Origin of the sequence: Pantoea allii (assembly GCF_046529425.1) — a bacterium.
Classification (GTDB): domain Bacteria; phylum Pseudomonadota; class Gammaproteobacteria; order Enterobacterales; family Enterobacteriaceae; genus Pantoea; species Pantoea allii.
This window is the reverse complement of the sequence record NZ_CP125958.1, coordinates 2816062-2872947: the sequence shown is the minus strand read 5'-3', so window position 1 is coordinate 2872947 and position 56886 is coordinate 2816062. Positions and strand designations below refer to the sequence as shown.

57 protein-coding genes and 2 pseudogenes are annotated in these 56886 nt (G+C 48.2%); 36 read left to right on the top strand and 23 right to left on the bottom strand.

The window, feature by feature from the left end; translation table 11 throughout:
* The first annotated feature begins 188 nt into the window (after positions 1-188).
* From QNH99_RS13550 to QNH99_RS13540, 3 genes are all read left to right on the top strand, one after another.
* A complete protein-coding gene (locus tag QNH99_RS13550; RefSeq protein WP_145394811.1) occupies positions 189-1097 on the top strand; it encodes a LysR family transcriptional regulator in 909 nt (302 codons plus the stop codon).
* A 1239-nt stretch (positions 1098-2336) separates the two neighbouring features.
* Entirely contained in the window at positions 2337-3080 is a 744-nt protein-coding gene (gene excA / locus QNH99_RS13545) for a plasmid IncI1-type surface exclusion protein ExcA (protein WP_346742381.1), read from the top strand.
* A gap of 32 nt (positions 3081-3112) precedes the next feature.
* The gene (locus QNH99_RS13540) at positions 3113-3298 is read left to right on the top strand and encodes a hypothetical protein (protein ID WP_410515474.1); all 186 of its coding nucleotides are present in this window, start codon (positions 3113-3115) and stop codon (positions 3296-3298) included.
* A 179-nt stretch (positions 3299-3477) separates the two neighbouring features.
* Here QNH99_RS13540 and cspA read toward each other — a convergent pair whose 3' ends face one another.
* Positions 3478-3690 carry a transcription antiterminator/RNA stability regulator CspE gene (cspA, locus tag QNH99_RS13535; protein WP_063879191.1) on the bottom strand — a complete coding sequence of 71 codons (213 nt, stop codon included), beginning with the start codon at positions 3688-3690 and terminating at the stop codon, positions 3478-3480.
* Positions 3691-4130: 440 nt separating this feature from the next.
* Between cspA and QNH99_RS13530 the strand changes: the two genes are divergently transcribed.
* Positions 4131-4589 (top strand): putative T6SS immunity periplasmic lipoprotein, encoded by a 459-nt coding sequence (locus QNH99_RS13530; RefSeq protein WP_283355468.1) that lies wholly within the window; start codon positions 4131-4133, stop codon positions 4587-4589.
* Positions 4590-4697: 108 nt separating this feature from the next.
* Here the strand turns inward: QNH99_RS13530 and QNH99_RS13525 are convergent, their stop codons facing one another.
* Together QNH99_RS13525 and QNH99_RS13520 are read right to left on the bottom strand one after the other, a co-directional pair.
* Positions 4698-5255 carry a GNAT family N-acetyltransferase gene (locus QNH99_RS13525; protein ID WP_410516808.1) on the bottom strand — a complete coding sequence of 186 codons (558 nt, stop codon included), beginning with the start codon at positions 5253-5255 and terminating at the stop codon, positions 4698-4700.
* A gap of 27 nt (positions 5256-5282) precedes the next feature.
* Positions 5283-5447 carry a hypothetical protein gene (locus QNH99_RS13520; protein WP_410516807.1) on the bottom strand — a complete coding sequence of 55 codons (165 nt, stop codon included), beginning with the start codon at positions 5445-5447 and terminating at the stop codon, positions 5283-5285.
* A 121-nt stretch (positions 5448-5568) separates the two neighbouring features.
* Here QNH99_RS13520 and QNH99_RS13515 point away from each other — a divergent pair, with 121 nt between their 5' ends.
* A complete protein-coding gene (locus QNH99_RS13515; protein WP_096012410.1) occupies positions 5569-6144 on the top strand; it encodes a YceI family protein in 576 nt (191 codons plus the stop codon).
* A 32-nt stretch (positions 6145-6176) separates the two neighbouring features.
* Here the strand turns inward: QNH99_RS13515 and QNH99_RS13510 are convergent, their stop codons facing one another.
* From QNH99_RS13510 to QNH99_RS13495, 4 genes are read right to left on the bottom strand one after another with little or no spacing between them, the layout of a single operon-like run.
* Entirely contained in the window at positions 6177-6992 is an 816-nt protein-coding gene (locus tag QNH99_RS13510) for an anti-sigma factor family protein (RefSeq protein WP_109716138.1), read from the bottom strand.
* Positions 6989-7546, bottom strand: coding sequence for a sigma-70 family RNA polymerase sigma factor (locus QNH99_RS13505; RefSeq protein ID WP_109716139.1), 558 nt, complete (start codon positions 7544-7546; stop codon positions 6989-6991). The genes QNH99_RS13510 and QNH99_RS13505 overlap by 4 nt, the downstream gene beginning before the upstream one ends.
* Positions 7527-8078 (bottom strand): tetratricopeptide repeat protein, encoded by a 552-nt coding sequence (locus QNH99_RS13500; protein ID WP_096012413.1) that lies wholly within the window; start codon positions 8076-8078, stop codon positions 7527-7529. The genes QNH99_RS13505 and QNH99_RS13500 overlap by 20 nt, the downstream gene beginning before the upstream one ends.
* Positions 8079-8091: 13 nt before the next feature.
* A complete protein-coding gene (locus QNH99_RS13495; protein ID WP_410516806.1) occupies positions 8092-8670 on the bottom strand; it encodes a cytochrome b in 579 nt (192 codons plus the stop codon).
* Between the two features lie 310 nt (positions 8671-8980).
* Here QNH99_RS13495 and QNH99_RS13490 point away from each other — a divergent pair, with 310 nt between their 5' ends.
* Positions 8981-9949, top strand: coding sequence for a D-2-hydroxyacid dehydrogenase family protein (locus QNH99_RS13490; RefSeq protein WP_410516805.1), 969 nt, complete (start codon positions 8981-8983; stop codon positions 9947-9949).
* Positions 9950-10157: 208 nt separating this feature from the next.
* Positions 10158-10487, top strand: a complete 330-nt coding sequence (locus tag QNH99_RS13485; protein ID WP_410516804.1) for a DHCW motif cupin fold protein — start codon at positions 10158-10160, stop codon at positions 10485-10487.
* Between the two features lie 240 nt (positions 10488-10727).
* Here QNH99_RS13485 and QNH99_RS13480 read toward each other — a convergent pair whose 3' ends face one another.
* Positions 10728-11351 carry a pyridoxamine 5'-phosphate oxidase family protein gene (locus QNH99_RS13480; protein ID WP_063879205.1) on the bottom strand — a complete coding sequence of 208 codons (624 nt, stop codon included), beginning with the start codon at positions 11349-11351 and terminating at the stop codon, positions 10728-10730.
* Between the two features lie 434 nt (positions 11352-11785).
* On the opposite strand from QNH99_RS13480, the gene QNH99_RS13475 reads away from it, so the two are divergent.
* Both QNH99_RS13475 and QNH99_RS13470 read left to right on the top strand, forming a co-directional pair.
* Entirely contained in the window at positions 11786-12049 is a 264-nt protein-coding gene (locus QNH99_RS13475; RefSeq protein ID WP_158086992.1) for a hypothetical protein, read from the top strand.
* 884 nt (positions 12050-12933) lie between these two features.
* A complete protein-coding gene (locus QNH99_RS13470; RefSeq protein WP_172897656.1) occupies positions 12934-14991 on the top strand; it encodes an EAL domain-containing protein in 2058 nt (685 codons plus the stop codon).
* Between the two features lie 379 nt (positions 14992-15370).
* On the opposite strand, the gene QNH99_RS13465 is transcribed toward QNH99_RS13470, so the two are convergent.
* The 3 genes from QNH99_RS13465 to QNH99_RS13455 are packed head-to-tail and all read right to left on the bottom strand — an operon-like array spanning position 15371 to position 18552.
* Positions 15371-16639, bottom strand: coding sequence for a cation:dicarboxylate symporter family transporter (locus QNH99_RS13465; protein ID WP_109716144.1), 1269 nt, complete (start codon positions 16637-16639; stop codon positions 15371-15373).
* A 39-nt stretch (positions 16640-16678) separates the two neighbouring features.
* On the bottom strand, positions 16679-17890 hold the full coding sequence (locus QNH99_RS13460) for an aminotransferase class I/II-fold pyridoxal phosphate-dependent enzyme (protein WP_283355458.1): 1212 nt from the start codon (positions 17888-17890) through the stop codon (positions 16679-16681).
* Positions 17890-18552, bottom strand: a complete 663-nt coding sequence (locus tag QNH99_RS13455) for an RraA family protein (RefSeq protein WP_410516803.1) — start codon at positions 18550-18552, stop codon at positions 17890-17892. Before QNH99_RS13455 ends, QNH99_RS13460 begins: the two co-directional genes overlap by 1 nt.
* Before the next feature lie 395 nt (positions 18553-18947).
* On the opposite strand from QNH99_RS13455, the gene QNH99_RS13450 reads away from it, so the two are divergent.
* From QNH99_RS13450 to QNH99_RS13420, 7 genes are all read left to right on the top strand, one after another.
* Positions 18948-19850, top strand: a complete 903-nt coding sequence (locus QNH99_RS13450) for a LysR family transcriptional regulator (RefSeq protein ID WP_145395246.1) — start codon at positions 18948-18950, stop codon at positions 19848-19850.
* Positions 19851-20209: 359 nt separating this feature from the next.
* Positions 20210-20632 (top strand): GNAT family N-acetyltransferase, encoded by a 423-nt coding sequence (locus QNH99_RS13445; protein ID WP_410516802.1) that lies wholly within the window; start codon positions 20210-20212, stop codon positions 20630-20632.
* 210 nt (positions 20633-20842) lie between these two features.
* Complete coding sequence (locus QNH99_RS13440; RefSeq protein ID WP_283355456.1) at positions 20843-21463, top strand: histidine phosphatase family protein; 621 nt, start codon at positions 20843-20845, stop codon at positions 21461-21463.
* Between the two features lie 675 nt (positions 21464-22138).
* The gene (locus tag QNH99_RS13435) at positions 22139-22321 is read left to right on the top strand and encodes a hypothetical protein (RefSeq protein WP_063879215.1); all 183 of its coding nucleotides are present in this window, start codon (positions 22139-22141) and stop codon (positions 22319-22321) included.
* 56 nt (positions 22322-22377) lie between these two features.
* Complete coding sequence (locus tag QNH99_RS13430; protein WP_283355455.1) at positions 22378-23658, top strand: hypothetical protein; 1281 nt, start codon at positions 22378-22380, stop codon at positions 23656-23658.
* A 15-nt stretch (positions 23659-23673) separates the two neighbouring features.
* Positions 23674-24885 carry an MFS transporter gene (locus QNH99_RS13425; protein WP_283355454.1) on the top strand — a complete coding sequence of 404 codons (1212 nt, stop codon included), beginning with the start codon at positions 23674-23676 and terminating at the stop codon, positions 24883-24885.
* Between the two features lie 100 nt (positions 24886-24985).
* Entirely contained in the window at positions 24986-25444 is a 459-nt protein-coding gene (locus tag QNH99_RS13420) for a GNAT family N-acetyltransferase (RefSeq protein ID WP_283355453.1), read from the top strand.
* A gap of 372 nt (positions 25445-25816) precedes the next feature.
* Here the strand turns inward: QNH99_RS13420 and QNH99_RS13415 are convergent, their stop codons facing one another.
* On the bottom strand, positions 25817-26713 hold the full coding sequence (locus QNH99_RS13415; protein ID WP_410516801.1) for a LysR substrate-binding domain-containing protein: 897 nt from the start codon (positions 26711-26713) through the stop codon (positions 25817-25819).
* A gap of 375 nt (positions 26714-27088) precedes the next feature.
* Here QNH99_RS13415 and QNH99_RS13410 point away from each other — a divergent pair, with 375 nt between their 5' ends.
* From QNH99_RS13410 to QNH99_RS13400, 3 genes are read left to right on the top strand one after another with little or no spacing between them, the layout of a single operon-like run.
* The gene (locus QNH99_RS13410) at positions 27089-27772 is read left to right on the top strand and encodes a nucleoside recognition domain-containing protein (RefSeq protein WP_063879221.1); all 684 of its coding nucleotides are present in this window, start codon (positions 27089-27091) and stop codon (positions 27770-27772) included.
* Positions 27765-28232 (top strand): YjiG family protein, encoded by a 468-nt coding sequence (locus QNH99_RS13405; RefSeq protein WP_063879222.1) that lies wholly within the window; start codon positions 27765-27767, stop codon positions 28230-28232. Before QNH99_RS13410 ends, QNH99_RS13405 begins: the two co-directional genes overlap by 8 nt.
* A gap of 17 nt (positions 28233-28249) precedes the next feature.
* Positions 28250-29353, top strand: coding sequence for a M20 peptidase aminoacylase family protein (locus tag QNH99_RS13400; RefSeq protein WP_063879223.1), 1104 nt, complete (start codon positions 28250-28252; stop codon positions 29351-29353).
* A 304-nt stretch (positions 29354-29657) separates the two neighbouring features.
* Here QNH99_RS13400 and QNH99_RS13395 read toward each other — a convergent pair whose 3' ends face one another.
* Positions 29658-29840, bottom strand: coding sequence for a hypothetical protein (locus tag QNH99_RS13395; protein WP_256853513.1), 183 nt, complete (start codon positions 29838-29840; stop codon positions 29658-29660).
* Positions 29812-30258, bottom strand: a complete 447-nt coding sequence (locus tag QNH99_RS13390; protein WP_283355452.1) for a carcinine hydrolase/isopenicillin-N N-acyltransferase family protein — start codon at positions 30256-30258, stop codon at positions 29812-29814. The genes QNH99_RS13395 and QNH99_RS13390 overlap by 29 nt, the downstream gene beginning before the upstream one ends.
* Positions 30259-30650: 392 nt before the next feature.
* Here QNH99_RS13390 and QNH99_RS13385 point away from each other — a divergent pair, with 392 nt between their 5' ends.
* Positions 30651-32231: an APC family permease gene (locus QNH99_RS13385; protein ID WP_283355451.1), complete on the top strand. Its 1581-nt coding sequence runs from the start codon at positions 30651-30653 to the stop codon at positions 32229-32231.
* Between the two features lie 331 nt (positions 32232-32562).
* Here the strand turns inward: QNH99_RS13385 and QNH99_RS13380 are convergent, their stop codons facing one another.
* The 4 genes from QNH99_RS13380 to QNH99_RS13365 form a co-directional block, all read right to left on the bottom strand.
* The gene (locus tag QNH99_RS13380) at positions 32563-32811 is read right to left on the bottom strand and encodes a DUF2543 family protein (protein ID WP_063879232.1); all 249 of its coding nucleotides are present in this window, start codon (positions 32809-32811) and stop codon (positions 32563-32565) included.
* Between the two features lie 278 nt (positions 32812-33089).
* Complete coding sequence (locus QNH99_RS13375) at positions 33090-33524, bottom strand: bifunctional diaminohydroxyphosphoribosylaminopyrimidine deaminase/5-amino-6-(5-phosphoribosylamino)uracil reductase RibD (protein ID WP_283355450.1); 435 nt, start codon at positions 33522-33524, stop codon at positions 33090-33092.
* Between the two features lie 172 nt (positions 33525-33696).
* Positions 33697-34092 (bottom strand): VOC family protein, encoded by a 396-nt coding sequence (locus QNH99_RS13370; RefSeq protein WP_063879234.1) that lies wholly within the window; start codon positions 34090-34092, stop codon positions 33697-33699.
* A 208-nt stretch (positions 34093-34300) separates the two neighbouring features.
* Entirely contained in the window at positions 34301-34696 is a 396-nt protein-coding gene (locus QNH99_RS13365) for a hypothetical protein (protein ID WP_410516800.1), read from the bottom strand.
* 39 nt (positions 34697-34735) lie between these two features.
* Between QNH99_RS13365 and QNH99_RS13360 the strand changes: the two genes are divergently transcribed.
* The 4 genes from QNH99_RS13360 to QNH99_RS13345 all read left to right on the top strand — a co-directional run bounded on the left by QNH99_RS13360 (position 34736) and on the right by QNH99_RS13345 (position 38019).
* Positions 34736-35026 carry a helix-turn-helix domain-containing protein gene (locus QNH99_RS13360; RefSeq protein ID WP_256853507.1) on the top strand — a complete coding sequence of 97 codons (291 nt, stop codon included), beginning with the start codon at positions 34736-34738 and terminating at the stop codon, positions 35024-35026.
* A 203-nt stretch (positions 35027-35229) separates the two neighbouring features.
* Positions 35230-35577, top strand: coding sequence for an HNH nuclease YajD (gene yajD, locus QNH99_RS13355; RefSeq protein WP_063879236.1), 348 nt, complete (start codon positions 35230-35232; stop codon positions 35575-35577).
* 401 nt (positions 35578-35978) lie between these two features.
* The gene (locus QNH99_RS13350) at positions 35979-36962 is read left to right on the top strand and encodes a DUF1852 domain-containing protein (protein WP_063879237.1); all 984 of its coding nucleotides are present in this window, start codon (positions 35979-35981) and stop codon (positions 36960-36962) included.
* Between the two features lie 25 nt (positions 36963-36987).
* Positions 36988-38019, top strand: coding sequence for a methionine synthase (locus tag QNH99_RS13345; protein WP_096012433.1), 1032 nt, complete (start codon positions 36988-36990; stop codon positions 38017-38019).
* A gap of 129 nt (positions 38020-38148) precedes the next feature.
* Here QNH99_RS13345 and QNH99_RS13340 read toward each other — a convergent pair whose 3' ends face one another.
* Positions 38149-38358, bottom strand: a complete 210-nt coding sequence (locus tag QNH99_RS13340) for a DUF6434 domain-containing protein (protein WP_241536681.1) — start codon at positions 38356-38358, stop codon at positions 38149-38151.
* Positions 38359-38397: 39 nt separating this feature from the next.
* Complete coding sequence (locus QNH99_RS13335; RefSeq protein ID WP_410516799.1) at positions 38398-39291, bottom strand: LysR substrate-binding domain-containing protein; 894 nt, start codon at positions 39289-39291, stop codon at positions 38398-38400.
* 99 nt (positions 39292-39390) lie between these two features.
* Here QNH99_RS13335 and QNH99_RS13330 point away from each other — a divergent pair, with 99 nt between their 5' ends.
* On the top strand, positions 39391-40122 hold the full coding sequence (locus QNH99_RS13330; protein WP_256853506.1) for a sulfite exporter TauE/SafE family protein: 732 nt from the start codon (positions 39391-39393) through the stop codon (positions 40120-40122).
* Between the two features lie 226 nt (positions 40123-40348).
* On the opposite strand, the gene QNH99_RS13325 is transcribed toward QNH99_RS13330, so the two are convergent.
* Positions 40349-41071, bottom strand: coding sequence for an SDR family oxidoreductase (locus QNH99_RS13325; RefSeq protein WP_241536668.1), 723 nt, complete (start codon positions 41069-41071; stop codon positions 40349-40351).
* Positions 41072-41169: 98 nt separating this feature from the next.
* On the opposite strand from QNH99_RS13325, the gene QNH99_RS13320 reads away from it, so the two are divergent.
* From QNH99_RS13320 to QNH99_RS13275, 10 genes and pseudogenes are all read left to right on the top strand, one after another.
* Complete coding sequence (locus QNH99_RS13320; protein WP_410516798.1) at positions 41170-42078, top strand: LysR family transcriptional regulator; 909 nt, start codon at positions 41170-41172, stop codon at positions 42076-42078.
* An 817-nt stretch (positions 42079-42895) separates the two neighbouring features.
* A pseudogene (locus tag QNH99_RS13315) lies at positions 42896-43942 on the top strand (PTS sugar transporter subunit IIC); the annotation flags it as partial.
* Positions 43943-44017: 75 nt separating this feature from the next.
* Positions 44018-45138, top strand: a protein-coding gene (locus tag QNH99_RS13310; protein ID WP_109718365.1) for an IS3 family transposase whose coding sequence is annotated in 2 segments (ribosomal slippage) — positions 44018-44276 and positions 44276-45138 — 1122 coding nt in all. Because the reading frame shifts where the segments join, the coding sequence is not laid out codon by codon here.
* Positions 45139-45158: 20 nt separating this feature from the next.
* Positions 45159-45359 (top strand): annotated as a pseudogene (locus tag QNH99_RS13305) (PTS sugar transporter subunit IIC); the annotation flags it as partial.
* Positions 45360-45414: 55 nt separating this feature from the next.
* Positions 45415-48030: a family 78 glycoside hydrolase catalytic domain gene (locus QNH99_RS13300; RefSeq protein WP_410516797.1), complete on the top strand. Its 2616-nt coding sequence runs from the start codon at positions 45415-45417 to the stop codon at positions 48028-48030.
* Between the two features lie 36 nt (positions 48031-48066).
* Positions 48067-49011, top strand: coding sequence for an AraC family transcriptional regulator (locus QNH99_RS13295; protein ID WP_063879246.1), 945 nt, complete (start codon positions 48067-48069; stop codon positions 49009-49011).
* A 187-nt stretch (positions 49012-49198) separates the two neighbouring features.
* The gene (locus QNH99_RS13290; RefSeq protein ID WP_063879247.1) at positions 49199-50482 is read left to right on the top strand and encodes a carbohydrate porin; all 1284 of its coding nucleotides are present in this window, start codon (positions 49199-49201) and stop codon (positions 50480-50482) included.
* A 35-nt stretch (positions 50483-50517) separates the two neighbouring features.
* On the top strand, positions 50518-51480 hold the full coding sequence (locus QNH99_RS13285; protein WP_082875184.1) for an alpha/beta hydrolase fold domain-containing protein: 963 nt from the start codon (positions 50518-50520) through the stop codon (positions 51478-51480).
* 132 nt (positions 51481-51612) lie between these two features.
* Positions 51613-51918, top strand: coding sequence for a PTS sugar transporter subunit IIB (locus tag QNH99_RS13280; RefSeq protein WP_063879248.1), 306 nt, complete (start codon positions 51613-51615; stop codon positions 51916-51918).
* A gap of 40 nt (positions 51919-51958) precedes the next feature.
* Positions 51959-52276 carry a PTS lactose/cellobiose transporter subunit IIA gene (locus QNH99_RS13275; protein WP_063879249.1) on the top strand — a complete coding sequence of 106 codons (318 nt, stop codon included), beginning with the start codon at positions 51959-51961 and terminating at the stop codon, positions 52274-52276.
* Between the two features lie 176 nt (positions 52277-52452).
* On the opposite strand, the gene fhuA is transcribed toward QNH99_RS13275, so the two are convergent.
* The gene (gene fhuA / locus QNH99_RS13270; RefSeq protein WP_256853762.1) at positions 52453-54627 is read right to left on the bottom strand and encodes a ferrichrome porin FhuA; all 2175 of its coding nucleotides are present in this window, start codon (positions 54625-54627) and stop codon (positions 52453-52455) included.
* 634 nt (positions 54628-55261) lie between these two features.
* On the bottom strand, positions 55262-56101 hold the full coding sequence (locus QNH99_RS13265) for an AraC family transcriptional regulator (protein WP_063879250.1): 840 nt from the start codon (positions 56099-56101) through the stop codon (positions 55262-55264).
* A gap of 214 nt (positions 56102-56315) precedes the next feature.
* Here QNH99_RS13265 and QNH99_RS13260 point away from each other — a divergent pair, with 214 nt between their 5' ends.
* Positions 56316-56696: a hypothetical protein gene (locus tag QNH99_RS13260; protein ID WP_096012442.1), complete on the top strand. Its 381-nt coding sequence runs from the start codon at positions 56316-56318 to the stop codon at positions 56694-56696.
* Positions 56697-56886 lie beyond the last annotated feature (190 nt).

Below are 56886 nucleotides of genomic sequence, written 5' to 3'. Positions count from 1 at the left end.
ATCCAGGGCAGGGAACGGAGAACCGCGTAACAGAGCGCGCCGGTCCGGTTTACCGGTAGGCCTGACGAGATTAACGATGTTACAGGCGTACACTGTGATTCAGACATTGGCGGTTCTGCGCGCGAACAGCTAATAAAGGCTTCTGACAACGGCCTGCGGGCAGATGAATCCACTTAGGGTAAATAATGATGCGGCTCCGCCATATAGAAGTCTTTCAGGCCATCGTTCAGACCGGCAGCATTAGCGCAGCCGCGCGCTTGCTTAACGTGTCGCAACCGAATGTCAGCCGGGTGCTGAATCACGCGGAACAGCAACTGGGATTTGCGCTGTTCGAACGGCGTATACAGGGCATGAGCGTCACGGCAGAAGGGCGACGGCTGCTGCCGGAGGTGGAAGATCTCTACCAACGCTTACAATCCATCACTCAACTCACTGAACAACTGCGACGCGGCGAAGGACAGACAGTCCGCGTCGGTGCGGCTCACGCTTTTGGTCAAATGGTGCTGGCTCCCGCCCTGGTCACCTGGCGGCAACAGGTGGCCTCGGTCAGTGTCGAACTGGTCACGGAGCACTTTAATACCCTGTGCCAGATGATTCTGGATAATCAGCTGGACTTCGCGCTGGTCTTTGGTCAGCAGGTGGACGCCGATCTGCTGGCTGAACCGCTGTTTCAGTCTTCGATGGTGGCGCTGCTGCCACTTAATCATCCCCAGCACGAGCCCGTTACGCTGGAATGGTTATGCAGTAATAACCTGCTGATGATGCAGACACAGGACCCGCTTGGGCGCGTCCTGCACCGTGCGCTGCGCGATAAAAAACTGAATCCGGCCGTGTCGCTGTCGATTAAAACCTACTCCGTCATTGCGGATATGGTACTGGCGGGCGGCGGCGTGGGAGTCGTGGATCTGTTCACGGCTTGCCGTTATGCCGACCAGTTAAAATTGCTCCCTGTCGCACAACCGTTGCCGTTTGAAGTCATGCTGATCAGCCGTCGTGATTGCCCCCAATCGCAGTCCACGCTGCAACTTAAGCAGGTCATTCGTAACAGACTGTGGGAGATTGCCCGCCAGTGCGAAGCGCAGTTTATCCGTGAGTGAGCAAGCTATGCGCTCACTTACAGCCATGCAGCTTATTGAAAATACTCTTGTAGAGCTTTTTAAAAAGGTCAGGAGGAAGGTCGGCATCCTGAGATTTATTCTGTCTGGGGATCACGCTGTTCGCGCTATGAGCATATTCAAGGCGAGCAACCGGGCGTTTTTTACGAGGGTGCTGATGTAAACCTGCGCCGGGTTGTAAATGGATGAGGTTAATATCCTGAGAAATGTTAAAAGCCCTGACCATTGCAGTCAGGGCTTTTAAGGTACTTCAGACTTCAGATTTGACATTAATGAACTTACTAAATGACTACTGCAATCTATACTGCGTATAAATGCACCCGTTTGCTACAGATAATATTGGGCATTAAAACGTGAAGACCTCCCATTAGTTATCCTGGTATATCACTTGCCATCTTTATTTATGACTAAAGCATGGCGTCTTAAACAAGTACATTCCCCATCGCGACATATACTCTTTGATGCGTTGCCTGACTACCGTTGCCTTCACCTGAACCCAGGGAAGCAACGAGATGGGTAAATCAAGGCCTTACATCGTCGCGCTTTTACTACCATTTTGCTGCACAGCACTGTCACTACATGGCCTTAAAGCGAACTGCATCCCAAACTACAGACTTCATGGCCTTTAATGCAAAATGGCTTACCCCAATTAGTACAACAATGATGCTCGTTTTTCTGTGCTGTTAGGAACCTAATCTACGGGTTTTATTCTCCGAGTCAATACTGTTTTTAAAAACATGTTTAAATTATCAGTGACATAGAAAACCTCCCTTTAAGAATGCTCCCAATATTTTATTTCTGTGGGTCAGGGCGAACGTCAGTGAAAAATGGCCGATGCTTTTTTGACATCAATCAAACTCTTTCAGAAGCCGGCATTCCAGTGCGTCGCTCATTATTTTCTTCAGCCCGGGACTTATCGCCTTTCATTGACATCGGTTAAGGACGAAATAAGAAAGTTATATTGCGTATCTGGAAAAATATATGGAAAAATCATCACCATGAAAACGCTACTGGTCGTAGCCTGGAAACAGGAGCAGGGCAGAATGACCCGATTCGGGGGCCGGTGGTTTTTCGCCCGTGGAAAGCGCCAGCGAGCTGAATGCTCAGCTATCAAAGGGTGACAGCAGTACAGCGTTTTGTTAACACGGAGACTGTTGTTGGCAGTGAGCGACTCAGTCAGGCTTCATTCAGCGCCCCGGCGTGTGATGAACCGGCCAGACGATGTGGTTTCTGGCTCACAGTATCCCGAACTCTCTCTGCCGGGCGTTAGGTAACCCGGCGAACAATTTGACAGGTGTAGAAGAGGTCATAATGAGTCAGGTTGAAAGGGTAAATCCTGTTAAAGAGCCCCTGTGGCGAAAGGTATTCAGGATCTACATGATGACGTGTTTTCCCTGCGCGTTGTTAATCACTTTACCTTCAGTATTCATTATCCCGTCACTGCTCAGGAAAGGTGATTATCTGACGCTGTCGCTTTTCGTTGCCATCTGGGTTGCCTTTGCCGTGCCGCTGATTTCAGCCGGATTAAGCAAATTACGTCACCGTAAGGTGCTCGGCCACATGGTTGCGCTTCTGAGTTGTCCCCATCGTTTCAGCCCACGTGCGCATCAGGTGGTAGATACAAAACGAGGTCAGTATTTTGGCGTGGACACCGATCGCGGCACCCTGCTTTACATACGAAGGGTGAACAGGGACACCACTGATGTGGTGGCGCTTACCATGGATGACTGGGTGAAATGTGAACAGGACGGGGCATGTTTACGTATCCACACCTGCCGGACGGATGTATCACCACTGTGCGTATACGATCATCCTGCATCAGTGGGATTGATAGCCGAAACGCTCAGGGCAATGAGACACAGACGTTATCCCGAGCCTGCCGGAGAATCCTGGTCTCACTATGTCAGGCGGCAGAGTCGCCTGATTCCTTATGCGCACAATGTTATCGCACCTCAGGACATCTGATTCGTCCGGCTGACAGCTCCTCTGGTCAGGTCATGAAAATTGGTTACTGTTCTGGACACCTTCGTGCCGCTTACGGGTTGATGGCGCATGCCCGAGAGATACCGCTTTATAAAGCGATCTCTGTTAATCCTGCCTGGACCGGTAAGGGCGATGGTGAGAAAAACAAGGACAAGAGTAGGGCAGGACATTACCAGATGACGGGATGGGGAATGGCGTGAGTGTTACCTACAGGATTGCCTGCTAAATGATGACCGCGGGGACAGGCAGAACAGAGGGCGGACGACATCAAGGCAATAAAAAACCCGCACAAGGCGGGTTTTTTTGTTATCGGCAGAGCTGGTCTGAGCAGACCAATGTCTTTCTCGCGGTTGTCAGCGCCGCTGATAACGAAGGCAGGTTAGAGCGGCGTAACGTTGCCAGCTGCAGGACCTTTAGCGCCATTTTCAATGGTGAAGGAAACTTTCTGTCCTTCATCAAGTGTTTTGTAGTTATCACTCTGGATAGCAGAAAAGTGTACGAATACATCTTTGCTACCGTCGTCTGGAGTAATGAAGCCAAAACCTTTATCTGAGTTGAACCATTTTACTAAACCAGTCATTTTGTTAGACATAGATATTTCCTTAATTGATGAGCCACTAGGTGCGGCGGTTATGGCCTGTCATTGAGATTTACTTATTGGGCACTTAGGAGGAGGCTCTCGAAGAAAGGTATCTTTGGATAACGCTTTAACTGAGGACTGCTTTACTAAAACTGCTTCATAAGGTCTGTGTTCCAAACCGATGCGCTATTAAGACACAGCGAAATTGATTTTGCAAACCCTTTATTTTTCTGTCTATTTGAACGTTCAGAAGGCTGAACGGCTATTCGAAACGTGCTGCTGGAAGAGAGTGATGAATCTCAGAGACGCTGGCTGCTTTTGCTAAAGTCCACGAAAGGTTAGGAATCGGGGACGTTCTCTTAAGACGCTGCCAGTCGGAAACTCTCATTAAGCGTGTGAAACGAAAAATTATGGTGAATTGCAGGAGTGATAATGAAGGGCGTCAGAGGCTTATGACACTGGGTGAGATAGCGTTGGCAAGATCGGTTTTTAGTCCTTCCATCGTTTATCCTCGCGTCTGGATTCATCATGCCAGTGACTTTCCCTTCAAACTTCAGGGAAGAAATACCACAATGAGTCCTGACGGCGAGCTTTATTTCCGGGACTGGTATTGCGAAGACGTTGTATCAGCACTGACGTATAATAAACAGGTCATTTTCCCGGCTGAAAAACAACCAAAAGCAGGTCTTTTTTGTATTCAGCCAGCAAAATTTAGATTTGAAAACGGGCAAGAATATTTCACTTATATTGAAGTAAATAAAAAAGCAGAGGATGAGAATAAAAAGGCTACAAGAAAAGCCTGTGTCTCGACCTTCCGGGTGGTAGAGCAAGATAACAATCTCAAGATTGTCCCAACCGCGCATAAATCAAAGCCAAACCCGCATCCCTGTATTCGGGGTAATTTACAGTGAAACTGTACATGACAGAGACAAGATCAAACGCAATTCCGGCAACAAAAAGTCGCCGTCCTGAAAGGTGATAAGGCGCAAGAGCCCGACCTGAAAGCGTTGCGGTTTGAGTCAACAGTCATATCTGTAGATAAAGGTATCGTCAATCCTCCCCAGGCCATCGAGGCGCTCGTTCACGAGAGTGGCTTCACGTTTGAAACCACATTTCAACGCAACCGACTGACTGCGCAGGTTACGTCCTGCCGTACGAATTTCGATTCTCTTTGCCTGCAAAAATGCTGAGGCTATGTTTGTGACCTGTTTGCATGTTTCAGACATTATGCCTTTCCCCAACACATCGGTAGCGAGCCAGTAGCCGATTTCATAGTAAGGAATCGCGCGATTTCTGATGAATAAGCTAATACAGCCCACGAGTTCATCTGACTGACGATCAATAATTAAAAATTTATATTCTTCTCTGTCATTCAGAAAATTATCAGCCGCCTCCGCCATGTTTTTCTTAACAGAATCAAGAGAATGAAATCCCGGAGACCAGAGCAAGAATTCATGATGAAGAGAACTGAACGCATTCAGTTTTTGCTGCATTTCTTCTGTACGGCTCATGTCAGGGGCAATCAGATAAAAATTTTTATGCTGCCGAAAATGTAAAGGAATATCATCCAGATACATATTAAATCTCCCGTGCACAGGTTATTTTTATTTCTTATCACAAGCGAGGAACAGCGGCATCCACTTTTCATGATGTGGGGAGCAGCAAACTTCCCCCTCCAGCCCGCGATAAGCCGAACGGCGCTCGCGCGCCAGCATCAGCAAAAGCCGCTCATCTCCCCAGCATGCTGAGTCCACCTCGTACACCATCATGCCGTTTCCACATCCGGGCGAGATCCACATCCCCATGAATGTTATATAACTGTAAGTATTAATCGAATAAAGTTGCTACCTAGCGCGTTTATGCGTTGTCTGTTCACTGGAGAATCCCGTTATGACGCGCGCTGTTACTTTTCTGGTTGCTGGGTTGCTGCTGAGTCCGTTATCCCACGCCGCCTCACTTTATTACACGATTTCCACCCCTGACACCGCGATAGGGCTGTCATGGCGCGCCTTTGGCGGTATTTCACATGCGAAATTAACGGGCGTGACCGGCGAGGTCGCGCTGAATCCGACGAATGAAATGGATAATCATGTGAAGGTCAGTATTCCGGTCTCCACGCTGATTGCCTCAAACAATCTGCTGACCTACCAACTGAAAAGCAGCATGTTTTTTGATGCGCCGCGCTATCCCAATATCGTTTTTACCAGCAGCCGGATCGTGGCGCAGGGCAACGGCCATTTCAGAATTTTTGGTTCGTTATCGGTCAAGGACGTGCAGCGGCCGGTGATTCTGGAGGCCACGATGGAAGAGCACGATCGCACTGCGCAGAGCGAGGACAGGATATCGCTACATGCGATGACCACGATTTCCCGTTCGGCCTACCATATGGATCGTTTTACCGCGCTGGTGGATGATACGGTGACCATCAATATTGATATCCAGGCAGAGGCCAGCCACGTGCCGTGAAACGGCGTTACCGCCAGCAAGGCCGCTGGCCGTTAAGCGTTGAGGGATTTTTTCAGGGCGTCAGCACTGGCGGCCAGTTCCCCGTCCGGGTTGCGGCCTATCAGAACAAACTGGTAGCCGCCATGATGCCACCAGACCAGGCGCATATCATGGCGTTGCTCACGCTGCAGGCCGCTCGTGGCAGGCTGCTCGTCCGGGGAAATGCACAGCGCCATCGGGCCGTATTCCGCATGAATCCACGCAATCTGTGCAATGGACGTGCTGTCATAGCGCAGCATGCGCACCATCTTTAATTCCGCATCCGGCAAGGCAAGCTGCCGGGCATGAAGACGCAGGCCAATGTCCTGCGCCGTTCGCGCCAGTCCATGCTGCAGCGCGGCAGGGGAGTTATCCGCATCCAGCAGGGTTTCTGCGCTGTACAGTGACATGTACTGCGCTTCGAGATCGCGAATTTTCTCGCTCTCGCTCAGCCTGGTTTTAGCCGGGCGAGCAAGGTAGCCCAGGCCCGATCCGATCACCAGAAAACTCAGCGAGGCCGCAATCAGCGAACGACGGCTGACGCCCGATGTGGCGGCAACGGCAGCAGCAGCGGGTTCCTGCCCTGGCGCGGCTAATAGCGTGTCGAGCTGGCGCTGCAGTTTGGCTTCCGGTGCCTTATCCAGTAAGGGCGCAAAGGCCGCGTCAAAGTCGAGCTGGCTTTTCATCAGTTCATCAACGCGTTCAGCCAGCTCCGCATCGTTTTCCAGCAGCGACGCAAACTGGCGTGCATCCTCGGGGTCCATCTCGCCATCCAGCCAGGCGACTAAGGCTTCGTCACTGTAAGGGGGCGAAAAATGCAGCCTGTTCATGAGCGTTTCTCCTTCGCAGCGGCCTGAGCATCAAATGATTTTGCCAGCGCCGAACGCGCGGTTGCCAGCCTGCTCATAATGGTGCCGATGGGCACGGCCAGCGTCTCTGCGGCTTCCTGATAGGTAAATCCTTCGACATACACTAAAAATACGGTATTGCGCTGGGCTTCTGGCAATGCGCTGACGCGCTGCATGATTTTCTGAAAATGCAGGCGTTCATCGTCACGTTCCCGCGTATCAGGGGCCAGCAGGTCATCGCTTTCCACAAAACCCTGTCCTAACCGCACGCGGCGGGCGCGTAGATCGGAAATCCAGATGGAGTGAAGAATCGAGAACAGCCAGCGATCTATCCGGGTACCTGGCGTAAACTGCGCGCTCTTTTCGAGCGCGCGAACACAGGTAGACTGCACGAGTTCTTCGGCAACGTCGTGGTTTCGGGACAGCACCAGCCCGTAGCGCCACAGGCGCGTCAGATGGGCAGCAAGCTGCTGACGAACTTCGCTGGTAGTGATGTGACTGTCCTCATGGTACGTATCAGGATTCCGGATGGCCATCAATGGCGGCCTGCAAATCACGATACTCTTCGCATCCTGTACCGCACAGGCTGGCGATGGTTTTCAACTGCGCTTTTGCCAGATCGGGACGGCCTTTAATCAGCCACGCCTCGCCCAGGTATTCGCGCACTTTCGCATAGCGCGGGTTAAGCGCCAGCGAGCGTTGATAATACCCGATACCTTCGTCGGTACGCCCGAGTTTTCGGGTGGCATAACCCCGGTAATTCCAGGCTTCTGCGGTATTGGGCTGTTTCAGGCTATCCAGCAGCGTCAGCGCGGCCTGATATTCGCCTTTTTTTGCCAGATGATAGGCATAGTTGGTCTTGTCTTCGTCACTCAGGCGTGCCGTCTTGTCGGGAACGCACTGTTTACTCTTGCTGTCGTAAACCTGCCCACGCGGACAGTCGGGAATGTTACTGTTGGTGCTGTCATCGCCTGCGGCCAGGGCCGGGTTGGCGTGGATAACAAACAGCAGGGCCGGAATCAGCAGCTTACGGCCTGTGGCACGCAGCAGTGAAGAGGTGTTTTTCATGGTAGTGCTCCAGTTAACGGTAGGTTCGAACGGGCAGCATGCGGCGCAGCACGTTATCGCGTAAAACGTAGTGGTGGATAAGGGCGGCCAGCGCATGGAACGAGGCCAGAATAATCAGCGCCCAGGCGACATTGTTGTGTAATTCCCCCAGGGCATGTTTGAGCAGGGGATCGACATGCACCAGCCCGGTCAGATCGAACAGGCCAAAAAAACCAAAGGGTTCCTGCTGTGCCCAGCGAAACATAAAGCCCAATACAATTTGTGTGAACAGCAGCAGATAGAGCGCACCGTGCACGCAGTGTGAAAGGAATTTTGCCGGACGAGAAATGGCCGCGGCAGGCATCGCGTAACGCGGTGAGCGTTGGCTCATCAGCCGCCAGATCGGCCGGACCACCATCACCAGTGCCAGGATGATCCCGCAGGAAATATGCACCGACTGTAATCCCTTGCGGAGCGGTGTCCCGCGCTCCAGCCATTCCCAGATGTGCGCACTGGCAAATAAAAAGATGGCGCTGGCAGCGGTAATCCAGTGCAGCGCCAGGGTCATGCTGTCGTAGCGCTGTCGGGGTTTTTTGGGTTGTGCTTGAATCATGGCTTGCGATCTCTCAGTCAGGTTTATGATGAGTGAACGTATCTGTGCGGATTTTTATTCGATATTTTTTTAACGCACTGCGTTTGGGTGAGGTCACTCACCACAGGAAGGGCAAGAAAACGGCTGAGTTGCCCATTTCTGTACACGCAGTGCCATCTGCCGTCACAGGTATGTTCTGGTTGCCGGTGAGCCATTCGGATGATGCGCATCCTGCGAAAGGACATTGACGTCATCGGGAGGGTGTTTTAATGATGTAGGGCAGTTATCACCCGGTTGTTAAAAGCCAAATCCACTCTTAAGGCGCGTTCTCATGACGATACAGGTTTGCATTCCCGATGATTATCAGCTGGTCACGGCGGGCCTCGACTGCCTGCAAAACCTTCCCCAATTTCACTGCACTGCCATTGGGGATATCAGCCGGGATTCTGGCGCGGATGACGCGCTGGCAAGTGCCCAGGCCTTGATCCTGATCCGTGAGCGCACCACCGTCGACGACGCCTTTTTACAGCGCACGCCAAATCTGAAGCTCATCAGCCAGACCGGCAAAATCGCCCGCAATATCGATCTCGCGGCCTGTTCACGGGCTGGCGTTGCCGTGGTAGAAGGCGTGGGTTCGCCCGTTGCCCCGGCGGAGCTGACATGGCTGTTGATCATGGCGGCCCGCAGAAAGTTCGTGCAGGCCGTTAACGCCATGCGCGCCGGACACTGGCAGGCGGAACTGGGGCAGGGCGTGCACAATCAGAGGTTAGGGATTTTGGGCTACGGAAAAATCGGCAAGCGGATTGCGGCTTACGCTAACGCCTTTGGTATGCAGGTGCAGGTCTGGGGCAGCGATCGCGCCAGGCAGGAAGCGCAGCAGGAGGGATTGATCGTGCCTGCCAGCCGTGAGGCGTTTTTTGCGACCAGCGATGTGATAACCGTTCATCAGCGCTTAGTGGCAGAAACTCAGGGCAACGTTACGCTCGACGATCTGCTACATATGAAGCCCGATGCGCTGTTTGTGAACACCAGCCGGGCAGAGCTGGTGGCCGCCGATGCGTTGCTGAGTGCGCTCCAGCAGGGCCATCCGGGCTTTGCGGCGCTTGATGTCTTTGAGGCAGAGCCGATTTACGATCCGGCGCATCCGTTATTATCGATGCCCAACGTGCTCTGCACGCCGCATATCGGCTATGTCGAGAAGGACAGTTACAGGCTGTATTTCAAAACCGCGTTCGACAACGTGGTGCGCTTTTTTGAGGGTGATACAAGCCACGTGATCAACCCGGATGTGCGGGGATAATTGGAAGGGCTGCGCCAGATCGTTACGTTAGCGCAGCGCAATTCCGTGCGGTTGTTAAGGTAAATAATAAATCTCTTAAGAAATATTAAGAGAAGGCAAAAAAATGAGTATTAATGAGGGTTTTTATTAAGTGAAAAGATAAGAAAGGTTTTTAATTTTTAAGGTTTAAGTTTGTTAAGCCACTCAACCTCGATAATAAGGCATAAAAATGAAGATGAAAAACATCCCCTTTGGGATAACCGACTGGTCACAGATCGAGGAAGAACGGCATCCGGGGGAAAGCGGATTCGCGCTCTGGCGCGTGGCAACGTTTGGCGATATCCGGGTCAGAATGGTCGAGTATTCCCCCGGCTACGTCGCCGATCACTGGTGTATCAAAGGACATATTCTTCTGTGTCTGAAAGGGGAGCTGGTGACAGAGCTGGATGACGGACGGACATTTGTATTAACGCCCGGCGTGAGTTATCAGGTTGCCGACGATGCTGAAGCACATCGTTCAACGACCACGGCGGGAGCAACCCTGTTTATCGTTGACTGATGGGATTGGTAGCCTTATTGCGGGTGGGATGGATTTTTCATGCGATGGGGAAATTGAAGTGCTGTTTCGTAGATTACCTTGTTGGGGAAGGGTGCTTTCTGATGAGAAAGGCACCAGGGCGGCCTGATAAGCGTAAGTTTAGTGTGGTGGGGCTTATTGTCGTCGCTTACCGTTCAGAACGTAAATATGCGGACCTGCCGTGAAATCAGTGAATCCACCAGTGGTAATTTTAGTCAATGTTCAATAAAGCGTGTTTTTCAGCCTGTCCGGCAAGGCCTTATCGTATGCATCTCCATCGATTTCTGATTGTGAAATCATCTTCAGAATAGTGCCAGTGCTGGGTAGGGTTTTCCTGTCAATCTGAATGGCAGGATCCCATAATTTCGAGCGGATGATAGCCCTACTGCATTGAAACATTACACTCTGTACTGAAATACGTAACACTGTTTTAGGCAACTGGCCTTTCATTTCAAATTTTTCCAGTAGGGTTGGGTCTATAGAGATCTCAGCAGTGCCGTTTAAACGTATCGTTTCTCCAATTCCCGGCACCAGAAAGAGAAGCGCTACCCTGTTGTCTGTTAAAATATTACGCAGACTGTCAAGACGATTATTACCCCGGCGGTCAGGCAGAAAAACGGTTTTCGCATCATGAATATGCATAAAGCCGGCCGGATCGCCTCTTGGGGATATATCCAGCCCATGAGGCCCTGAAGTTGCAAGGACGACAAAAGATGATGCCTCTATAAAAGGGCGGTATGCCTGATGAATATGATCAGTAACTTTCATTAAGGAAGGTTTGGCTACAGCGTCGTAAAGCTTGTCCAACTCAAAAGTATCTCTTACTACCATGTCTTTATAAATCATCCTAAAGCTCCTTTCATTCAAAATGACAAATTTGCACGAGTTCTATGAATAAAACATGACGGATGAGCCAGAAATACGATCTGCCTGGTTTGAATCAGCCAAAACCTCTCTGATGTAATGTATATGCCTACAGCACGCTGGCGTTGCATAGTCATATTACTTAGGTGATGCTCGCTTCTGGCACTCAGCGGACATCAGATAGCTCCAGGTTGCCCTCCGCTGTGAGCGGAAAGCGGGCAATCAGCGTCAAAAGCTACTTTTTTTACTGCACCTTCTCTATGGTATGAAACGATGACTAGCCAGGTCCTGAGTCCGGACCTGACGGCAATAAGTTTGATCATTTACACGAGGTTCGATACTTGCTATATCTTATCTCACATCGGCGTGCACTCTGGCCTCTCTAGTCATTTCAAGCACTTATAGAGGGTATTTTAATGAATCAGACCCACTCTGTTCCGGAAATTTATAATCCTGAAGTGCCCTATGCAGTAAAATGCGAGATAGTGACACAACTGTGCCGGGCACTGGCTTCCCATAAAAATATCTCTCCAGAGGATTTGAGAAAGTATCTTCTGGAGAAAACGCATGTTGATTTCGAAAATCTCGAAGGTAATCCGGTAGGCATGCTGCTGCTGTATGAGTACCTTTACTCTCAGCGCCCCACAGCTTGCGCCAGCGCTAAAGAAAACCTCCATTAAGAGCAGCCTCCAGCAGGGGGCTAATCGGTCCTGTCACCCCGCGCGCGAACGCCAGTCGTAGCGTTATCAAAATTCACAACTACCTTGTGCACTCCTGGCACGAAGCAGACGAGCGGACTAAGCAGAAAGTCCGCTATGAGCAAGAAGCGCATATTGCTCAAATCGGGATGTGCTCATCGGCGGGGGCTGGTCAGCCCTGTTAGATATCTAACCTGTGCCGGAACAAATTCGTCTGAGTCTGGTGACGTTATTTATGCTCATTGTCTTCTGCATCATGGGTCCGGCAGGCGCCGGGCTGCCTCTGAAAGGTGAAGTGAGTATTTAAGCCGGATAGCCTTTAAGGCAGAAAAATCTCAAAATGGCAGCGGTCTGGCGGAACTCAGCGGGCCGTCCTGCCATAACCTGTGGCCAGGGCATCAGCTCAGCGCATAAGCCATTTGCAGAGCGTAAAAATCCTGAATAATCAATATGGTTTTGTCATACAGCTGTGTACCAGGCGCGGATGTGCCTGACGTCAGTCCGTGTTAATTAACGGGGCAGGGTTCCTGACAGTGGGTTATTTACTCAAAATGACGGGCATGCATAACAGTTGCCTTAAAAAGCGTAATTCGATTATTTACATACTCAGAGATAAAAAGCGCTTAAACCGAAAATTTGAAGGTATGTTTGTAGCACTCGCGCAGGTGCCGACAGGTAGAGCCATAGGTGGTGTCATGAAGCCTGGTACCGGCTAAGGCTAAACAGAAGTGAATTAACGGTAGTCTTTAAGCTTCAGGCTAAAATTTTACAAAATTGTTTCTCGATATCAGGTGAGCGAGGCCGATACTCATTTTACAGGCAGGATCATCTCCGAGCAGGTCGATGAACTCATCAAGGACAGCCGCATGAAATCCGTAACCAATGACCAACTGGGGGCCGCCGTGGCCAGAACGTCGCTTTGCGCAATATACCTTCTTTCTTCAACCGGAGAGGTGATGAGCTGGAACCTTGGATGCCGTGAGATTAAGGGTTGGGAAAGCCGTGATATCAGAGGGCAACATATTTCGGTTTTTTACGATGAAGATGAACAGGCCAGGAACATACCTGAGGCCGATCTGGGGTATGCACGTGAGCATGGCAAGTTTACAGGCGAGGGCTGGCGTCTCCGGAAAAACGGCAGCACATTTCGTGCATCAGTTGAAATAGAATTTCTCAACCCATCTGAGAAAGAACACGCTGCTTTTATTAAAATCGTGCGGGACGTTTCGCATGATTATCAGGAAAGGGCTGCCCTACGCATCGCTCAACAGGTCATCCAGAAAAGGGAAACAGAGTTATCAGACACCAATAAGGTGCTCGACGCTGTGTTCTGCCACACGCCCTGCGCCCTCATTCTGTGTGACGTAAAATCGGGTGGCATAATACGCGCGAACCCGACAGCCATGAATTCGCCCCATCTGCAGGCGCTGGTATTGAGCGGTAATACCCTGACAGGTATCCCTGAGGCGTTGCCAGCCGATCTGAGTGCTGTGTTCAGGCAAGCCTATGATCTCCTTCCCGATGAAGGGTTCAGTGAAACTGTCTCTTCAGACGATACCGCACCGGAATTTTCACTGCGGATTTCTGCAGAAAGGCTGAATTCGGGCGGCGGAGAGGACTATCTTCTCTATACCATACTGGATGTCACGGCAGAGTATCAGGCAGCGGCAAGGGCTAATCACCTGGCACTGCATGATCCACTGACAGGGCTGCTTAACCGCCGTGGCCTGATGCCCAGGCTGGAGACGCTTCTGAGTGGCGACAGCCCCTTTGCCGTCATGGTCTCTGACATTGACCGCTTTAAAAGCATCAATGACGTTCTGGGCCATCCCACAGGGGATGCACTGCTCATTGATGTTTCTGCGCGGCTACAGTCCGTCCTGCGCCCTGAAGATATCCTGGCCCGCACAGGCGGCGACGAGTTCGTTGCCGTCTTACCGGGTATAAGCTCAGCAGCAGAAGCAAGCGAAACGGTATCACGCCTCACCGCAGTGCTGAAGGAACCCTTCATGCTGAAAGGCCGCAAGGTCACGTCGGGTTGCAGCTTCGGAGTATGCCTTTTTCCGGGCTACGCGCGGGATGCTGAAAGCATGTTATCGGCAGCAGATATCGCCCTGTATGCGGCCAAGTCAGCCGGACGTAATGGCTGGGTCATCTTTACAGATGAGCTTGCCAGTTCAGCGAAAGAGCGCTTCAGTCTGGAAAACGACCTGCGTGGTGCGCTGGAGAACGGTGAGCTTCAGCTTTTTTACCAGCCCGTTGTGTGCAGCGTAAGTGAAGAAGTCGTGTCATATGAAGCCCTGCTGCGCTGGCATCATCCTGTAAGGGGAAGCGTTCCGCCTGACGTTTTCATACCGCTTGCTGAAAAAACCGGGCTTATCCATGATATCGGCGCATTTGCGCTTACGCGTGCCTGTACTGACATGGCAGGCTGGTCGGGACAGGCGCGGGTGGCAGTAAACATTTCGCCCCGACAGTTCAGAGACCCGCAACTGGCGAACAGAGTGAAAAACGTCCTGATTCATAGTGGGCTGCATCCAAACAGGCTGGAACTCGAAATTACCGAGTCCGCGCTGTTCGACAACCCCGAGTTCAGTTATGAAGTGATACGGAAATTCAGGGAGACGGGCATTGATATGGTGCTGGATGATTTTGGCACCGGTTTTTCTTCCCTGAGCCACCTCAGCTCCGGACTTTTCAGCAGGATAAAAATTGATAAGTCATTTATCAGCGACCTGCACCGGGATGCCGGAGCGGCAGCTATCGTCAGTTCCGTTCTTTCACTTTGCCGTCAACTAAAGGTTGAAGTTACCGCAGAGGGCGTGGAGACACCTGCACAGGCTGAGTGGCTCAGAAAATATGAATGTCCTCTGCTACAGGGATATCTCTTTGGCAGGCCAGGGCCTTACTGGATTCAGAAGTGAAGTCTTTGCCCTTATCAGGACCTGCCGGCGGCGCTTACATTTTGCGCCGCGGGTCAGGTTTTAACTGGAAAGAAAGTGCATGCCTGAGGGATCGATAACAAAAAACGCATGCCTTCTTTTCAGGGATGCCATTAGGGCACAGCTTCCGTCAATTACTGTCCTGATAACTGACGGCCATACTGACAGGCGTGCCGGGCAGTGCGTTACACAACCTTTATAGATAATGTTCTGCATCCGCATCGCCCGGCCATTCGGTAAATGCCGACGGCGTAGTTTGAGCTAATTTAAGGTCTGTGCTGTACGCCGTTCCCTCTTTATCGTCGATGTATGAAAGTTTACTTAGCAAAATACGCCGTAAACCTGTCTGAAAGACTGAAATCTAAAGTTGTTTCACAGTTTCAGCGTAGCGTTTATCGCTGAACTTGTTTTCCCATTTGGCTATGACAATAGGGGCCAGCGTATTTCCCAGAACGTTAAGCGCCGTATTAGGCATATCCATTAAGCGGTAAACGCCGGCAATGAAAGCAATACCTTCTAACGGGATACCAGCACTAGAGAGCGTGGCGGAAAGAATGACGAACATAAAACCAGGAACACCGGCTGCGCCCTTAGAGGTGATGACCATCGTCACAACAAGCATCATCTGATCGGCAAGGGTCAGGTGAATGCCATAGATTTGCGCGATAAACAGCGTTCCGATGCCAAGGAAAAGAGAGGCACCGTCAAGGTTAAATGAATACCCCGTAGGAATAACAAACCCTGAAACCGTTTTATCGACGCCGAACTTTTGTGTTTTCTGAATCAGCTGTGGCAGAACAGATGTTGAGCTGGCGCTTGAAAAAGCAAGTATCAATTCATCTTTGATAATGCGGATAATGGTAAAAATATTAATGCCGACGGATCGGGCGATGAGTCCAAAAACAATAATAACAAACAGAATGGCGGTAATATAAGTTGTGGCAATCAGTTTCACCAGCGGCAGAAGAGACGCGACGCCGAAATCGGTCACCGTTACCGCTATCATGCCAAATATCCCGATAGGGGAATAGGCCATGATCATGCCTGTAACTTTGAACATCCCATCAGCAATGGCAGAAAAGAAATTGACCACGTTCGCCTTTTTTTCATTTTCAAGCGAAGCAATACCAATGCCAAACATGACGGCAAAGAAGATCACGGGCAACAGATTGCCTTTTGCCATAGCATCAACAATATTCTCAGGGATAATGCTCAGGATCACCTGACCAAGCCCATGATTCGCTGACGCGGGCGTAGCGACACTGACCTGATGCTGCACCATCGAAGACAGGTCCGCCCCTGCGCCGGGCTTCACCACGTTTCCTACAATCAAGCCAACGATAATGGCGGTGGTTGTCACGCACAGGAAATAAAAAATGGTCTTCAGGCCCATTCTTCCCACCGCTTTACTGTCAGAATGACCTGCGATACCCACCACCAGGCACGAAAAAACAACCGGAATAACGATCATTTTCATTAATTTAATGAAAATATCGCCGGCAGGCTTAAATATCTGTTCTATAAGCCACGCACTGTGCGCGGGATATAGATTAAGTAGGTAACCTATTACAATGCCTGCCACAAGGCCGACAACAATTTGCCATACAAGGGGGATTCCTGGCTTTTTCATTTAGTTCGTACCTGGTGTTGGTTAATAATTAAGAATCTGCTAGCGAAGCAATGCAATGGCCGTTTTGAGTCGCCGGCATCCTTCTTCAATGACATCAACTGAACTTGCGAAAGAAATGCGTAAGTAAGGAGAAAGCCCGTATGCTTTGCCTGTAACGGTCGCGACGCCTGCGTCACGTAGAAAATACTCCACGACGTCATCGTCAGAGGTTATACGGCTTCCATTGGGTTTTATTTTACCGATCAGCCCGGACACATTAATGAAAAGGTAAAATGCACCTGCTGGTGGGTTAAAACTAAGGCCTGGCAGATTGCTGAGCAGTTCGACAATGCGCTTTCTGCGCGCGGTATAGATGGCGAGCATCTCCTTTACGGGCTGCTGATCACCTGCGAACGCTGCTACTGCAGCCGCCTGGCTTACCGAACTCGGGCAGGTGGTTGTCTGGGAAATCAGTTTGGTGATAGCGCTGGTCAGCCACTGTGGACCCGCGCCAAATCCAAGACGCCATCCGGTCATTGCGTATCCCTTTGAGGCGCCGTTAATAATAAGTATCCGCTCTTTCAGATCCGGCGCGACAGCGGCCAGTGAAAGGTGTGTAGCGTCTTCGTATACAAAGTGCTCATATATCTCATCAAGCATAATGAGCACGTCAGGATATTTTCGCAGCACGTCGGCCAGCGCTATGAGTTCTTCAGCACGGTATACCGCACCGGTGGGATTGTTCGGATAATTAAGCACCACCCAGCGGGTGTTTGCCGTTATGCTCTCTTCCAGTTGCTCAGCCGTGAGCTTAAAGTCATTGGATTCATCACCCTCTACGATAACCGGTGTGCCTTCATTCAGAATGGCAAGGTCCGGATAAGATACCCAGTAAGGAGCATGAATAATGACTTCGTCATTTTTATCCAGCGTGGAAGCGAAAGCGTGAAAAATGATGTGCTTTCCGCCGCTACCACAGACAATTTCGTTTAACTCATAGCGAAGCCCGTTATCACGCTCAAGTTTTTCACAGATTGCCTTACGCAGAACCACCGTTCCTGCTGCGGGAGTGTAATGCGTTTCCGAGTTTTTAAGGGCGTCAACGGTCGCTTTGATAATATGTTCGGGCGTATCAAAATCAGGCTCTCCGATGGTGAAATTGATAATATTAAAACCTTCGGATCGCAACTGAGTAACAAGCTCGTTCGCGGCAATGCTGGGTGATGGCTTGATGCTTTTTAATCGTTGAGACACACGCTGATTCAGTTTCATCACAGGTATCCTTTTTCACGAAGCAGGTCTGTGTACCAGGTTTGATCTTCCTGGCCTGAAGCAATCATTTCCTTTACAGCCTCTTCCTTCTGCGCATGTTTTGCCGCCAGCCTAAGAAGTTCATCCTTAAATTCGTATGCAAAATTCACGATGCCATCTTCGTCTCCGATGATGATGTCCCCGGGGCAGATAACCTGACCGCCGATGCTCACAGGCACGTTTATTTCACCGGGACCGGTTTTGAAAGGTCCTTTGTGAATGATGCTTTTTGCATAGAGAGGGGTATGTTCAAAAGAGGCAACATCACGGATGGCGCCATTGACAACAAATCCTGCGCATCCCTTGCGAAGACACTCAAGTTTAATCAGCTCGCCGATGATGGCGTTATTCGTATCGCCATGTGCGTCAATGACCAGCACATGGCCTTCTTCAATCATGGTCATCGCCCTGTAAACCATGAGGTTGTCTCCGCCGCGCACCTTTACGGTCAATGCGGTACCGATAAGTTTTCCGGTTTTATTGAAGCGTTGCAGACCGCTAATACCGATATTTCGCGACATGTTGTCGCTGAGATGTGGGGTCACAACGTCTCTGAAAGATTCACGTTCAGCGCGTGTCAGTGGTCTGGCGGGCGGATTGATATGGCTTCCTGGGATGGACATAAATGGCCTCAGTGATTTTTAACATTAAATTAACAAACTGGTTGTGTTTGATACTATCGGCCATGAAAGATTGTTTTTAGCGATATTTTGATATAGTTAATCAGTCCTTTTTTTCATGAAAGAAAGATACTTCGGCCATAAAGTTGATAAATATCAAAAACATATGGCGTTAGGCTGTGAATGTAAAAGCAATAAGCTCGCCTCTTTTATGGGAATAAAGGCGCTTTTCGGCGAAGGCATATGAATTTCCTATGTCAGTTCTGTGATCTGAGCAGGAATTTTTCGCCCCTGCTATTAAACGTCTCTTTTCACCCATAGCGAGGCCCCACCAGAGACGGGGTGCGGCTTTCGCAACATTCTGGACTTTTTGTCGGCCGTTTTAAGAGGTAACCCAGGTGATAACATTCAAACAAATGGATGCGCTGATATGGATAGTTAATCTCGGCAGTTTTGAAGCGGCCGCGGAGAAGCTCAATATGACGCAGTCTGCTATATCAAAGCGCATACACGAACTTGAAGTCTCTTTTGATATTGAGGTATTTGACCGGTCGAGCAGAAATGCGCGGCTGACTGAGAAGGGAAGAGAGCTTCTTTTTTACAGTCAGGAGCTGGTAGAGAAAAGAAACCACCTGCTTGAGAGGATCAGCGACAGGAAGGTTCTGATTTCACAACTCCGGCTGGGCGTAACTGAGCTGACATCCCTTACCTGGCTACCCGAGCTGATTCAGCAAATCCGGGAAGTCTATCCCAAGGTACAGATAGTGCCTACCGTGGATGCTTCTCCCGTTCTGTATGATTCCGTCCAGAATGACAAGCTCGATCTGATTATTGCACCTGACATGTACGACGACGTTCGCCTCAACGCGTGCCTTCTGAGCAGTGTCGAAAATTCCTGGATGTCGTCGACAGCACTTATACCCGCTGAAGAGAAAATTGATATTGACGAAGCAGCAAAATATTCCTTTTTTGTGCAGGGTCCCACATCCGGCACAGGTCTGATATATGAACGCTATTTTTCAATGCGCGGCATTAAATTTGACCGCAATATTGTCTGTAATAATCTCTTTGCCCAGATTGGGCTGACGGTTGCCGGCATGGGGATTACCTATCTCCCCCGAAAACCTTTAATGCCTTTGCTGGAAAAAGGGATACTCAGGGAGCTCGATTTCAAACCCAGACTGCCTCTTGTCAGATACAGCGCAATTTATCGGGCCGATCGTGAACAAGGCATCATTCCTCATATTGCCGATATTGCCAGGAATTGCTGCAGCTTCGATAAGTTCCTTTTCGGTTTCTGAGTAACGTGCTGAAATCAGGTAACGCGTTAAGCGATAAAAACAGTTTATCGCCCGCAGAAACCTGCACTTTCCGACGTCCAGAACGGCATAACACTATTGCACTGTGCACAGCCATGCAGCGACGCAGAAACCATAAGGTGTAGTGTTGGGTATACGGACCGTAAGCGTGCCGGAAAAAGACGACTCGCGTCAGGAGCACACTGAGCGCGCATGCGGGGAGACGGCAGGGATGTGATGTTTACCAGAATGAACGTATTCAGTCGCCATGAGTAAATGTGTGCTGTTCACTCATAGTGGACCTTGTGCCCAAACCAGTCGATTTTGTGCTCAAAATGGACTATTAACCAGAGGATAACCTTTTGTCTGCTTGCTATCAGGTTGTTGAAACAGTTCCGTCAGTAGAGGATTTTTGCCGGTTACGCATCATCGCAGGGCTGACGCCACGTCCCGCAGAGGGCGTGCGCCGGGCGCTTCCCTACAGTTGTTATGCAGTCCATATCTGCTTGCAGAATACTGTCGTCGGCATGGGACGTATAGTGGGTGACGGCGCCCTCAATATGGAAATTGTTGATGTAGCTGTAGATCCACAGCATCAGGGCAGGGGGCTGGGCCGCCAAATAATGGAAAGTTTGGCAAACTGGCTCGATAACAATGCCTGTGATGGTGCTTATGTTACGTTAATGGCTGATGTGCCAGAGTTGTATGAAAAATTTGGTTTCATACGAGTCAGCCCTGCAAGTGAAGGTATGGCAAGGATCTGGAAACGAAATAAAGCTACATAAAACAATGCCTGCTTCTCGCTCATGGTGGAATTTGTCCGGTTTGTGCCAGGAGTGGACGTTAACGTCGTTCAATGCATCACTTCTGAGACTGAACATAACAATATTCAGCTACACTTGTTGGTGTTTTGGCCCAGAGCAGGAAAACCCCATCATATCAGAGATATATTTTTGATTAGTAGCATTTAAATCAATAACATACATGGCCCTTTAATGATGCAAGTGATACTTGTTCGACACGCGGAAACCGAGTGGAATGTGAGAGATATTATTCAGGGACAGAGTGATAGCGCATTGACTCTTCGGGGGGAGCGCCAAACATCAGCCTTATTGGCAGCGTTTGCAGCGAGTGATTACCGGGTAGAATGTGTCTACGCTTCTCCGCTTGGCCGTGCCTGGCAAATGGGACAGAGCCTGGCTGAAAGCTTTTGTTGCTCACTGATAGCTGAACCGGCTCTAAAAGAACAGGCATTTGGTCAGTTTGAAGGCATGACAACCGTACAGCTCTCGCAACAAAATCCGGACGCTGCAAAGGCGTTATTCAAACTTGATGCAGAGTATTGTCCGCCAGGGGGGGAGTCTCTCTCACAAGCTTCGCAGCGAATTATGCATTTTTTATCCAATCTCGAAAAACAAAGAGATCATGAAACAATATGTATTGTGTCTCACGGGCAGGTCATTCAGGGTGTGCTTGCGATTCTAAAAAGTGGAACTGTGGATGATTTTCACAGGTATGCACAACCCAACGCGAGTTACTCCGTTTTCGATCTGATTAATGGAAGATGTGCCGCGCTCAGATGGGGGATTGCTACACATTTACGTCTCCTGGATTAGCCGTTACCTTTCAGTCATTCAAAGCTATCATGATTTAAGCACAACTTTATATTCTTCAACGATACTGTATATAATCGCAGAAATATTAAACTCAAGAGATGTTCAAGCCGCTACGGTTGTGAAATTTGCAAGGATTTTGGTAACAAAGTTGTTTTTAATGCTGGATGAAAACGAGTGAAGATAATTTAAGCGAAACTTAACCATTTAATATTCCAAACGCGCTGTCTATCAAATTGTTGAATGGGCTAACTATGACGATACAAAGAAGCTAACTTCAGTAAAGTTGGACTCTCTTTTACAAAAAATGTGCAACTGAAATACATAAACGCTCACCAAATATCCCAGTGGAATACAAGCTTCGAGGAACTTGTTAGACGCAAACCCATTAGCACCCTTATTTATTGTCATCTAATTAATGGTGAAGTTATTTTAAATTAATAAGGCTATTTAAGAGTTGAAATTATACTGATTCCGTTTGGGTTTTGTTTAAGTTTAATTGTTAAGTTATTGATTAATTTATAAAAATAATTTACACGCAAATTGTTGACATTAAGTTATGGTTATGTAAATTTATGTAAGCCGACCCGTAGTGGTTAGCTAACCTAATGCTTAAGCAATGTATTATTTTGATCGGCACAAGTATTTCTGTCCATTTCAACAGATAGGAGTAATAAGATGCAATCAACCGCAGAAAAGCTTTATCAGCCTGTTTTCGCGAGAAAACCTGAGCCTATCAAGCTCTATAAATCAGAACCTAAAGACATCTGCTTTAGCGCAATAAGCACTATGGTGCAGGGTCGAATCAAACGTGACGCCAACCTACTGATGAGCATTTCGGATTTCATCGCTCATATTTAATTTTAACTAATTTTAGGCCTGCTGTAATACAGCAGGCCTATGATGAGGAAATTACTATGAATAGTGTGAAAATCATTCTAAAAGACAGGCTTGATAAGGTTCACATTCTTAAAGCGCATGATGAAGAACCGTTACGTGTTTTTTTGAAGAGAAATTATATACCTAGAGATTCAGTCATTTGTTATGTCAATGAAAAAATAATTGATGACCATACCTACAAGATTAATAACAATGACAAAATCGTCTTAGATATGGTTCGGGCTTATCAGCTACCTGAATACTGCAGAACGTTGAGGCTGTGGGAAGATGAAGGGGTCGAATCTACTAAAACAGATGCTGAATCAGTTTACACAAAAAATGTTTTGTGGTTCAACGATAACGGCATTTGTGAGATGAAGGAGACTCAGTTCGACCCTGATAGCTTTGTCAAATATGTAGATGATATGTTTGTCCAGGGTATCATGGAAAAAAAACTCATAATCGAGAATCAAAAAATTGTTTTAGCGTTGTCTGGCGGCAGAGACAGCCTGGCTTTGCTTTATTTGCTTAGAAGGAACAAAGATAAGCTCCCTCCTCATGAACTCGTTGGCGTGACAGTGGCAGATACAGCCGCTTCTACAAAGGACATTAAAGTGGCTATGGAAGCCATTCAAAATCTTGGAGTAAAAGATTACACGGTTCTACCCTTAGAGTATGTAAATGAAACAATGAATTTTAAAAATGGATTTGAAAATGCAATTGAAAAAATTCTTGTAACAGAAGGTCGTGGCCACTCAATCACGCTGTGGCATCACGTTATGCGTGCATGTGTGGAACGCTTTGCCCGTGAAAGAGAAATCTCCACAATTTCATTTGGATATCATTTCGAGGATTTGTTTGCTAGCGTGTTTAGGACATACACACTCGGGACTTTATTAGGTGAATCCGCACCTTTGAAAACATGGGGAGAATTCATTCATACATCTCCTCTGTGGACAATTACAAAGAAAGAGTTGACGCTTTATCTAAAATTCGTTGCACCTGAGACACATTCAAAACAAGGTTCTCCGACAGATTATGACAGGGGAGATCATAATAGGGATATAAACTATTTCATGATTGATTTGCTTTCAGGTCTCTGGCCCGGATTAGGGTTTAACTTCTTTGAGTCATTGGAACGACTCAACAAAAATTACAATATTCAAAAAGCAGAATATGAAATCTGTTCCAATTGTGGAATAACCTATACTCATGCTTATGGGAAAGATATTGACCAAAGGAAATTTATTCATGTATGTAATCATTGCTCACACTTAATGAGCCTGGGAGAGATACCATTTTTGAATAAAGTAAAATAAACGCAGAGGTGGAAAATGGAAAATAAAAACAAGCTGCTTTTGACAGATGTCATTTCCTCATTTGGCACGGGCATTAGTGATGTGGCAATTATTACAATGGCCTACATGATTACCAAATCACCCGAAAAAACGGCCTACATTATATCTTTGAGACTAATCTCAAGTATGCTTGTTTTTTTTCTCATTCCTCATTTACTGAAAATTTTATCAATGAGAGAACTAAGCATTTTCACTGACTTCGCCAGATCTGTAACTTGTTTAACTATAGCTTTCACTTGGAATATCTATGTACTTGCAATTTTATCAACTCTGATATCTCTTTGCGCAGGATTAAACACGACACTGAAAAACGTGGCATTTCAGAAATTTGTTGATAGTGAAGAAAGAATAAGTTTTGTTTCAAAACAGCAGTTTTATTATAATTCTTTCGGTTTAATAGCACCTATTATATCCTCACTGACAATAGGAATCTTTGGGATAAAATTTATTTTTTATGCCGAAAGCTTTCTTTTCCTGATGTCTACATGTATAGTTTTCTCACTTGAAGAATGGACACCTGACAATCTATCTCAAAAGAAAAGTATTTTTTCAGGTTTTACTTATATTTTCAATGATAAAGTTCAAAAAAACATTCTTTTTTTTAGATTATCCATAATTACATCTATGGTTGCTTATGAAATTATATCGACTTACATTCTTACTGATAACTACAAAGAGCTCATTAATCACATAAATATTATCTATGTATCTTCATACTCTACTGTTGTTGCTTTGTTTTCAAGTATGAGTACTTTTTCTTTGTTAGTAGGAAGCTTGATGGCAGGGAAAATATTCAAAATTGAAAGTATTAATAAATCCTTTATTTCAGGGGCCGTGCTAATATCTGTAGGCTGTCTGATATGGTCCGTTCCATTGACTAAATTTCTGGTTTTGAGTTATTTATCAGGAACATTCATCATATATTTAGGGTTGTCGCTACTTAAAATTTCATTATATAGCTCAGGGCAGGAGCTTACTGACAAAAGTAAGTTTTCAGAAATAATAGCCACTTCCGATATGATATCAAGAAGCTATCAGTCTTTGTTAGGTTTTGTGATTGTTGTTGGTATAGACCACTTCACTGCAGAAAAGTGTTTTCTTTTTCTCGCTTTCGCTGCGCTTGGATCACTCTTCTTTAGCTCATCAATATACAAGCCTTTGATTTTGAGAAAAGTAAAAGATGGTTAAATGTTCTCCTTAGACTTTACTCATGGGTTTATTCAATTCTTATGGAGTCGTGAAGTCTTTATCAATATCCATGAGCACTTTTAGCTGTCGAGGATAGTGAATGTTCAGCATTTCAGAAGTGGATAAAAGTGATTCTGACCTGGCGTGGCTGGTCAGCGAGCTCGATGCCTTTCAGCGCGAACTGTATCCTGCTGAAAGTAGTCACTCTCTGGATCTTTCAACCGTTAATGACGAGCAGCTCCGCTGCGTTATCGTACGTGATGAAGGCGGCGCACCTGCGGGTTGTGGTGCTTTGCTATTCCAGGAAAATGGCTTAGCTGAGATTAAGCGGGTTTATATTCGACCGGAATACCGGGGCAGGAAGCTCGGAGAGCGGATAATCAGCGCAATCGAGACGATGGCTTCAGAGAAGACTCCGTGCTTATTACGGCTTGAAACGGGGATTAATCAGCAACCGGCCATCGCACTTTATCGTAAGTGCGGGTACGAAATATGCGATGCATTCCCCCCGTATGCAGCAGATCCGTTGAGTGTGTTTATGTGCAAAGACCTTTCTTAACTTCACGTTTTTTATGCTACTCAGGAAAGTTATGCTCAAGGTGTTGGATACATATCATAAGTGACACGTCCGCTCCTCGCTCACCGCGACTTTAAATGCCGATAAGTCCATCTTCTGACTGATGTCAGCCCGTCATACCGATGCCGAAGCCTCGATTCATCAACAGGCTGAGATTATGTACACAGGCATTTTGACTCACCTTTAGCAGAACGTTGCCCGCCACCCGGTCTTTGTCAGGCCCGACGCTCACACCACTGGCGATGCCGTGCCTTGTAAGCGCATCTCTGTTACAGGCTACGCTCAGGATTCACCCATCCAGCATGACGACATTTAAAAAATCACGCCGCTCAACGCTTACGGAAGTCGCTATTTTTATCTGTCGCGAAACGCATTATGCAGAAGTCGCCACATATGATGGGCGGCTGGGGTAAAGCGCCTGTCTGAGTTCCGTAACAGGTGACACTGGGCGCTACTGGCGATCGGGTGGTCAAGCGGGACGGCGACAAGAGTCCCCTGACGAATGGGGTCGGCGGCGGCGTAGGCAGTCATAAATGAGACACCGAGCCCCGCCTGGCTGAGGTTCATGGCGGTGGAGAACAGGTTGCATCGGTAGGCCGGGTGAAATTGCAAACCCTGGCTTTTGAACATGGCGTTCATGTGGCGCTGCAAGCCAAAGTTCTCCGTCAGGGCGATAAGCGGGTGAGTGTTCAACTCTTCGATGGTGATGCTGGCGTGACCGGCAATAGGATGCTGTGGCGCGACCACAGCGCAAATCGGCCCCCACTGGAAACTGTGGCGCTTCAGTTCCGGTGTGCCAATCGGGCCAAAGGCGAGCGCCATATCGGCTTCGCCGCTGACAATATCGTTCATCATCTCCTGCATGCTGCCGACCACAATATCGACAAACACCATCGGGTAAGACTGGGCAAACTCGCGCATAACCCCTTCGATAAACGCCGTGATCAGTCCGCCGCCAATGCGTACCGAAAGCGTTCCGCCGCGCATATGGCGCAGATCTTTAAGCTGGCTCTCCAGCTTTTCGCGCCGCTGGCGGCTGGAAAAATAGTCCTCCGCCAGCAGTCGTCCCGCTTCGGTCAATACCACATTACGCCCGCGCCGTTCCAGCAAGGGCAGCTGTAGCGCACGTTCAAGTTGGGCGATCTGGCGGCTGACCACCGACGCGTTAACGCCAAGGATATCTGCCGCGCGGCGAATGCCGCCTTGGTTACCTACTTCATACAGGTAACCCACCTGTTTATCCTGGAACATCTGCCGCATTCCCTCATTACTGTTGACCTGAAAGCAACAATAACATCACTTGATGGCTATTTATCAAGCCGTTTAAATAGTGATAATCAAATTAACCGCCAAATTTGGTGCGTCAGTAAAAAAGAAAAAGGAAATCAGTCTCACTGCACCAAAAGTGCGCCCAGAAAAGGGGAGAACGTATTTCATTGCGCTTTTATACGTGCACGATGAAATAATTTTCCCGCTAATGCGCTTGAATTTCTCGTTATTTTTCGGGAAGGGGTTTTATTGCAAAAATCAGCCTGGCGAAAGGCGTTTATTTTACGGCTGGGCTATTCAGGCATGGATCCTGCTTAGTATCAGGACTTTTCCATTATACATGTAAAGAGAGATGATATGAGCGAATCAAAAACACTGAAGCAGCCAGAAAAAGAGGCAGCAGAGGAGTGGAAAGTGGGGCCTGGCGCGTGGATTTCACTGGTCATTGTGCTGCTGGTCTTCTCCGGCTTCTTTTTTAAAGTGGATGGCATGGCCTGGCTGGGCGCGTTCGATTTCACCACGCTTGGCGGCGCGTTCGGCACGATGAAGACGCCGGAAACCAACACCTTTATCGGCAGCGGCGGCCTGAGCGCTAAAGCCGGTTTTCTTTTTGCGCTCTCGCTGGTGCCAACGGTGATGCTGGCGCTCGGCCTGCTGGAAATATTCACCCATTACGGTGCGATCCGTGCGGCGCATAAATTACTCACGCCGCTGTTAAAACCGCTGCTCGGCATTCCAGGTTATACCGGTCTGGCATTAATTACCGATCTGCAAAGTACCGATGCCGGTGCGGCATTAACGAAAGAACTCTATGACAGCGAAAAGATCACCCGCAAAGATGTGGTAATTATGGGGTCATGGCAGTATTCCGGTGCCGGGTTGATTAATAACTATTTTTCCATCGGATCGGCAATGTTCGCTTCCTTAACCATCCCGATCATTATTCCGCTGGTTTTAATGTTTGTCCTTAAATTCGTTGGCGCAGCCGTGGTTCGCCTGGCATTAAATACTGTTTATAAGCGAGATTTCGACAATGAGTAATCAAGCAAAAGTCTCCAGTAATCCGTTTGATATTTTCGTTATTGGCGCGCGCAAGGGTTTTCATATCGCCATTAATAATTTGATGCCGAATGTATTAATGGCCTATGTGATCGCCGAAATGCTCAATTTACTGGGCGTGATGCAGATTATTGGGCACGTTTGCGCACCGCTGATGGGGCTTTTCGGCCTGCCGGGCGAAGCGATCACCGTGCTGTTAACCGCCTGGCTCTCTTCCTCTGCCGGAACCGGCGTGGCAGTCAGCCTGCTGAGCAAAGGCCAACTTGATGTGGGGCAGATCACCATTCTCGCGCCCGCCATCTTTTTGATGGGGTCGCAACTCCAGTACATGGGACGCCTGCTGGGCGTGGCCGATGTGCCGAAGAAGTACTGGCCGTTATTGATGGCGGTCAGCATTCTCAATGCCGTAATCGCCATGCTGATTATGCGCGTTATTGCCTGAGCACTAAGGAGTAAGACGTGTCACGTACACTTGAGCACTTTAATTACCTGCACCAAATCCCGGAACTGGGGTTCGAAGAGTACAAAACATCCGCCTATATCGCGGACGTGCTGGCGGCGGCGGGCTACCAGGTTACGCGTAAGGTGAATAACACCACCGGTATTGTTGCCGTACTGGACAGCGGTAAACCTGGCCCGACGCTGGCGCTGCGCGCCGATATGGATGCGCTGGGGCATATCATTGACGGCCAACATGTGGCGCGCCACACCTGCGGGCACGACGGCCATTCCACGGTCGTATTGACAACCGCCCAGGAGGTGATGGCGGAGGGGCTGGTGAAAAACGGCAAGCTGAAGTTTATCTTCCAGCCAGCCGAAGAGTTGGGCACCGGGGCAATTGCCCTTACCGAAGGCGGCGTGTTGGATGATGTCGATATGTTGCTCGGCTTCCACCTGCGTCCGCTGGAGGAGTGCCCGATGGGGCAGGCCGTGCCAGCGATGTACTACTCGGCGTCCGCCACCGTTGAAGTGATGTTCCATGGCAAAGCGGCCCATGCTGCGCGCCCGCACTTAGGCGTCAATGCGCTGGATGCCGCTGCCCATGCGGTGCAGGCGGTGAACGGCATTCATCTTGCACCGTCGCTGACATGGAGCGCGAAAGCGACGCGTTTTCTCTGCGATGCGGGCGTCACCAATTCGATCCCGGATAAAGCGCAGGTGTGCTGGGATCTGCGTGCGGCAGAAAACGAAGCGATGGATGTCCTCAAGCCGCAGGTGCTGCGCGCAATTGAGAGCAGCGCCGCCGCGTATGGCGCGCGCGCAGACATCCGCGTTCTGAAAGAGATGCCCGCCGCCATTATCCATGACGAGGCAACCGAGGTGATCGCACGAGGTATTCGCCGTGTGTTTGGCGAAACCGGCCTCACAGCGCCGAAATCAACGCCGGGCAGTGAAGATTTCTTCCACTATTTGCGTCTTCGTCCGCAGATCAAAGGCGGCTTCTGGGGGCTGGGCGCTAACCTGACGCCCGGCCTGCATCATCCGGAGATGCATTTTGATCGCGACGCGCTCGCGCTTGGGGTGAAAGTGTTTAAAGCCTGCGTGCAGGATGTGCTTGGCTGATAATAGTGGGTTTTCAGCGCGACAGGCGCCTCGCGCTCGTCGGACATCGGTGTCGCAGAAGAGACAGACCTGACAATGTTGTCCCACGGCGTGCGGCCCTGACAAAAGCCGTGATTGTGGCCCTTTTTGGTCGGGAAGGCCGCTGACTGTGGCGCGATCGCCAATGCGCCTTTCTGACCGGCTCTGGCGGTGTGCGGAGAGAAGGGGACCAGCCACCGCGCCGAACAGGGACGGCGCGGTGGCTCCGACTATCCCCGGCGTTAACGCTGTCTGTCGCCGCCGCCAGTTTCACTTCATCAGGCTTCTACTCACCTTGATGTTCAGCCTGCTGATGGCGCGAATACAGCGGCAACATTGATCCATCGACGTTGCTAAAAACGCTCAGTCGCCAGTGCCACACCTTGCCTGCCGTCAGACCTCGCATTACCTCGCGCTGCTGCCAGCCGGGGTGCAGCCTGTCATTCAATCCAGTACTGTCGCGCCGCATGGTGCCGATCCAGCGTAAAAACCTGCAAGGTCGTTTTCTCGTTATCCAGAATAAACACGGCCGTCGCAAGCGTGTTCTCTTCATCCGGATCATCGGGTGACAGACGATAAATGGGCAGGACAGGGTCATGTTGATCCGAGAGGATGGCTTTTGCCGCCGGGCCATCAAGGTGTGCCTGTGTCTCCAGCCATTCGTTTAAACGCTGCTGGCGTGAGCCGGAGCTCTCAGTAATCACCTGTTCAGTGGTAGCGAGTTTTGCATGAATCAGATGATTGGCATGGGCGAAGACATCGCGCAATGGTGTGACAGAACAGCCGGAACCGGTCGCTTCCACGGTAACGCCTGCGCCTGGGCGGGCAGCCTGTGAGCAGCGGTGGCGGAGGGTAAAAGCCACGCGCGTTATTTTGCATAATGTCATCTATCGGGTCTTTGGCGATGCAGACCCGCGAAATGCCGCTATCTGTTCAGAGGATGGCAGTATTACCGCGTTTTTTCGCCACGGTTTTGACAGCGGCTCTGCCCGAATATATGTCACAACTTTTGCACTGGTGACGGAATGTTTCAAATAGCGTCGCGTTGTATTTTCTGGATCATTGCAGTGCGCATTGCACCCTGATCTCATGCTTAATATCACTACAAACGTCGACGGATATTTTTATTTCTGTTGCAACGCCTTCCTGAAACCCTTATCTGCCAGGTTCTGTGATCCAGAATATTTCTTACATAAACAGTTACGACAGTAAAATAGTGCTGGCACACAATATGCTTTATTCCCACGTACAACATCTAATAATCAGAGAAGGGCATATCATGGCATCTACAGGTCTCAAAAAGAAATTAGGGTTGGTCGATCTGTCATTACTTGGCATCGGCTCAATGATCGGTTCGGGCTGGTTATATGCCGCGCTTAACAGCTCTGGTTATGCGGGCAGCCATACCGGCTGGGCATGGGTGCTGGGTGCCGTGATCGTGCTGATGATTGGCCTGGTTTACGCCGAGCTGTCCTCGGCACTGCCGCGCGCAGGGGGTTTTGTTCGCTATCCCAATTATTCCCACGGCAACATCGTCGGCTTCGTGATTGGTGTCAGTTCTCTGCTGGCTTATACCAGCACTGCCGGGGTCGAAGTGGAGGCCGTGCGTCAGTATGCAATCTATTGGTGGCCCGCGCTGGGGCACACGGACGGCAGCCCTACGGGGTTAGGGTTTGTTGTACAGATTGGGCTGCTGGTGGTGTTTTTCCTGCTTAACTACTGGAGCGTCAGCTTCTTTGGTCGCGTGAACACCATTGTCACCACCTTCAAATTTATCGTGCCGTTACTGACTATCATCACGCTCCTGCTTTACTTCCATGCGCCGAACCTTGATGTGCCACCGTCACCACCTGGCGGTGCACATGGCGTTTTCAGCTCGCTGACGGGGGCAGGGATTGTCTTTGCCTACCTCGGCTTTCGTCAGGCTGTGGATTTTGCCAGTGAAGCCAAAGATCCACAGCGCAACGTGCCTCTGGCAATTGGTATTGCCATTGCTGTCAGCTTCGTGATTTACCTGGCCCTGCAATATGCCTTTATGGGGGCAGTACCGGCCGATTTGCTGTCACAACATGGCTGGGCAGGGCTGAAGGAGGTATTCCAGTCTCCCTATGCCGACCTGGCGCGCAGCCTGGGGCTGACCTGGCTGATTAACCTGATTCTTATCGATGCGGTGATTTCGCCTGCCGGGACCGGCAACATCTATCTGGCAGGAGCCGCACGCGTGCTGTTTGCCTGGGCGCGTAACGGTCATCTGTTCAAAGTGTTTGGTGAAGTGGATGCAAAATCTGGCGTACCTCGTGGCGCGTTGTGGCTATCGCTGGTGCTGGCCATTGCCTGGACGCTGCCCTCTGAGTTTCAGGTCTGGGGCGGATTAATTGGCGCAGTAACCTCGGCAACGGTCTTTACCTACATGCCCGGCCCGATAACCCTTGGCGCGTTCCGTAATCACCTGCCCGATATGCAGCGTCCGTTCCGTCTGCCTGTCGCGGCGTTTCTCAGTCCGCTGGCGTTTGTAGCCAGTACGCTTTTGATTTACTGGAGCGGCTGGTCCGTGAATGAGATCCTCATTCCGATTCTGATTGTTGCCTGGGTCGCTTATGCGATTTTTGGTAAAAAGAACAGCCAGTTCAGTCAGGATTTACGGTGCGCATGGTGGCTGCTGGCTTATTACATCGCGGTAATGGTGATTTCTCTGCTCGGTACCTACGGCGGAAGCGGGGCGATTGGTGCACCCTTAGATATGATCCTCATCATTGTCGCGTCTCTGGTCTGCTACTTTTGGGGCGTTAAAGCCAGCCTGTCGAAACCTAACATTACTGATGAGGACGATGAGTCCGCCTCCTTTGGCAAACACGCATAATAATGTTTATCGCCTGCACCTGTGCCCTGGCACAGGTGCTTTCCCGCGCATCTTTGCACCACCCGCACGCAGGAGACCGCATTGCCGCGTGTCGGCACTTGCCGGGCATGGCGCAGTCCTGTTTGGCAGAAAGAAGGCGGATAACGTGGTTACATGCAGAGGGCGCATTATCGCTATGATCAAAATACCTGCGCATCAACCCGGTTAGCGATGGGAACGGGGGATTCCACGAGTGACGATATTGGGGATGAGCTGGTGTAAGGAAGCAGACTGGACAGGCCGTGGATAGGCAAAAAATGATGCACGGCTTAGCGCGCATCATGTATCGAAATTAGTCCTCGTTGCCCCACTGATTCAGGAAGGTCGCTATCTCATCAATGCGCTGTTCATTAATGCCCGCTTCAACGGCCATCTCTTTCTGCGCGTCTTCGCTGATTTCTTCATTATTCATTAAACGGCCAATCAGCAACTGGAAATAGTGCGCCAGCGCGTCACGTTCAGATTCGCTTACCGGCGTTTCCGTTTCCGACGAATACTCATCGGCAATGTCATAATATTTCAGTGAGACTTCATTGTTCATATCTTGCCCTCAGGGTGACGACCTGTATTTTTTGACTGAATCGAATGGGGTAATCATATCATTCATATAGCGATTTTTCTGCCAGTTAGCGCTGTTGGGGCGGAAAAGTCAGTAGCACATGGGCATGAACTTGTTTACCTATGTGTGGCCAGGCACGGAAAAGGGGGGAAGCGCTGGATCAAGCGTGATGGGCGTGGTTATTGAAAAGGTCGATTGCTACTGAGAAGGCAGTACTGTCCAGGTCAACCAGACAGTGCGCCACCACAAAGTGGTGTTCATCATGAAGACTTATCCAGATAGGGGAAAAGAAACGTCTCGACCGCCTGTTTTCCGATACCTGATGTAAGGCTGATACCCGCATTTTTTAAAATATTGAGTCCCGCGCCTCTGTTTTTAGGGTGCGGATCTTCCATGGCAATATAAATATGTCCCGGCTTTAGCTCTGCAAGCATTAAAGCACAAGAGGGCGTTCTGCCCTGAAAAGAGCAGGGTTCAAGAGTGACATATACTTCGCATTCGCTAATGGGGAATGTAAGCTTTGTGAGCGCATCGATTTCGGCATGGTGGTGGCCTGGTGGATGTGTAAAACCCTTAGCAACGATAACGCCGTTATGAACAATAACGCAGCCGACAGGGGGATTAGGTCTGCATTCTGGCAATGCCCGGCGGGAATATTCAAGCGCCAACATCATGAATTTGAGCTTTTCATCCATATGATTTTATCTGCTGAATGTCTGGGATCTGAAACCAGCAATCTTTAAGGCTACTGTTATTAATGTCCAGCCATTTCGTTGACTCACCAACCGCGCTTAGTTCGGATAAGTGAGTCATCATTATTAATTTCTGACCCTGTGTTTTATGTTTAACAGGCAAACAGTTTGGATTTTATTTGTTCTGGTAAAGATCCCAACGGTTGCCATAAATATCTTCAAATACCACCACGGTGCCGTACTCTTCTTCGCGCGGTTCCTCACAGAACGTCACACCTTTGGCTTTCATGGCATTGTAGTCGTGCCAAAAATCGCTGCTCTGCAGGAACAGAAAAACGCGGCCACCGCACTGATTACCAATAGCGCTCTCCTGGCGCTCATTGGAAGCTCGGGCCAGAAGAAGATTGCAATCGCTTTCCGGATTGGGCGTGACGACTACCCAGCGTTTACCCGGCTGCGGTGTGTCTTCCACAAGCGTAAAGCCCAGCTTGTCAGTGTAATAGTCAATGGCGCGATCGTAGTCATCAACCACAATGGCGACATAACCCAGGCACCGTTTTTGGGTTCTCATTTTTTGCTCCGTCAGATTTCAGGTGAAGTTGCCCGATAAAGACATTTACCATAAACAGCCCCCTTTTTCTGTTGGGAGGGTTTCACTCTGTTGAAGCCGAGTTAAACATAACCCCAAAGTCCAGCTCACCCCGACAGCGATAACCGCTACTGCATGACCCGCACACGCGCTTTTACAGATGACAGTCTTGTCAGGCTTTCGGGGGTAATCATCGGCTCGACGTTTCACCCAGACTGACAGGGATATGGTAAAAGCCAGAGAAGGCAGGCTCGTCCAGCGCAGGGTCTTGATATTCTGTCAGGGTGAGCAGGTCATATTCATCTCGTCGCACCTCAGCCCTTGCAGGGAGAATTGACTGATATATCCTGGCCTTCATTTCCATCAGTTGCATGACCTGGCCTTCAAAAGGGAACGTCAGAAAAAGCCCGTCTGTAGGCGCACTGAAGGGGAAAGGATCGTATCCTGCCGCTGAATACTTGCTGCACGAAAAGGTCTGCGTAATCACGACATATTGCGGACGTGCGGCGGGCAATTTTTTGAGCCGTCGCTGCGCCAGCGGCTGGCGGACCTTGATAAAACGGCGAGTATGGCTGAAAGGGTACATTGCATCTTGCTGGAGAGTCTGCCCGCTGGTGAAACCTCAATGCAGACGGTCTGTCGCAAGCTGGCAGTCAGCTCCCGGACGCTGCAGCGCAAACTGCAGAATGAAGGCACCTCGTTTCAGCAGATCCTCGACAAGGTAAGGCAATCTCTCGCGATACATTATCTGCGCAGTACCGCTATGTCGGGTGCGGAAATTTCGTTCCTGCTCGGTTTTGAAGACGCCAACTCCTTTGCCAGAGCGTTTCACGCCTGGACAGGAAAAACACCCCAGGCCGTGCGAACGGCTGATTCGACCGAGGTTATGCCGCCTGCGGAAGATGAAAAAGATTAACGTGGGTGCTTTTTGCCGGTGAAGCGGCAAAGCGGATATGGCGGGCCATACAGAAGGCCGTTTCTTTCTTCAGAAAGATATTTTACCCGTTCTGGCAGACTTACATCGCCAGACGGCCCCAGATCCCGTTAAAGTAGTCCGGCAGGCAGGTCAGCCTGCTTTATCACAAGTGAAAATATCTCATCATACAGGTAACGTCGGTCATGGCTTTGATCCCCAAAAACTATACGCGTCTGGAAAGTGGCTACCGTGAGAAAGCGTTAAAAATCTATCCGTGGGTCTGCGGGCGTTGCTCGCGGGAGTTTGTGTATTCGAACCTGCGTGAATTAACGGTTCACCACATTGATCACGACCACACCAATAATCCGGAAGACGGCAGTAACTGGGAGTTACTGTGCCTGTACTGCCACGACCACGAACATTCGAAGTACACGGAAGCCGATCAGTACGGCACCTCCGTTGTGGCGGGCGAAGATGCGCAGGACGATGTGGGTGCAGCCACCTACAATCCTTTTGCTGATTTAAAGTCGATGCTCACCAAAAAGAAATAACGCTGGGTACATCCTCTGCGGACAGATTTCGGCCCGTCGTTATCAGCGAAAAGCGCAAGGCGCTGAAGCCTGCCCCACGCCGTGAGCGGGGCAGGTGACAAGCCGCCTGCCGTGCAAACAGGGCAGATGGCGTGCCTCTTTTCATGCAGGGCATTGTTGCCCGCTTTGCCCCGGTCGCTCTGCTGGGAAAGCGGCGCGTACAGCACCCGCAGGACGACATGAAGAAGGCTCATGTTGATGTGAAATTAAGTCGCTTTCACTCATGCCATGACTCTGGCATAAAATATGCTTATTGATTACCGACGCGTTGAAGACTGCCGAACACGCAAGCCACAAGACAAAAGCAGGCCGTTCTGGCGAACAATGCAGTTTTCACATCAGAATTCAGGATCTAAAACACGATGAATAACAACTTCACATTTACGATTAAGAGCAGTGTTTTTGATGAGAATTACAACCCATCAGAAAATACGCGCATCACCACCAACTTTGCTAACCTGGCCCGTGGTAAGAACCGTCAGGATAACCTGCACAACGCCCTGGTGATGATTGATAATCGTTTCAATTCCCTGGCGCATTGGGACAACCCAAAAGGGGACCGTTATTCTGTCGAGCTTGAGATCATTTCTGTTGAAATGAATATCAATGTCGAAAATAATCGTGATGCCTTCCCGGTAATCGAAATATTAAAAACAAATATTGTCGATAAAAAAACCGATGAGCGCATTGAAGGCATTGTCGGAAATAACTTCTCCTCTTATGTGCGCGATTACGACTTCAGCGTATTGCTGTCAGAGCATAACAAAAATAATCCCGTGTTTAACATCCCGGATAACTTTGGTGAGCTGCATGGCAATATCTTTAAATCCTTCATAAAATCAGAAGCGTACAAAGCGAATTTTAGCAAAACACCGGTGATTTGCCTCAGCGTTTCAAGCAAAAACACCTATGTGCGCACCGGCAACCGTCATCCGGTACTGGGCATTGAATACCAGCAGGATGAATATTCACTGACCGATAAATATTTCAGCAAGATGGGCCTGCATGCACGTTACTTTATGCCTGAAAACAGCGTTGCACCTTTAGCGTTTTATTTTACGGGTGATTTGCTGCGTGATTACAGCAATCTTGAACTCATCAGTACCATCAGCACGATGGAAACGTTCCAGAAGATTTATCGTCCTGAGATTTATAATGCAAATTCTCCGGCAGGTATCGAATATCAACCGAGCCTGAGCCATCGGGATTTTTCATTAACGCAAATTGTTTACGACCGAGAAGAACGTAGCCATCTGGCTATTGAACAAGGGAAGTTTACTGAGAAGAACTTCATCAAACCCTACAAACATGTTCTTGAGCAATGGTCTGCTAATTACGTTCTTTGATTAACTCAGTATAAGGTTATCTGTTATGAAAATTTTGTTACCGACTTCGACGGCGGGAAGCCTGCCTAAACCGTCATGGCTTGCGCAACCTGAGACGCTGTGGTCGCCCTGGAAACTGGAAAATGAAGAACTCATCGATGGTAAAAAAGACGCGCTGCGTTTAATTCTTGACGATCAGGATCGCGCAGGTATCGATATCGTCAGTGATGGCGAGCAAACGCGCCAACACTTTGTGACCACGTTTATTGAACACCTCAGCGGTGTGGATTTTGAAAAACGCGAGATCGTTAAAATCCGTAATCGCTACGATGCCAGTGTTCCGACCGTTGTCGGTGAGGTGGCGCGCCAGAAGCCGGTATTTGTTGAAGACGCCAAATTTTTACGTCAGCTAACCAATAAACAGATCAAATGGGCGCTGCCGGGTCCGATGACCATGATCGACACGCTGTATGACAGCCATTACAAGAGCCGCGAAAAACTGGCCTGGGAATTTGCCAAAATTCTCAACCAGGAAGCCAAAGAACTTGAGGCGGCGGGTGTCGATATTATCCAGTTCGATGAGCCGGCATTTAACGTGTTTTTCGATGAGGTGAATGACTGGGGCATTGCCGCGCTGGAAAGAGCGGTTGAAGGTCTTAAGTGCGAAACCGCTGTGCACATTTGCTACGGCTACGGCATCAAAGCCAACACCGACTGGAAAAAGACGCTGGGAACCGAGTGGCGTCAATATGAAGAAGTGTTCCCTAAACTGCAGAAGTCGAACATCGATATCATTTCGCTGGAATGCCAAAACTCTCGCGTTCCAATGGATCTTATCGAACTCATTCGCGGTAAAAAGGTGATGGTTGGGGCCATTGACGTGGCAACCAATGCTATCGAAACGCCAGAAGAAGTGGCTGATACGCTGCGTAAAGCCCTTCAGTTTGTGGATGCCGATAAGCTTTATCCGTCGACCAACTGCGGCATGACGCCTTTATCGCGCCAGGTTGCCCGAGGCAAGCTGAGTGCCTTAAGTGCCGGTGCTGAAATCGTCCGCAAAGAACTGCTGTCTAAATAATCGCGCCAGTCGTCGGTTAGGTAAAAGCACATCAAAGGAGACCTGATCGGTGATCGGGTCTTTTTTTTTACTCACCGGGCGAGGTTGTGCCTCATCAGCAGCAGGCTGCATAAAGGCGTAAAGTCCAGGCTAGTGGCCTTTCCTGCGCTTCCACTCATCCACAACGTCTCCCAGATTTTTGGCAATATCATTGCGTATCCACGCCATGAACTCCCGATCAAACCGGAATGTCTCCCCGCATTGCGCAACCATAAAACGACGCACGTTTTGCGTGTTCTTATAGTTTTTATCAACCATCGTCATGCGAGTCAGTTCCGCGCTGTGCCAGTCAATGCTCATTTGCTTGCCTCATGTAAAACGGGGTGAAAGAGTAATGCGTTACTTTGATGCTTCCTGTTCAAGCCATTCCAGAAACAGATTTAGTGCTGATGACTTGTCAACATCGGGAGCGATTAGCGCCACGTATTTGCTTCCTTTAACGCCAACCGGAAAGGGAGCCAGAAGCCTTTTCTCTTTTACGACATGCCTAAGTGTGGGCAATCCACCGATACCGACGCCAACACCATCAATGACCGCCTGAAGACTAATATAATTGTGTTCAAAGCGCTGAAATCGCTGTGGGCGCAACGCGTCGATTCTGGCTGCTTTCATCCATCTTTCCCATTCGCCCACTCGCGTATTGGATGTGACGAACACATGTTTGGAAAGGTCTTCAGGTTCCGCTAAAGGCTGTCTGGACAAAAGCGTCGGGGCAGCAAGTAAAGTGAGTTGTTCTTCGAACAAAGGTCGCTTGTCAAAATAACGCCATTCTGACTTATCCAGTGGATCTCGTCGAATCAAAACATCAAAGCCAGACAGGCCTTTTATGTCCGCGCTGTTGGATATGGACACCGAAACTTCCACGTCAGGATTTCGGCGATGGAATTCCGGTAAGCGAGGTATCAGCCAGTGCATCGCCAGAGTTGTTTGGGCGTTTACTCTTATGACGCGTGTATTTTGTGTTTTTCCGAAGCGAATTGAAGCATCACTGATAATGTCGAAAGCGGCACTGATTTCGGCTGCAAATGCACGGGCATGTTCGGCCGCAACACTGCGTTGCCCTTGCCGTTCAAATAAGGGTTGCCCTAACCACTCTTCAAGCAATTTGATTTGGCGGCTGACGGCACCGTGGGTGATCCCTAATTCCTCCGCGGCGGCACTCAGACTGCTTGCGTGTGCTGCCGTCTCGAACAGCCTCAAAGCATTTAACGGCGGTAGGTTTCGTTTTTTCATCTGTGACTTTTAGTCTCATCAACGGACAGTATTAATCGATATTATGATCTAAACACACACAGTAGGATGCATGTTTCGAAGTCAAAAATCAGGAAAGTCATGGCAATCTATCTGTGTGTAGCCTTAATTGCGATACTCGCCGGAGTGGTGAGTGGGATAGTCGGTACAGGCTCTTCTTTGCTTTTACTGCCTGTCATGGTCAGCGCCTTCGGGCCTAAATTAGCCATACCGATAATGGCCATCGCCGCTATTCTGGGCAACCTCTCTCGTATTGTTGCCTGGTGGAAAGAGATAGATTGGCGCGCAACGTTGGCTTATGCACTGCCGGGCGTGCCAGCAGCCTCGTTGGGTGCTCATGTCCTGCTCGCTTTGCCCACATGGACGATAGACGGTGCTTTAGGCATTTTTTTCTGGGTTATGATCCTGATGCGAAGGCATGTGAAAAATAACCGATGGAGATTATCGATAAAGCAGTTGGGGTTTTGTGGTGGAACAGTCGGTTTCCTGACCGGTCTGGTGCTATCAACAGGCCCGGTGAGCGTACCGATTTTTACGGCATATGGGTTGAGTGGTGGGGCGTTTATTGGCACCGAAGCAGCAAGTGCACTTCTTCTGTACATGAGTAAAGTCAGTACCTTTTCGTTCCAGGGGGCGCTTTCATTACACATTGCCCTTATGGGACTCTTCGTCGGTGGCGGCATTATGCTCGGAACCCTCAGCAGTAAAGCTTTGGTACGAAGATTCACGGTGACACATTTTTCATTCCTGATAGACGTTATGCTGTTGATTGCCGGGGCAGGGTTTTTATACAGCGCCTGGCAGGTAAAATAATTCTACTGCAGATGGACAAGGCTGATGCTTTCACTACAGCCAATCAGATTGGCGTTTCTCGCCGCCAGGATTTTATCAGGTGGTTGCGCCATAACGGTGAAGGGTAAGCCATGCTGGTAACGTCCGCTTATGGCGCAAAGCGGACTGATGTCAGGTTAATGTCTGCTATGCGCGAAAAGCGGAATTTAGTCGTTGCTTCAAGTGACCATGAAGCCATGCCGAAACGCTAGTTTGCAGACGCTGTAGGTCTTATGGTTATTTCAGATGTATTAACGGTTTCAGGCGCCTCAATGACATGCTTTACAGCATGGGCAATGTCAGCGGGTTTAAGTGCGACAGAACGGTAGGCATCCATCAGCGCCATGGTTTCCTCATGGGTAATTGTTGACGCGAGTTCACTTTCTACAACGCCGGGATTTAAGCAGGTTACACGTATGTTAGGACTTTCCTGTCGTAACCCTTCAGAAATAGCCCGCACCGCAAACTTGGATGCACAATAGACGGCAGCTGTTGGTACGACAGAAAAGGCACCAATAGAGCCGATATTAATTATCTGACCCGATTTCTGTGCTTCCATTACGGGTAGCACAGCGCCAATACCCCAAAGCACGCCCTTAATATTAACGTCTATTGTTCGTTCCCATTCATCCTGATTGCCAGCGGCAAGGGGTGAAAGCGGCATAATGCCTGCATTGTTAATAAGGACATCAATACGGCCCCAGTTGTCCAGTGCTGTCTGGACGAAGTCAGACATGGATTGTCGATCGGTAACATCCAAAGCCCGCGCATCAGCAATACCGCCCGCGCTGCAAATGTCTGCTGCAATGGCATCGATACGTTCCACTCTACGTGCTCCCAGTAATACCTTCGCACCTGCAATTCCAAGTTCTCTGGCAATGCCTTCCCCGATGCCACTTGATGCACCAGTGATTAATATAACTTTGTCCATGATGTTCTCCTGTCATTGATTTCGGAGAGAGAATAGAACTTTACGATAAGTTGCAGTATCCTGCTTTCACTGGACTCAGTGGTTAGCAGTACTAAACAATGAAAATTGATCTCAATCTTTTACCTGTTTTTATTGCGGTTGCAGAAGAGCATAATTTCAGTAAAGCTGCAGCACGGCTGGGCGTGACCCGTTCGGCGGTCAGTCAGGGAATAAGAAGGCTCGAGGATGCTTTCGGCACAATGCTTGTCATGCGGACGACTCGCTCGGTTCATCTGACGGAAGCGGGAGAACAGTTGCGTGTATCTCTTTCATTGCCTTTAACCAGTCTCGAAGCTGCATTCGACAATATTGCTCCTGACCGTAAGCCAAGAGGACTTCTCAGAATCGCGGTGACCTCGATAGCGGAAGAATTTCTTTCAGGCCCGTTAATCGCTTCCTTCGCGGCAGCTAACACCAGTGTGAAGCTTGATATTGTTGTCACTGATAAAGAGTTTGATATTGTGGCTGCAGGCTACGATGCCGGTGTCAGGCTCGGAGAAGTGATTGAAAAAGACATGATTGCTGTTCCGCTTACGGGTGATCAACGTGAAATGGTGGTTGCTTCCCCTTCCTATCTTGCAGCCAATAGTCGCCCTTATCATCCTCGTGAGCTGGTTCATCATCAGTGTATCGGCTGGCGCTCATCCCCGGATGTTGAGCCCTATCGCTGGCCATTTGAAGAAAACGGGAGAGCCTTCGATCTGGCGATTGAACCGCATATTACGACGAATGACCTGCGTCTGATGTTAAGACTGGCTCTGGCTGGTGGCGGCATCACTATGGCTACTCAAGAAACATTCAGGCCATATATAAAAGGCGGTCAGCTTGTGTCAGTGCTGGATGAGTATCTTCCACAATTTCCAGGCTTCTATCTGTATTTTCCCCAGCGCCGCAATATTGCGCCAAAGCTCCGTGCTCTGATTGACCATATCAAAGAATGGCGGCAGACGTTTACTTGCCCCCTCTGAGTGGTTCATTTCCATTTTTTTGAATCAGTGAGTTAGTTCAGGGTAAAGGCTAAGATTAGCGCATGCAGATGCTGCAGACTTGTCCAGTATTACGTGATAAAGCATATTTTCTTCACTGCTCCATGCACCGTTGCAAGCTGTCCTGTTGTCCTGCTTAACTTCCTCTATATAACGCCCATGTCATGCAACCTTATTTCTAAAAACTCCTCTGATAGATGAACTCAGGGTCAATTCAGCCTGCGGATTTTGGAAACAAACGCTTAAATCCCGGTAGTTACCATGACGGTGGGTTCGCCAGTTATGTCTGCTAAGTCCGCTTCTGCACTAAGCAGACATTGTGTTCACATCCCCATTAGGACTCAAATTTGTCTTTCGCTGGCACCATATCGGGCCTGTAAATCCCTGACCCAATCCCGCAGTCGCCCCAGCGTCAGCTCTTTTTTGCCAGTACATCCTGCAGCATCGCCTTTTCGGGGCACCAGACTCTTTAGCCGCAGATATTCCTCTTCCCGCTGCCGCATATAGTTGAGTTCAGAAGGGGAAACTCCGCTGTATTTCTCAGGCCATGCTTAAAATGTGGCCAGAAATTCAAGTCATAAATATAGTATTGTGATTTGTGTCACTAAATATTCCGTTTCGCAAAAAAGGTCATTCTAAATGACAACAGCCGACATGCCTCGCAATTTAATATGCCATTACTATGATGGCCGGACAGTTTAATCTCATTTAAGTTTTTGAACGCACTTAAAAATAGACACTGATGGAATATCACATGCCAATAAATACAGCTGCCATGCAAGAAAAACTATTAAGTTTAATGCAAAGCGTTGGTCAAAATATCTACCTGAAATCAGTGATGAGCGGCATGATGCTCGTGTTACCAGCAACCATCATGAGTTCCGTCGCCACGCTTCTTAAGGTATTCCCTTTCCAGCCTTACCAGGATTTTCTTGTTCGCTACGAACTAGTAAGGTTTTTTGATATACCTATCAATTTCACCAACAACTTTCTGGCAGTCATTGTTTCATTTTCGGTGGCTTACACGCTGGCTAAAAATCTTAATGTTGATAGCTTCATGGCCGGTCTGCTTTCAATGATTTCATTCTTTATACTTACACCCTATAACCCTGGAGAGATCGGTCCACTGGGGCAATCATATTTAATTCCAAGCCAATGGTTAGGTGCCATGGGGTTGTTTACGGGGATTTTGGTTGCCATTGTATCAACCCGTATTTTTACAGGCATCACCCGAAAGGGATTAATTATTAAAATGCCAGAGAATGTCCCGGATTTTATATCAAAATCCTTTTCATCGCTCATACCTGGTATTGTAATCCTGACAACATTTACTGTTATATCTGCGGTTATAACGATTAATGGTTATGGTAGCATCCATCAAATCATCTATAAACTCATCCAGTCGCCACTCACATCTCTTGGATCAGGCATTGGATCTATTATTTTTGTTGCAGTGCTTGCTCAGTTGCTCTGGTTCTTTGGTCTTCACGGGCACGCCATAACGCTAGGCATTGTAGCCCCTATATGGTTTGCTATGGATGCACAGCAACTGGCTGCGTATGCTGCAGGCATTGAATTACCTAATATCACCGGGTTTGCATTCTTTATGACCTATGGTGTTGCAGGTGATTTATTACCATTAGCGATTATGTTGGCTTTTTTTGCAAAGAGTAGTCGATATAAAACTTTAGGTAAAATAGCCCTTCCTCCCGCGGTATTCACAATTGGTGAACCCATGGCCTACGGTGTACCTTTGGTCATGAACTTTGCTTTAGCTATTCCCTACATCCTTATCAACGGGATTATGTTGGGCATCGCATATTATCTAACTGTAATTGGAATATTGCGGATGACCTGCTCCCCGTTGATTAATACACCGCGATGTTAGTAATGTCTTCATAAGCCACATGAGGACATTCCCATGAAGAAGCGTTTTTCCGACCAACAGATCATCAGTATCCTCCGCGAAGCTGAAGCCGGGGTTTCTGCCCGTGAACTCTGCCGCAAGCACGCCATTTCCGACGCCACCTTTTATACCTGGCGTAAGAAGTATGGTGGTATGGAGGTGCCCGAGGTTAAGCGCCTGAAGTCGCTTGAAGAAGAGAACGCCAGACTCAAGAAGCTGCTTGCCGAAGCCATGCTGGATAAGGAGGCACTCCAGGTGGCTCTGGGGCGAAAGTACTGACGACAGACCAGAAGCGGGAAGCCGTTGAGTTTATGTGTGGTGCGACCGGTCTGTCGCAACGTCGTGCCTGCAGACTCACAGGTTTGTCCCTGTCGACCTGCCGCTATGACGCTCAGCGTCCGGCGGATGATGCCCATTTATCAGGGCGCATTACTGAACTGGCACTGGAGCGCAGGCGTTTTGGCTATCGCCGCATATGGCAGTTACTGCGCCGTGAAGGGCTTCTGGTTAATCACAAGCGCGTGTACCGCCTTTATCATCTGAACGGGCTGGGCGTTAAACGCAGACGTCGTCGTAAAGGGCTGGCAACAGAACGTCTGCCGCTGCTCCGCCCGGCGGCGCCCAACCTGACCTGGTCGATGGATTTTGTCATGGACGCGCTCGCCACCGGTCGCAGGATCAAGTGCCTGACCTGTGTGGACGACTTCACGAAGGAATGCCTGACGGTCACTGTTGCCTTTGGGATTTCAGGCGTGCAGGTGACACACATTCTGGACAGCATTGCGCTGTTTCGAGGCTATCCGGCGGCGATAAGAACTGACCAGGGGCCGGAGTTCACCTGCCGCGCACTGGATCAATGGGCTTTTGAGCATGGTGTTGAGTTGCGCTTAATCCAGCCGGGCAAGCCAACGCAGAACGGATTTATCGAGAGCTTTAACGGACGATTTCGCGATGAATGTCTGAATGAGCACTGGTTCAGCGATATCGTTCACGCCAGGAAAGTCATTAAAGATTGGCGGCAGGATTATAACGAGTATCGTCCGCATTCAGCACTGAATTATCAGACGCCATCAGAGTTTGCAGCACGGTGGCGGAATGGAAAATGTGAAGGTAAACAAACCGACATTACTAACTGATGGTTGTATCTAATACTGGGGGCAGGTCACCGAGGCTCGCTGGCGTCAGCACGCCTGCGGGGATGCCTATCATAATCTCAGGATTCATGCAGGGTAGCTGGAAAATAGCGGCATTCCAGTTTATTGGGTTGTTTGTAAGATTTTCAGCCTGGTACTTCTTCTTCAAGATAGCTGATGCGTTAGCCTGTAAAGAAGAAACGGATGAAATCTGTGCGAGATAGATAATCAAAATCTGGAAGTTGACCATGAGAAATACACTACGCCACGGTGGGTTAAATGTTGCAAATTAATTATCAGACCAGTCGAATTGTTGTCGACAGACTCCCTGTTGCATGTCACTGGAGCGTTAAGCATATACAAACATCGTACCATGTAACAATTTTAAAAGACGATTCCGTGGTGCATGAACTTACTGGGGTTGGCGATAGCACAGATCTCCTTTTAACTGGCTTTGAGTTGAGTGAATACGGCACATATACTGTGAAGATTAATTCATGTAACAGTGCTGGTAGTATGGTTTCACTGAGTAATTCATTCATTACGGGTAATCTGGGTAACTTCCACGGCAACTGGATAGCAAAACCTTTTCAGAACAACAAAGATAAACCAGAAGATAGCAGTACGCGAAACACGGTTCTCAGGAAATGTTTCCCTATCCAAAATGCAATCGATAGGGCTGTAATAAACATTGCTGGCCTTGGATTCTATAATCTATATATAAATGGGGGTAAAGTATCAAGGAATGAACTTAATACCGACTGGACTAATTACTCGAAAACCGTCTATTACGATACCTATGAGATAAAAGATTACTTAAAAACGGGTAGCAATACTTTAATCATTGAACTGGGAAATGGATGGTATGCTCCCTCCGAAATGAAACTATTCGGGAAGTATAATCTTCGCGACATGTTATGTTCAGGGGTGACTCAGGCAATCGCTGATATTTTTATACAGGGTGAGGGACTGTCAGTACGTCTATCGACGGATGAGACATGGGAATGTAGTGAAGGCGCATATTTTACCAACAATATCTACCTGGGCGAAACCTTAGACTCCCGATTGTTCAGTGGTCGCAATACCACAGAACTGGTATCACCCAGATGGAATAACGTCCTCCTGGCGAAAGGGCCACAAGGGCAGATGGTGTCCAGTTATATCCCCAAGATAGAAAAAATTAAGTGCCTGGACTTTAAAGAAATCCATGTTCTGAATGAATCAGAATTCATCGTAGATTTTGGGGAAACTCTTTCCGGGCTTATTGACCTTTCGGTGAGCGCCTCCGAAGGACAAGTTATCACTCTGACATATGCTGAGTGTCTCGACGATGATTACACGTTGAATACCGGGTCAACGCTGGCTGGCTTCATTGGAAAAGAGGTAGCACCCGGCATTATTATAAATGGTGGAGAGTCATCCCCCGGTCGTGCAGAGCAAATCGACCAGCTCATTTGTCGAAGTGGCATCAATCATCTGGTTAATAAGTATACCTATCATTCTTTTCGCTATGTGAAAGTGAGTGGAATGAACCTGGATCAGTTACTCTGCATTATGGCGCACAAGGCATACAGCAAACTCGAAAGCGCCGGCGATTTTCTTTGCTCAGACTTGTATTTAAACCGGCTGTATGAGATTGCGCGTAATACCAAACTAAACAATATTCACTCCGTGTTCAGTGATTGCGCGCGGGAGCGGTTCGCGTATGGTGGGGACATCGTTGCTCTGGCAAAATCTCAGGTTTATCAGTTTAATTCTGCAAAGATGTACGAAAAAACCCTTTCAGACTTTATCAACGACACGCGGAAAAATGGTGGTTTTCCCGAAACGGCACCGTATGTGGGAATTAAAACAAACGGAACCGGGGAAACAGCCGGCCCTTTGGGATGGCAGCTTGTTGTTCCCTTTTTGCTTAACATTCATTACCAGCACTATGGAACGCTGGATCTCGCACGTGCGTTTTTTCCATTCCTGGAGCGTCAGCTTGAACACCTTAACAGTGTCGGGTATGAAGGGCTTCTCAACTGCTGCCTCGGGGATTGGGGGAGCCGAAATTCTGGTGCCGTTGACTATAAGTCAGGTTCTCCCGCACGCAATTTCACGACCGCATGTATCTATTATCTGCATGTAAAGTTACTCCATAAATTCAGCACTATTCTTAAACTGAACGGTAGGTCTGAATTTTATGCGAAACAAACACTTGAAATCAGGGATCGTATTATTACTGATTTTCGAAATGCTGATGACAGCTTTGCAGATAAAAGTCAGACAAGCTATGTTTTTGCACTCTATATGGAATTAAGTGATAACCCCAAAAAGTTAGCCAGTGAACTGGCTAATGCTATCCGCGATAATAATTACCTGGTAACCTGCGGAATTTTTGGGCAAAGCTTCCTGTATGAAGTTCTCCGTCATTATGATGAAAATGAAGTAATCATGAAATGGCTTCACGCCTGTGGGGGATTCAAAAGTATGCTTCATGACGAGGATACTACCCTGAAAGAATTTTTTGGTGATAATAAGAATGGCTCATGCAATCATGCGATGTTCAGTTCTTATACTAGCTGGATGACTCAAGGGCCAGGAGGTATTATTATTGAGGATAATGCAAGAGGTAGTGATACTGTAAGAATACAACCTGCATTTTTGGATTCATTACAGTTCGTCGACTGTACACATCAAACTGTGAGGGGATACATTTCTTGCAAATGGCAACGTCTTGCAAAAGGTATTGAAATAGTGATCAATATTCCATTTAATTTAAAAAAATGCATTCTGGTTATCTCAGAAGAGTATAATGTCACGGGTAACATCCATGAACCTCAGTATTCCGATGGTGTTAATCAATACTTTGATATACGAAATGCTGGTGAGGTCAGCGTGTTACTGACCTGAACGCTTCATTAATTAAAAGCTCCATGTAGGTGTTTTATGATCAATCCTGAAATACATGACAGTCTGTTAGCATATACAGAGAGAGAACTTGAGATTTTACGTGCTAACTATCAGCTGAGTCATAAGTTTAAGAACCGCATGGAGCGTAGGTTTTTTAAAGATAACTATATTTATATTGAAAAACAGACTCGTTTCACAAAAGTGTCCTTGCATTCACATGATTTTATAGAACTCATCTATATCTATCAAGGAAGTATGCGTCAAAATGTCAATGGCGTGCCCATGACATTACAGGAAGGGGAAATTATGCTCCTCAACCAGTTTGCTAAACACGAAATTGATTCTGCCGGCCATAACGACATCATCATTAACTTCATCATCAAAACGGAGTTTTTTGGCAAATTAATGTCGTTGTTTGATGAGGATAACCTGATATCGGATTTCATTCTCGCGTCAATAAATGGTAAGCGTCGTTATGGGGAACATATTCATTTCAAAGTGGGTGAGATAGATTCTATCCAGAACATTATGCACATCATCATTACTGAGATTTATAGCGCAAATAAACTTAGAGAGGTGCGCGTTAATTTTTTAGTGGGTTTGTTGCTGACCGAATTACTTGCAAATATTGAGTGTAGTGACTATCACATTAATGGAACTTACAATAATTCGATATCAACATCTGTCCTCAGATATATTGATGAGAATTATAAAGTTGCGACACTTAACGACATTTCTCGAAGGTTAAATCAGCCGAATTATAAGGTAAGCAAATTACTCAAAGACTTCACCGGAAAGAACTTTAGTGAACTCCTTATTGAAAAAAGGTTGGATATCCTAACGCATTTACTAAAAAACACAAATTATTCAATAATTGACGCAATCAACATGTCCGGTTATGAAAATGCCACTCACTGCTATAAAATATTCAAAAATAAATACGGCATGAGTATCAAGGAATATCGCAATAGTTTTAACTAACCCTCTTTCCCTGTTCGGAAAAGTCAGGCATTTTTGTCTGGCTTTTTTTAAATTTAATATTGAATGCAAAATTCGACATACAAAAACACAAGCCTGGTTATAACTCTACTTTGGCGGTCAAATATAATGGTTGTGATTTCTTTTATTATTAAAAAATTACCCTACCATTACCAGTGGAGCTATAATAATGTGTTTAAATAAAATAACGCTTTATTTATTGCTGTTTTGTAGTTGTATAAATGAAAGCTATTCTGCAAATATTTCTGAGGATGGCTCGTTTCAATTAAATGGCTATGGAATGGTTGCCGGCGATTTTCAGAGCGAATACAACAGACCCAAAAACATGACGCTTCATGCAGATCCCACTGGCCCGAATCAGGACCCGCGAGGAAAAATGGGGGATCTCGGTAACAGCTTTTGGCACGATTATTATACGTCGCTTGCCGTTACCAAGAAATGGACAGGGATCGGCGCGCCTGAACAGTGGGCTGATTACACTTATCAGGTTGTAGGGTACGGAGATAAAGCTCTTGAAACTGCACAAAACTATGGGAGATTTGGTGGACTGAATTTCCTGCCAGATGAGTCGAATATCTGGGCGGGCCGCCGCTATCTGGACGAGCGGATCAATGTGTTTGCCTATAATACTAAAGAAGTTCACATTGATTCAGGAATAGGTTACAGCAGTAAAAATTTTGATTTTGCTGTAGGGACCGCTCAGATTGACTGGTCAAGCTCTGGCGCGCCGATGGCCGCAGAAGGTTCACGCCGGATTTTCGACCTCACTTATCGGCTCGGATTAACAGAGTGGGGCATTACTTATGTCAAAGAACTGGATAACCCACTTGGTACCGGTGTACAGCAGGCCACAAGTTTCTCAGCTAAATACACTATGCCAAACTACCTTGGCCTGATTAAAGGTCAATCTTCACTACAAATTCAGTATGGCAAAGGCGTTATAGCGCAATACCTGAATACCAGCCGAATAAGTGTACTCAGTGAGAAAGGGGATTCATCTGTCAGATTTACTGTCGATGGAAGCATTTCACAATTTGAAGATTTTACCGTAAATCCCGCTTTTATATATGAATATACCAAACGTGATAAGTCTGCAGACCGAACCACGGTTATACCCGACCTGGCTTATTCTGGTGGCGATATGATTTATGGCTACGAAAATGAAACGGGGATTTTTGGTGGCGTAACGGTAAAACAAAACCTTCATCATCAGAACATTTCAATGCTCTATGAATTTATTGTAAACAATACCAAAAACAAGAATGGGGTCGCCGGTGCTAATGGCAATGCCTACAAAATTTCAGTAGGTCCGGCTCTTCAACTGGACGTGCTCCCTTATATCGCACCACTTGCCAGTCTGACATTGACCTACGCCGGGGGAGATCGTGAAATAACCCTGTTGCCAAAAGCATCTGAATGGCGAGTGGGCTATCGCATGGAAGTCTGGTTCTGACGGTGTCTGTCTTTAACGCTATTCAGGAGTAAAAAATGTATAGAAAATCAATTGTGGCATTGACCGCATTCTTTACCTTATCTGTTTCCGCAGCCGGTCAGGTAGCAGAAAGTAAAAATATCAAATTAACGCCAAATGCACTGGCTGTTGAAATGATCCCTGATATTACTTACTCATTTACACAGAATACCATGGGCAGGCCTCTGCAACTGTCAATGGACGTTCTTAAGCCTTACTCCCCAAAACCGCTTCCTGCAGTGGTATTTATCACCGGTGGGGGATTTATTGATGCACCGAAATCAAAGTTCATTGGCCAACGTGTCGATATTTCACGGGCGGGTTATGTGGTGGCCAGCATAAACTACCGGGTAGTCCCGACAATGGTCTTTCCAGGCCTGCTTGAAGATGCTAAAACGGCCGTCAGGTTCTTACGCACCAATGCTGACAAACTGGGTATTGACCCTTCCCGGATCGCCGTGATGGGTGAGTCAGCCGGCGGCTATCTGGCTGCAATGGTCGCCACCACTAACGGCATCAAGACGTTCGATACGACCGAATATTCCGGGCAAAGCAGCGATGTGCAGGCAGCGATTGATCTGTATGGCTTATCTGATCTCACCACGGTCGGGAAAGATTTTTCTGATGAAATTATAGAGGCGCACAAGTCTCCCGCTATTCCGGAAGCAATGCTGGTCAACGGCATTCCGTGGCAGGGCGGAGGGTCCATTCTTTCTAACCCAGGCAAGGCTAAAGCGGCAAATCCTATAACCTATATCTCCGACAAAACCCCGCCATTTTTACTGATGCACGGCGATGCCGACAATGTGGTGTCGCCAGGCCAGACAGGTATTTTGCATGAGGCGCTTATTGCACATGGACGTGATTCAACGCGTTATATCGTCGAGGGGGCCGACCATGCTGGTTTGATGTGGTATCAGCCTGAGATAACCAAGATCATCATTAATTTTTTGGATACCCATTTGAAGGACAAAAAATAACTACGGGTAATGCCGGATCATTCCCGTGATAAAAACGAATTGCAGGTCAGTTGCACTATTGAATTGAACATATTCTGGGGATTATTTCACTGGTTCAGTGAAAATCTCGATTGTAAAAAATAGGGAGTTAACTTGAAACGTATCTTTTTATGTTGTGCTGCCGGTATGTCTACCAGCATGGTGATGAAAAAAATGAAACAGGCTGCAGAAAAGAACAACATCGAAGTCGATATCGTTGCGGTTTCGATGGAAGATTTTGATCGGACTCTGGCTCTGTATGACTGCTGTCTTCTGGGACCACAGATCAAGTATAAATTTGAGGAGTTTCAGGCTAAAGCCATATCAGCGGGAAAAAAAATAGCGGTAATCAATAGCATGGATTACGGCATGATGCGCGGAGAGAAAATCCTCAATGATGCACTGGCTCTTTTTGAATAACGAACGGTAATCATCAGCAATAACAGAATTGAGGTAGCAAATGGATATGGAATCAACGGTAATGGAACTCATCATCAATGCAGGTGAGTCCCGTAGCTGTGCCATGCAGGCCCTTAGCGCTGCAAAAAAGGGTGACTGGCATGAGGTCGAAGCGCAAATGAATGAATCTTTTGCCGCATCTAAGCGGGCTCACGACGTACAAACAATGCTTATTGGTATGGACGAGGGATGCGGCAAAGTTCAGGTAAATCTGGTCCTGGTTCATGCGCAGGATCATATTATGAATTCGATGTTAGTCCGGGAAATGGTCCAGGAATTCATTGATATTTATCGCCAGCTTCCAGCGCGTTCCGCATAGCCTCACGCTTTTGCTGACAGATCTCATCTATTGCGTCCATATAATATGGACGCTTATTCATTAACGTCCGCTTCTGCACAAAACAGACTGAGCCAGGAAAACTGTCCGCCATGAGCGACAAGCGGACAATATTAACCCTGTGTGATGGCGGAAAAATGTACTCCAGGACGTGCGCTCTAGAACCTGAGCGTAGCGGTTGCGGTAATCTGTCGCTCCGCGCCGTAAAAACACGCTGTTGTGGCGTAACATCCTGCGACGTAATTCTTATCAAAGAGATTGTTAACGTTCAGCCCTATGGTTGACCCCGGCATACTGAATCTGCCCAAATCATACTGTATGACGGCATTCCAGATCGTGTAGGGCTTCACTTTAAAGGAGTTTGCGTTATCACCTTCCGTTGACCCGATATACCGACTGCCTAATCCTACCGTCAATCCGCTAAGAGACGTTTCATGGAAAGTATAGTTTCCCCATAATGCCGCCATATTTTTTGGAATTTCAGCAGGACGATTACCTTGATACAACGTATCTTTGGTATATTCTGCATCCGTGTAGGAATAGCTGCCGATAATATCGACATTTTCTGTCAGCGCTGCTTTTGTCTCAAGCTCAATACCTCGGGAGCGTTGCTCGCCATTTTGTATTGAATATAAAATATGCTCAGGATCTGAACTCAGATTTTTATCTTTTGTTAACTGAAATACAGACAAGGTTGCGGAAATCAATTGATTGTCAGGAATATATTTTATCCCAGCTTCATATTGTTTGGCGCGAGATGCCTGGAACATTTTACCTGTATAGTCTGATCCCGCGGTTGGCAGGAAGGATTCACTGTAGCTAATGTAGGGTGAAATACCGTTATCAAACAGGTAGTTCAGGCCTCCACGCCATGTAAATTCATTATCATCCTGTCCGGCGGAGGTATTGTTAGTAAGACGATTGACGCTGTCTACTTCAGACCAGTCATAACGCCCACCCAGTGTGAATACCCAGTGATTCCATTCCGCCTGATCCTGCAAGTACAGGCCCGTCTGTTGCAGATGATCGACCTGATCCCGGTAACCGAAATACTGCACCGCCGTATTACCATATACAGGATTGACCAGATTCAGACTGGACGCTATACCCAGCGCCTGCCATACATCATTACGCGTGCGCCGGTAATCCACGCCCATAAGCAACGTGTGGTCTACCTCATAGGTGGAAAACGTATGTTGCGCCTGAGTATCAACAGCGAAGGTCGACAAATGCTCTTTAGCCTTAAGCGCACCTCGGGTCAGTTGCGACGGATCAAAGGGGGAAATCTGGCTTCCAAAGATTGTTCGGTAATCCATATCTACCGTTCCGTAGCGCAGGTTCTGTCGTATTGTCCAACTGTCATTGATTTGATGGTCGAAGGCATAGCCGACTAACTTCTGTTTACGGGAAATTTTATTATAGCCCGGTTCACCATCGTTAAAACTGGTGGGTAATTTTCCACCCGCGCCACTGGTTACCGTTCCTTCTTTAGGCAGGTAGCCAAACCATCCTGTATCGGGTTCATCGAGAAAACTGCTTAAAAAAGTAAACTGGGTTTTGTCGCTGGGACGCCATGTGAAGGACGGCGCGATAGAATAACGCTTGGCTTTTTCACCCGTCTGTTGCTGATCCTGATCGCTGGCCACGCCTGTCAGTCGGTAAGTTAACTTATTGTCGTCATCAACCGCGCCGCCAAAATCAAAACCGGTCTGGAAAAGATTATGGTTGCCTGCTTTAAACTGCACTTCGCGAAGGGTTTCCGGTGTCGGACGCTTGCTGACCAATGCAATAATGCCGCTGGGGTCACTCAGGCCATACAGGACAGAGGCAGGACCACGCAGCAATTCAGCGCGTTCCAGCATATAAGGATCGACCTGGAATGAAGTGAAACTGTCACTCTGCAGTTTGAGTCCATCAAGATAAATATTATCGCCGACCTGGCTGAACCCCCGGATATTAACTGAATTAAACCCGCTTACTGAACCGCGACTGTCAACCATCACATCGGCTGAATAACGAAAAGCATCTTTCAGTGTCTGTGGGCCGAGCAAATCCATTTCTTCACGCGTGACAACGGTAATTGACTGGGGGGTTTTACGGAGTGGCGTATCTGTTTTAGTGGCTGTCGCACTTCGTTTTGCCACCACGGAACCTACTGGTCCCCAGGCATTTTCTGCAGCGTTACTCTGCCCATCGCTTGTTACCGTAAGTGTATCCTGCTTAGGTGAAGCCCCGTCGCTGTCTGCTGACAGGGCGGGAAATGACAGTGAACTCATTAATGCGCTAATGATGACCGCACAGTAACGTGGAACAAGGACTCTTCGTACTTTCATGTCTGTATGCACTCGTAGGGTTTGAATAAAATACATTTGACTGAAACGAATAAGCGCCAGGCCCGCGCGCGCCACTTTCTAAAAAAGAAGTCTGCTTTCCATGACGGTAAACCGGCCCCGAACAGCGGCATCTGCGCCTTCTGTGACCCTGTTGTCAGGCAACGCCACTCAGGCTGCGCATCGGTGGGAACGCAGCCGTTATCGCTGTTCAGCACGCGGATTCATAACGTTTCAGTCGTAAAACATCCAACACAAATAAAAATCATTCTCATTTAATAGCGAGAATGATTTTTTCGATAGCGAAACCCAGACATAAAATTTTTCATTTCAGCCAAAAGTGACGAGTTTTTCTTTTCAGCGGGGGGGAATCCAGACTTAACGTCAGAAATGATGTGGTTGATGTCGCCTTCACCGGCAATATCGCTACAACGAAATCAGAGAAACACCTGAATGTTTCTTGGCGTCAACGACGGTTAAAGGCCGGCTTTTTTCCGCCAGGGCGTCATGCCACTGGGTATGAATGAAGTGTGATAAACAACAACCCCCAGGCGGAACAATCCGTCAAGAAAAGGGGGGGAACGTCTGTTGTCTGGGCGAACTGAACGAGCAAGGGATGACGGATCAGGCTGTGCGTTTAATCCAGATAAATTTTGCCAGGCATAACACCTGCTGCAAATTTCTCTGTTCTTTCAAAAAGGTAGCGTGCTGGCGGCTTGCCGACTGCTTTTCGGAACATGGTGATAAATCCGCTGGCGTTCTCATAGCCAAGTTCCAGCGCCACGGTCTGAACGCTTTCACCGCGGGTTAGGCGCTGAAGTGAAAGAATGACATGTAGCTGCCGACGCCAACGGCCATAACTCATGCCGACTTCCTGCAGCATCAGCCGGCTCATGCTTCTTTCACTCATACCAATGCGATGAGCCCATTCGCTTAAAGAGGATTTGTTAATGGGATCGGCCAGCATCATTTCAGCAAGCTGACGCAGCCTTCGATCACGTGGCATTGGCAGATGCAGGTCTTCTACAGGCGCTATAGATAATTCATCAAGTAGGGTTGCTATCAAACGGCTTTCAGGCCCCTCTGTCGCATAGAGCCTCGGTAAACTCGCTGCTTTAAGCAATAATTCACGCATGAGTGGGTTTACTGAGAGTGTGCAGCAGGTTTTCGGCAGCCCAGGCATCGCTTCGGGTTCAATAAACAGGCAATAGCATTCTGTATTTCCAGAACCACGTGCAGAATGTGGCATGTTGCCCGGTATCCACACGGCACATTGCGGTGGAACAATCCACATCCCCTCGTCTACCTCACAATTGAGCACGCCCCGGACGGAATAGAGTAATTGCGACTTACGATGTTGGTGTGTTTTATTTTCCCAGCCGCGTGAAACCATGGATGCGCTCATGGCAAAAACGGCGCGCGGAATGCTGTCAATATCAGGCATAACAACAGAATTTAGCGACGGTCCCAGGGACATACATTCAGCCTTAAGGTTGAGCGAAGCGTTTTTGGCGGATTTAAACAACATTATGACCAACATTCGCAATGCAGTCTAAGGGGTATTTAGATAATTTTATTAAATAAGAGTTTTGGTTTCTTTCTGTGCTGCGCGCCACGTCACTGACGTGGCTGTTTATCGGCGCGACATCAGCGCTGAAAAATTTAATTAACTGATTGACAGGATTATTGCTATGCGAATTGATGATGCTCATTTTCCTATTGTATGGATAAACATGAATGCTTCGGGCAAGGACCCGGTTGCGTCTCCGTTTAGTGAGTTCGAAGCGTTACTGGCGCGTAAGACACCTTTCGTATTGCTTAACGATGAAGGTTTTACTGAAAGCAAACATGAACATTCCGCCGATGAGATGAAGCTGACAACACGCTGGATGAAAGCTCACAAAAATGAATTAAGAACCTTTGTTAAAGCCTCCATAATGATTGAGCCAAACATTGTCAAAAGGACGGCAGCCAGACCTTTCGCCGTGATATATGAAAAGTTTTGGGGCTATCCTTTATTGATGGTCCCCTCAAAAGAAGAGGCTTTAGCAACCGCAAAAACATTACTTTAAGTGAGATAAATCCGGTTAAAACGCGCACCGCTGACAACCAACAGTCGCAATTAAAAGATGAAATGGCGACTGCCTTTCCGAGCCTCCTCTCAATCCCTGCATGTAAAGCCTGTGAGCGCATTTCTTAAGCCGCTGTCTGCTTCTGACCGTCAGCAGACATCCTTCCCAGCGCTCCCGTTTACACCCATCG

Bases quoted from the DNA above. Each gene is read 5' to 3' on its own strand.
- QNH99_RS13335 (WP_410516799.1), bottom strand. From the start codon at position 39,291: ATGAAAAAACGAAACCTACCGCCGTTAAATGCTTTGAGGCTGTTCGAG.
- QNH99_RS13505 (WP_109716139.1), bottom strand. From the start codon at position 7,546: ATGGCCATCCGGAATCCTGATACGTACCATGAGGACAGTCACATCACT.
- QNH99_RS13490 (WP_410516805.1), top strand. From the start codon at position 8,981: ATGACGATACAGGTTTGCATTCCCGATGATTATCAGCTGGTCACGGCG.
- QNH99_RS13525 (WP_410516808.1), bottom strand. From the start codon at position 5,255: ATGTATCTGGATGATATTCCTTTACATTTTCGGCAGCATAAAAATTTT.
- QNH99_RS13375 (WP_283355450.1), bottom strand. From the start codon at position 33,524: ATGGATGAAAAGCTCAAATTCATGATGTTGGCGCTTGAATATTCCCGC.
- QNH99_RS13455 (WP_410516803.1), bottom strand. From the start codon at position 18,552: ATGTCCATCCCAGGAAGCCATATCAATCCGCCCGCCAGACCACTGACA.
- QNH99_RS13295 (WP_063879246.1), top strand. From the start codon at position 48,067: ATGATCAATCCTGAAATACATGACAGTCTGTTAGCATATACAGAGAGA.
- yajD (WP_063879236.1), top strand. From the start codon at position 35,230: ATGGCTTTGATCCCCAAAAACTATACGCGTCTGGAAAGTGGCTACCGT.
- QNH99_RS13260 (WP_096012442.1), top strand. From the start codon at position 56,316: ATGCGAATTGATGATGCTCATTTTCCTATTGTATGGATAAACATGAAT.
- QNH99_RS13520 (WP_410516807.1), bottom strand. From the start codon at position 5,447: ATGATGGTGTACGAGGTGGACTCAGCATGCTGGGGAGATGAGCGGCTT.
- QNH99_RS13340 (WP_241536681.1), bottom strand. From the start codon at position 38,358: ATGAGCATTGACTGGCACAGCGCGGAACTGACTCGCATGACGATGGTT.
- QNH99_RS13330 (WP_256853506.1), top strand. From the start codon at position 39,391: ATGGCAATCTATCTGTGTGTAGCCTTAATTGCGATACTCGCCGGAGTG.
- QNH99_RS13430 (WP_283355455.1), top strand. From the start codon at position 22,378: ATGAATAGTGTGAAAATCATTCTAAAAGACAGGCTTGATAAGGTTCAC.
- QNH99_RS13465 (WP_109716144.1), bottom strand. From the start codon at position 16,639: ATGAAAAAGCCAGGAATCCCCCTTGTATGGCAAATTGTTGTCGGCCTT.
- QNH99_RS13370 (WP_063879234.1), bottom strand. From the start codon at position 34,092: ATGAGAACCCAAAAACGGTGCCTGGGTTATGTCGCCATTGTGGTTGAT.
- QNH99_RS13415 (WP_410516801.1), bottom strand. From the start codon at position 26,713: ATGTTCCAGGATAAACAGGTGGGTTACCTGTATGAAGTAGGTAACCAA.
- QNH99_RS13500 (WP_096012413.1), bottom strand. From the start codon at position 8,078: ATGAAAAACACCTCTTCACTGCTGCGTGCCACAGGCCGTAAGCTGCTG.
- QNH99_RS13325 (WP_241536668.1), bottom strand. From the start codon at position 41,071: ATGGACAAAGTTATATTAATCACTGGTGCATCAAGTGGCATCGGGGAA.
- QNH99_RS13425 (WP_283355454.1), top strand. From the start codon at position 23,674: ATGGAAAATAAAAACAAGCTGCTTTTGACAGATGTCATTTCCTCATTT.
- QNH99_RS13510 (WP_109716138.1), bottom strand. From the start codon at position 6,992: ATGAACAGGCTGCATTTTTCGCCCCCTTACAGTGACGAAGCCTTAGTC.
- QNH99_RS13395 (WP_256853513.1), bottom strand. From the start codon at position 29,840: ATGCGGCGCGACAGTACTGGATTGAATGACAGGCTGCACCCCGGCTGG.
- QNH99_RS13420 (WP_283355453.1), top strand. From the start codon at position 24,986: ATGTTCAGCATTTCAGAAGTGGATAAAAGTGATTCTGACCTGGCGTGG.
- QNH99_RS13350 (WP_063879237.1), top strand. From the start codon at position 35,979: ATGAATAACAACTTCACATTTACGATTAAGAGCAGTGTTTTTGATGAG.
- QNH99_RS13460 (WP_283355458.1), bottom strand. From the start codon at position 17,890: ATGAAACTGAATCAGCGTGTGTCTCAACGATTAAAAAGCATCAAGCCA.
- QNH99_RS13550 (WP_145394811.1), top strand. From the start codon at position 189: ATGCGGCTCCGCCATATAGAAGTCTTTCAGGCCATCGTTCAGACCGGC.
- QNH99_RS13390 (WP_283355452.1), bottom strand. From the start codon at position 30,258: ATGACATTATGCAAAATAACGCGCGTGGCTTTTACCCTCCGCCACCGC.
- QNH99_RS13265 (WP_063879250.1), bottom strand. From the start codon at position 56,101: ATGTCCCTGGGACCGTCGCTAAATTCTGTTGTTATGCCTGATATTGAC.
- QNH99_RS13385 (WP_283355451.1), top strand. From the start codon at position 30,651: ATGGCATCTACAGGTCTCAAAAAGAAATTAGGGTTGGTCGATCTGTCA.
- QNH99_RS13435 (WP_063879215.1), top strand. From the start codon at position 22,139: ATGCAATCAACCGCAGAAAAGCTTTATCAGCCTGTTTTCGCGAGAAAA.
- QNH99_RS13515 (WP_096012410.1), top strand. From the start codon at position 5,569: ATGACGCGCGCTGTTACTTTTCTGGTTGCTGGGTTGCTGCTGAGTCCG.
- QNH99_RS13540 (WP_410515474.1), top strand. From the start codon at position 3,113: ATGAAAATTGGTTACTGTTCTGGACACCTTCGTGCCGCTTACGGGTTG.
- QNH99_RS13365 (WP_410516800.1), bottom strand. From the start codon at position 34,696: ATGTACCCTTTCAGCCATACTCGCCGTTTTATCAAGGTCCGCCAGCCG.
- QNH99_RS13470 (WP_172897656.1), top strand. From the start codon at position 12,934: ATGAAATCCGTAACCAATGACCAACTGGGGGCCGCCGTGGCCAGAACG.
- QNH99_RS13300 (WP_410516797.1), top strand. From the start codon at position 45,415: ATGTTGCAAATTAATTATCAGACCAGTCGAATTGTTGTCGACAGACTC.
- QNH99_RS13495 (WP_410516806.1), bottom strand. From the start codon at position 8,670: ATGATTCAAGCACAACCCAAAAAACCCCGACAGCGCTACGACAGCATG.
- QNH99_RS13475 (WP_158086992.1), top strand. From the start codon at position 11,786: ATGAATCAGACCCACTCTGTTCCGGAAATTTATAATCCTGAAGTGCCC.
- QNH99_RS13290 (WP_063879247.1), top strand. From the start codon at position 49,199: ATGTGTTTAAATAAAATAACGCTTTATTTATTGCTGTTTTGTAGTTGT.
- QNH99_RS13405 (WP_063879222.1), top strand. From the start codon at position 27,765: ATGAGTAATCAAGCAAAAGTCTCCAGTAATCCGTTTGATATTTTCGTT.
- QNH99_RS13345 (WP_096012433.1), top strand. From the start codon at position 36,988: ATGAAAATTTTGTTACCGACTTCGACGGCGGGAAGCCTGCCTAAACCG.
- fhuA (WP_256853762.1), bottom strand. From the start codon at position 54,627: ATGAAAGTACGAAGAGTCCTTGTTCCACGTTACTGTGCGGTCATCATT.
- QNH99_RS13480 (WP_063879205.1), bottom strand. From the start codon at position 11,351: ATGATTTATAAAGACATGGTAGTAAGAGATACTTTTGAGTTGGACAAG.
- QNH99_RS13410 (WP_063879221.1), top strand. From the start codon at position 27,089: ATGAGCGAATCAAAAACACTGAAGCAGCCAGAAAAAGAGGCAGCAGAG.
- excA (WP_346742381.1), top strand. From the start codon at position 2,337: ATGTGGTTTCTGGCTCACAGTATCCCGAACTCTCTCTGCCGGGCGTTA.
- QNH99_RS13530 (WP_283355468.1), top strand. From the start codon at position 4,131: ATGACACTGGGTGAGATAGCGTTGGCAAGATCGGTTTTTAGTCCTTCC.
- QNH99_RS13380 (WP_063879232.1), bottom strand. From the start codon at position 32,811: ATGAACAATGAAGTCTCACTGAAATATTATGACATTGCCGATGAGTAT.
- QNH99_RS13440 (WP_283355456.1), top strand. From the start codon at position 20,843: ATGATGCAAGTGATACTTGTTCGACACGCGGAAACCGAGTGGAATGTG.
- QNH99_RS13320 (WP_410516798.1), top strand. From the start codon at position 41,170: ATGAAAATTGATCTCAATCTTTTACCTGTTTTTATTGCGGTTGCAGAA.
- QNH99_RS13360 (WP_256853507.1), top strand. From the start codon at position 34,736: ATGCAGACGGTCTGTCGCAAGCTGGCAGTCAGCTCCCGGACGCTGCAG.
- QNH99_RS13285 (WP_082875184.1), top strand. From the start codon at position 50,518: ATGTATAGAAAATCAATTGTGGCATTGACCGCATTCTTTACCTTATCT.
- cspA (WP_063879191.1), bottom strand. From the start codon at position 3,690: ATGTCTAACAAAATGACTGGTTTAGTAAAATGGTTCAACTCAGATAAA.
- QNH99_RS13485 (WP_410516804.1), top strand. From the start codon at position 10,158: ATGAAGATGAAAAACATCCCCTTTGGGATAACCGACTGGTCACAGATC.
- QNH99_RS13275 (WP_063879249.1), top strand. From the start codon at position 51,959: ATGGATATGGAATCAACGGTAATGGAACTCATCATCAATGCAGGTGAG.